This window comes from Parabacteroides sp. KHUB-01, from assembly GCF_056640935.1.
Window position 1 is genome coordinate 1680172 of the sequence record NZ_CM153256.1, and the last position, 57671, is coordinate 1737842.

Below are 57671 nucleotides of genomic sequence, written 5' to 3' on the forward strand. Positions count from 1 at the left end.
TTACACTAATAAACTACTATGTATAAACATATTACACTCAAATAAAAAGTAAATGAGAAAGTAATATAGCATACATCATTTATAATATTTTTACTTGCGCAATATATGTTGTAGCAATTTTATTGACTAATAAAATTAATAATATTTGATTTGCATTGTAATCTTTAAATCACGACAGGGAAACATGGATAAACACGGAATTGAAGAAGTATTGAAACATCTCAAAAAAGATGGAATTTCACGCCGCCATTTCTTTCAGATATTGGCTGCAAGCGGTTTGTTATCACTCGTAAATACAGAAAAAGCTAATGCTTTTTCAAGTAATGCGAAAGGAAAGATTGTAATAGTTGGTGGAGGTGCTGCCGGAATTGCTATGGCTGCAAGATTGAAAAAATGGCTTTCTAATCCAGATATTACATTAATAGATCCTAGTGACAGACAATTCTATCAGCCGGGATTTACACTGATAGCTTCAGGTGTTTATGAACCGGATGAGGTTTGGAAAAAGCAGGAGGATTGTATTCCTTCCGGCATCAAATGGGTTAAAGATTCCGTTGTTTCCGTTGATCCCGTCTGGAATCAAATAGAAACCAAGTCAAACGGAAAAATAGCATATGATTTCCTTGTTCTTACACCAGGGTTGCAAATAAACTGGAGCCAGGTGGAAGGAATGTCATACGAACAGCTTGGTACAGGTAACGCACATTGTATCTATGATTTTGAAGGAGCTCAGAAAACATGGAAAGCAATGAGTGAATTCGCTAAAAAAGGTGGTCGTGGTATTTACACAGATACCTACACCAAACACAAATGTGGTGGAGCTCCTAAAAAAATATGTTTGCTAACTGAGGACTATTCACGCAAACAAGGAACAAGAGATTCTTTGGAATTGAAATATTTCAGTGCCGAAAAAGCTCTTTATGATGTCAAATTCTTTACTCCAAGATTATTGGAAATATACAATGATAGAAATATTCCAATAACTCTCAACACAAGATTGAAAGGAATTGACACAGCAGCTAAGCAGGTTCATTTTGAAACCATCATAAAAAATGGAGATGAAAAGACAGTTACAACATCTGTTGAAGATTATGATTTCTTGCATTTCACTCCACCAATGTCTGCTCCAGACTTTGTAAAAGAAGCAGGACTTGGATTCTCAGAAGGTAAATTGGCCGATGGCGGATGGGTTATGGTAGACAAAGAAACTTTAGTTCACCAGAAATACCCGAATATAATTTCTCTTGGTGATGTCGCAGGTTTGCCAACAAGTAAAACATCTGCTGCTGCAAGAGTTCAGGTTCCTATCGCCGCTAAGAATCTGATTTCATTGATGGAAGGTAAAGAACCTGTTGAAAAATATAACGGCTATGCTGCATGCCCTATCGTTACAGACTACGGTCATGTTCTGTTATGCGAATTCGACTATAACAAAGAGCCTATGATTTCGTTCCCGTTCTCAATGCTCGATATGTCGAAAGAACAATGGGCTGCATGGTTATTAAAAGTATATGTGCTTAAACCTTTATATTTCTACGGAATGCTTAAAGGTCTGGCATAATTAAGACGAAACAACTCCCTTTATTTTATATGCTAAACTAAAATTAAAACTCAAAAACAAAAAAGCCAGAACTTTAATTCGAATCCCGGTCCTGATAAGTCCGGGATTCTTTTTTTATACAATAAGTTTCCAACCTCAAGTTTCACCACACACCAATCCCTTTAATTCCCAGCGATATATTGTGATTCCACGTGATTTTCACACCTCACCCATCCCACTCCTGTATAACGGATGCTTTGACGACGCAATATTTACAATTTTCTTTTCCTCACGCAGACGCCTTAACTGCCTTATCGCAGTAGAACACGTCAGCTTGCACAGTTGCTGGAATTGCATACGGGTAATCGTTTCGTATTTTTTGAAATATTTAGCCAGCAATGCATCAATTTCCTCATTTGTATAGCTTTTGGAATGCAGATTGTCTTTTTTCTTTACCAGCGAAACCGTTTTCAGTTTATTCCTTATTTTCATGCTCGGCCGGAAAGCTATGGATTTGAATTCTATTGATTCAGAACGAATCTCTTTGCTGGAACGGACAGCCGGACATTTCAATGTCATATGGAAAGAGCCGATTCCGTCAAGCTGGACAGAATATCCTCTGGCAAGTTTTTCGGCTGTTATATCGGCCAATGCTACTAAAGCAGCTGCTACATCTGACTTGGTCAGACTGCAACGGTTTTGGATTTCCTCTGCCAAAGATTCACTGTCAATAGTTCCTTTTGGAACAACTCTCGCATGATAGCGGGTTCCTTTCTTACTATCCGACGGTTTCGGATTGGTGTAAAAATCATAATTTACAGACATAAGGCTTAAAAGTTTTTCTTAGGTATCGCAAGATGATTGTTAGTTGACAAGATACGAGTTAACGAGTCGAGCTTGCGAAACTTTAAATAATTAATCTATAGGTTCTCAAAAACTATCTTAATCACAGTTGTGACTTAATCTCGCCACAAGTGTGATTTAATTTCGCCACATCTGTGACCTAATTAAATCACGGCTGTGGCGAAACTAATTATTCAGAGCAAATTTAGGAAAAAATAGTATTTATACAATAGTTATGTATGATAAAAATATCTGACGATTTTTCCACTCAAATATTTGGAAACCCACAAGTTAGGCTATTATTTTCGCATCACAAAACAAATAAATTTATAAATATGGAATACCTTAAATTATTGATTGAAATTATTACAAAAGTTTTGAAACAAACCAAGTCCTACCCTATCAAAGCCAATGATTTTGAGACATGCAGGATAGAACAGTCCAATGCCAAACACTCAAAAACAGCTGTGATGCTCAAATCTTTAGAGGATTTTCTGCAAGGGAACTACGAATTTCGTTTCAATCTGCTCAGTGAAACTACAGAGTTCAGGAAATTGACAGACAACGGTGAAAAGTTCAAACCTGTGACGCAACGCGACCTTAACAGTTTCTGCCAATCCGCACAACAGGCAGGAATAGAATGTTGGGACCGTGACGTGGCAAGGTTTGTCAACTCCAACAAGACAAAGGATTATCATCCGTTCACTTCATATATGGAAAATCTTCCAGAGTGGGACGGACGCGACCGCATTGCGGAACTTGCCAAAAGAGTATCCGACAAACCGCATTGGATCAAAGGTTTTCACCGCTGGATGCTGGGCATGGCTGCCTGCTGGATGCAGACTGATAAGAATCACGCTAACAGTGTGGCACCTATTCTGGTCAGCCGAAAACAAGGAATGCATAAATCCACATTCTGCAAACTGATAATACCGGAAGAACTGCGCGCTTATTATACCGACAGTGTGGATTTGAACGCCACCGGCGCAATAGAGCAGAAACTTGCTCTTTTCGGTCTGATTAATATTGATGAATTTGACAAAATTCCAGAGGGCAAGCATCCGCTTCTGAAAAATCTTATGCAAATGTCTGAGCTTAACATAAGAAAGGCTTATCAGAAAAACTTCAGACCTCTGCCCCGCATTGCTTCATTTATCGGAACATCAAACAGAAAGGATTTGCTGACCGACACCACAGGCAGCCGCCGTTTCCTTTGCGTTGAGATTGAGAATAAAATAGATATTTCTCCAATAGATTACAATCAACTATACGCCCAATTGAAAACAGAAATCCTTTCAGGCGAGCGTACGTGGTTTACAACGGATGAAGAAGCAGAAATTCAGCAGTCCAACCTTGCTTTCTACAAACAGAATGTCGAGGAAGAGTTATTCTTCTCAGGTTTCCGCCCTGCTGAAAAGTCCGGTTCCGGCGAACTTCTTTCGTCTGCTGAAATTTTACGCCGACTGCGCAAACGCAATCCTGCTGCAATGCGTGGCATTACACTCAGAGCTTTCAGCCGTTCGCTATCTCAGATTGGGATTAAAAGGGTTCATACGAGGTATGGGAATGTTTATGAGGTGGTGGAGGTGTGAAAGGTATTTTTAACAAAATGAGGTCTTTGACATATTTACATACAATCTTTTTAGCGTTTTTTCTCTTTTTTATGTATTTTTGAAGAAATAATATTCTCTAAGAGCGTTGCATTGAAAAAAAACGTATCTTTGTAATTGTCGGTGGGGAGAAATCCATTACGACATTATGAAAGCGTTTTTTGCTATATCCTAACAATCGAAATCGCCAATTTCAAACGAAAGGGATAGAATAATGCAATGCTCATTCTGTTTTTGTATGTATCAATGGGGATGCAACCGTGAGGTTGTGTCCGCATTATTTATACATATCCAACAGCGTGAGAATATTGTTTCTTCGTCCATTTTTCGTGAGGTGTTTGGCGATACCTGATTGTTGATGGGCAGGACAAGGTCTCACGCTTTTCTTGTTTAATCGAATGAATACCACGTTTTTGGAGGCTTTGTGGTGTGGGGAAAGAATAAATTTATGTTTGATATTATTAATAATACAACGGTAAATAACAATTCTACACCAAGAGATGAAGTTGTAGAGCAACATCGTTTTATATATCAAAAAGCTATTGATGCTTACCAATATCATGTTAATCGTTACCACACTTGGATGAATTATTACGCATTATTTAATGGTGCTTTGTTAGTCGCTTTCTGTACGTTGCTTTGTGCCACTACACAAATAATAGGCGGTAAAGGATCTTTTGAAACAGAAAAAGTTGTATTGGAAGGCGGTGGTATGTTTTTAAGCAACAACTATGAATGTCTGCAAGTTCTGATTATTGCCTTAGGTATATTAACTAGCTTTATGTGGTTGCTGAGTATTTTAGGACATCGAACTTGGACTTTAAGCTGGATGTCTCTTATATGTAAATATGAAAGAGAATATGGATTTGATCCATTATATAGAATGGTAATATTAAAAAATAAGTATAATCCTAATAATAAGGATGGTATTTCATTAAATGGTTATTTTAGAACGATATATATACCTGAAGGATTTTCTACAGATAAGTTAACCATCATATTTGTGTGGGGAGTTATCCTATCATGGTATTCTGTTTTGCTGTATCTCTGTATTCAAACTCTTATACCATGGTGTACTTTATGGATAATTATATTAACACCTATTATTTCAAAAGGTCTTGTATGTCTTCTTCGATGTTGTAATTGTGATCTCTTAGATAGATTTTTATACACCGATGTTAGAGATAAGGACAGAAGTTTCCAAAACTAACAATATAACATAAAACTAATTTCACTTTATTAAACACTAAAAAACATAAATATTATGAGAACATTATTATCAATATCATTACTAATGATTATATGTTTTGCATGTAATTCATTGCCTGAAGATGATACAGTTACCCATATTCCATTTAAAGCAGACGAAGATAGTCGCTGGGGATTAATTGATTTAGAAGGCAATATTTTAATAGAAAATGAATTTGAAAAAGAGCCATCATCTGTTCATGAAGGTCTATTTTCTGTAATAAATGACGACGGCCTATATGAATTTTATACGGCTGAAAAAAAATTCAAAAGAATAGGTAATGAGTATGTAGATGCAGGTCATTTTAGTAATGGATTAGCTCCTGTTGTTGAAAAGAACAAGCCTGTAAGCTTTATTCATAAAGATGGAAGTACTGCATTTATTTTTGACAGATATAATAATGAACCCGTAATTGCTGTTTCAAATTTCAAAGAAGGGTTAGCCTATTTTAAGACATCATCAGGAAAATATGGATATATAGATACAAAAGGGAAAGTTGTGATAGATGCTATTTATGAAAATGTTCGTTTATTTAATGACGGATTAAGTATAGTACAAAAGCCGAACGATGAGAATAATTATGTAATAAATAAAAAAGGAGAAGAGCTATTTCACTATAAACCAGCAGATTCAAATAGATACTCTTATTATGATTTTATAGCAGATGGCAAAATATTTTATACAGAATTAAAATCGGATTTAAAATGTTTTGGCATTATGGATAAAAATGGGAATAAAATATTAAAAGCTTCTACAAAATATAGGTATTTATACCCTATTGGTAAAGATTATTTCATATTTGAGAATAAAGCAGGTAATCGTGGAGTTATTGACAAAAATGGAGATATAATAATACGTGCTAAGTATGAATATTTAGATAGTAGTGGAGATATTATGATTTATGAACATAATGGTAAAAAAGGAATTCTATCATATGATGGAACAGAAATTACCGAGCCAAAATATGATAATATACTTTCTTATAGTGATAAAGGGGAATACTTGTATGTACATGATAACGATGAATGGATATTAATTGATAAAAAAGGTAGAGAAATTAACTCAAAGAATTTTTATAAAATTTCTGGCACTTACTATGACCTTGAAATACATAGTGATTATGTTGATATACAAACAGAAGTTGATAGAGTACTTAAACTTATTAATAAAGATGGAAGTATAGATAAAGTAACATATAGTACTACTCCCGGTGAATTTGCTCATATATATAATATAGACTATAAGGTATCAGATTTAAAAGATAAAAAAAATAATGTATAACAATTTGGGTTATGAAAAATTTTTCAAAGTTGATTTATTGGTAGAATTTTCAGAGAATGTAATAATTCCAAATTATGAACGCAAATGGAAGGAGTCTTATTGGGGAAGTGGTCACTGGGAAAATGAAATAACAGGGTATAGTTATAATGAAAATTCAATCCCTAAAATAAATACAATTGGATTAAGTCTTAGAGATAAACTTATTGAACGCAAACAAGAAGTATTCGATGCTATTTGCTTCTGGATGGAGTCAAACGGATACACTAAGCTATCTACAGAAAATGAGGAAGGAAATATTTCTGTTTATTGGGAAAAGAAAACATCTTTTATTATTAAAGCTGGTACACATTTTAACTCAACAGAAAATCGAATAAGCATAGCAATAGGTAAATAATAAAGAACATGAAAATCGTAATATTACTTATATTCTTTTTCATAACAGAATACACAAAAGGGCAATCCGAAATTAACAACAGTGAACATCTTATTCAAGATATTTCTCCTAAATATGAAAAAGATTATGAAATTATAAATTCCGTTACTGAATTTATAAATAAAAATGTCATTAATATTGAAACATTTTTTATGGCACAAAAAGAGAATCCATTAATAATAAAGAAATACTCTGATGAAACAAATAGCAGAAATGATTTTATTATAGTAAAAGGTAATCTTTATTCAATTTCAGTTACAGGAGAAGATAATAGTGCTTGTGAGATTTGCTTTAAAGACTATTTTTATAGCTTTAAAATGTATCTTCCCATCCAAGAAGATTTTTATAACCTTAGAAAAGGAAAGACTATATATGCTTTTGTGAATATAAATAATATTAGTAAATACGAAATTACATGTAACATAGCTTTAGCAGCAACTACACCTCAATTATTAGCTCAAAAATATATCACTTTATTTAAAGCTATTAAAGAAAATGATTTAGAAAAAACAAAAGAACTATTAGATGTAGGATTAATTTCTATATTCAATTGTGATGATTGTAACTACACAAATAGTTTAAATTATTTCATTAATCATTTTCAAAAAATATATTAGAGTTTATATAGATAAAAAACAGGATAATTGAAAATCAGTATCCTAAATCCTTATTCGATATATTGACTATTAATCATTATTCAAAATAACCGTGAAAACCGCGAAGAACAGTAACGGTATTCGCATAGAAAAAGGAATGAGTGTAGAGGTAGTTACATCCTCTACAAGTAGTAATCCATTAACTACAAACGGTGGACAATTGGTTGCTGATGCTTTTATGCGTATTTACGGAATAGATGCAAAGAAAGCAGGTATCCTATCTACTGTATATTTGGATGTACAAAAGATTGGTTAAACCCAACAAATTAATCTCACACAAAAGGCAATAGTTTGTTTAAGATAGCAAGCTATTGCCTTTTGTTAAAACTCATCATCAAATCACCACATCTCTCTATTATTCAAACATATAACTAAATTGTGAAACTTGCGGACAGAAACTATATGTAAGGAAGAATTACAAGAAATACTTACTCTGTTTCATTGGATTTGCAATCCAATGTTGAATTAATCAAGGATTTATAATCCTTACCTATTATAATGCGGATTGCAAATCCGTTTGAACAGACAAATCTCTGTGTTCTCCGTGTCTCCGTGTTTAAATTAGCCAGCCCAAAACGTATAACCAAAACTTTGACAAAAGCAAATTCTAAGGCTGACATTTTGCCCCATTTTTTATCCCAAAAGAAAAACTTTTATTTCCAAATATTTTCAGAAGTTTTCTATTTTATTTTTTACATCATTGTTTATCAATTGATTTACAAAAATTAACTAGGCAAAAGTTTTCCAAAAAGGAAAACTTAATGATGTTTAGATATATCTTTGCAGCACAAACAAAGACTAATAAAAATAAGATAAAATAATCATGATTCAGACAGTTGTTAAACGTGACGGACGAATCGTTGGATTCAACGAAGAGAAGATAGCGACAGCTATCCGAAAAGCCATGTTGCACACTCAAAACGGCGAAGATATGCAGCTTATTCGCCAGATAACTGACCGTATTTCATTCAAGGGTGATTCTCAAATGACCGTTGAAGCTATCCAGGATGCTGTCGAAATGGAACTCATGAACAGCAGCCGTAAAGATGTTGCACAGAAATACATCGCATACCGAAATCAAAGAAGTATTGCACGCAAAGCGAAAACCAGAGATATGTTTCTGGAAATCATCAATATCAAATCAAATGATATTACGCGTGAGAATGCCAATATGAATGCCGACACTCCGGCTGGTATGATGATGAAATTCTCAAGTGAGACAACTAAACCTTTTGTTGACGACTATTTGTTAAGCGAAGAAACCAGAAACGCTGCACAAAACAATTATCTGCACATTCATGACAAGGATTATTATCCTACAAAGAGCTTGACTTGCGTTCAGCATCCTTTGGACAAGATTCTGAAGAATGGTTTCTCGGCTGGTCATGGTGAATCCAGACCTGCAAAACGAATCGAGACTGCAAGTATTTTGGGCTGTATTTCTCTTGAAACTGCTCAGAACGAGATGCATGGCGGACAGGCTATTCCTGCTTTTGATTTCTATCTTGCTCCATACGTAAGAAACAGTTTTATCGAAGAGATTAAGAATCTGGAAGATTTGAACGGTGAGGATTATTCTCATTTATATAATGTGGAACTGGAAGATTTCATTTCAAAGCCTTTGGACGGACTTAAAGGTGAAGAAAGAATTTTGCAGCATGCAGTCAACAAAACTGTAAGCCGCGTTCACCAGTCAATGGAGGCTTTTATACATAATATGAACACTATACATTCCCGTGGCGGTAATCAGGTAGTGTTCAGTTCCATCAATTACGGAACAGATACTTCAGCTGAAGGAAGATGCGTTATCAGAGAATTGCTTCGTACAACTTACAGAGGTGTAGGTAACGGAGAAACTGCTATCTTCCCTATCCAGATTTGGAAGAAAAAACGTGGTGTCAGCTATTTGCCTACTGACAGAAACTACGACTTGTATCAATTGGCTTGTAAGGTTACGGCACGCCGTTTCTTCCCTAATTTCCTCAACCTCGACGCTACATTCAACCGTCATGAGGATTGGAAAGCAGACGATCCGAAGAGATATATGTATGAAGTTGCAACTATGGGATGCCGTACACGTGTGTTCGAAAACAAATTCGGTCCGAAAACTTCAATCGGACGTGGAAACTTGTCGTTCTCTACAATTAACATTGTGCGTCTTGCCATTGAGTGCATGAACATCAGTAATAAAGAAGAAAGAATTGCAATGTTCTTCTCAAAACTGGATGCAATGCTTGAGATTACTGCACGCCAGTTGCATGAAAGAATGGAATTCCAGAAAACAGCTTTTGCAAAGCAATTCCCTTTGCTTATGTCTTCTCTATGGATTGGATGCGAAAAGTTGAAACCAAATGACACGATCGAGTCTGTAATCAACCAGGGAACACTTGGTATCGGATTTATCGGACTTGCAGAATGTCTGGTTGCACTGACTGGCAAGCATCACGGAGAATCTGAAGAAGCACAAGAACTTGGTTTGAAAATTGTCACATATATGCGTGACAGGGCTCAACAGTTTTCTGACCAATATCATCACAACTACAGTGTTTTGGCTACTCCGGCTGAAGGTTTGTCCGGTAAGTTCACAAGAAAAGACAGAAAAGATTTCGGTTCGCTTCCGGGAATCACTGACCGTGAATATTATACTAATTCAAATCATGTTCCGGTATATTATAAATGTAGCGCCAAACATAAGGCAGAAGTGGAAGCTCCTTATCACGACCTGACACGTGGCGGGCATATTTTCTATGTTGAGCTTGACGGTGACGCTACTCACAACCCAGATGTTATCATGCAGGTTGTGGATATGATGGACAAATATAATATCGGATATGGCTCAGTGAATCATAACCGTAACCGCTGCCTTGACTGCGGATATGAAAATTCAGATTCATCAATGACTGAATGTCCGAAATGTGGAAGCCATAATATTGACAAGCTTCAGCGTATCACCGGCTATCTGGTTGGAACAACTGACAGATGGAATAATGCGAAGTTGGCGGAGCTTAAAGATAGAGTGACACATAATTAATAGAGAAGTCAAGAAGTTAAGGAGTCAAGAAGATTTTTCTTTATATTCTTAACTACTTGACTTCTTGACTACTTAACTACTTAACTTCAAAAAAACTATGCCCAACAAAACAATCTCAATCCTAAACATCCTCGAAGATACTACAGTTGACGGACCAGGATTCCGCACAGCTATTTATTCTGCCGGATGCGAACATAAATGCCCCAGTTGCCACAATCCCGAATCATGGGATATAAATAATGGCAAAATGGAGAATATAGAAACAATTGCTGAGAAAGTGTTAAGCGACGAATTTGCAAATGTTACTTTCACAGGAGGTGACCCAATGTTTCAAGCCGAAGCTTTTGCAGAATTGGCAAAGATTATAAAGGAAAGAAGTTCAAAAAATATATGGTGCTACACTGGCTTCCTTTATGAAGCATTGCTGAAAAGAGAAGATTGCATGAAACTTCTCTCCTATATAGATGTACTTGTTGACGGTCCATTTATTTTGTCTCTTAAAACTGAGGAAGTTCCATTCAGAGGAAGTAGTAATCAGAGGTTGATTGATGTGCAGGCTTCTTTGGAGAGAGGGGAAACGGTGTTGTGGGGGTATGAGCCGAGGCCGGTGTTATGATATTCAAACCTGTAACAATTTCTAAATAATTCACCTTTCACAATAGGGGTTTCTCCCATAGCAACTGTCTTATCTCTTGAAACAACAAGATATCTCATTATTGAGATTAGAAAAAACTTGTTTTCTTTGTAGTTCTCAAACAAATAAAAGAAATGGAGACATTTTCAGTTGCAGACTTTGAGTATAATTTCAAGAGTTTATATAAACCCTTGTGCCTTTTTGCGCTCCGTTATATCCATGAAACAGAAGATGCCGAGGATATTGTGCAGCAGGCTTTTGCCGATGTATGGGAAAAAGGCAGTAAAGGAGAAAACATTTCAAACCTGAAATCTTATCTTTACCAGACAGTGAAGAACCGCTCATTAAACTTCATTACACGACAGCCATTATACGAAACAACCGCACAGATTCCTGATACTGAAGATTTGGATGAAGAGGAAGAAATAGCCTTATCCGAACGTGACGCTCGCCTGTGGGCGGCAATAGACAATCTGCCCAAAGAACGCAGACGTATATTCCTGCTTTCAAAACGCGACGGATTGAAATACCAGGAAATTGCAGACATGCTGCAAATATCTGTGAAGACAGTGGAGAATCAGATGGGCAAAGCATTGAAGACATTAAGAAATACAGCCATTCGTATTTATCTATTCTTTTTTTCATAAACAGAAAATAGGGGTTTTCATAAGAGCTTTTGTCTTAACGATAAAAAATCGTCAATATGAAAAAATACAACAGTTTTGAGGAACGCATTCGTTTCATCGCACAATACTACCGTGAGAATTGCTTTTCAGAGGATGCTGCTTGGAAAAGATTCGCACTAAAACACGGAATAGTCCGTCGTCCACGAATTTCATTTATGCAATGGAGTGCGGCTGCAGTTATATTACTGCTTGTAGGCTTCGGTTCATACTGGTTCTACAATCAAAGACAAGCAGATTGGATTGAGGAAAGTACAGTTGCAGGACAAATAAAAGATGTTTTCCTGCCAGACAGTACAGTAATTTATCTTTCTGAAAACACAGAAATAAAATATGACAGGAAAAGTTTCGGGAAAGGCAATCGCAATGTGCTATTGCAAGGAAAAGCTTTCTTCAAAGTAAAGAGGGACGAAACATCTCCTTTCTCAGTAAAAACAAAACAGACAAAGGTGGAAGTTCTGGGAACAAGTTTCCAAATTGCTGAATACAAAGACAGAGTAAAGGTTGACGTACTGACTGGGAAAGTGAGATTTGAGGCAGAGAGCGAAGAGGTGTTATTAAGTGCCGGTATGGGCGCAATTTATAAGCCTAAAGAAAACAACATAGAAATAAGCAATGAGATAGGAGAAAATGTAATGTCCTGGAAAGAAGGAATATTAAGATTCAACCATACTCCGATGTATAAAGTAGTAAATGACTTGAGGGATTTCTACGATATAAATATCACAAGCCTTTCGGAAGAAGAAAAGAATCTGCAACTGACGACATCATTCAAGGATATGAGTATAGATGAAGTACTTAGAATAATCAACCAGACATTAGACATCAATCTGAAAACGGAAAAAACAAAATGAGAACTATATTATATTGTATTTTCTTTTCCTTTCTGATGGTTTATCCGGTATTGGCTCAAAAAGAGGAAAAGCCAACAGTATCGTTTATACTAAAAAACGAACCGATTTCGAAAGGATTACGGGAAATAGAGAAACAGACAGGTTTGTCTTTATCATTTGAATCACTATTATTTGAAGGTTTCCCGGATGTGACAGTAAACTTTAAGAATACGCCTTATGATAAAGCATTGGACACATTGTTCAACGGCTCTTGGGTAGAATGGATACGGAACGGAAATTTCATCATACTGAAACGCAGATTTTCTGTGGATATACACAACGACAGTATAAGAACAAAACATCTTGCAGAAATACTTGTTGAAGCAGACAGTGTGCGAACTTCATATAGTATGCGAAATGGAGGAGTTTCCTCAATCCCCGCATCTACGCTGCAACGAATCCCGTCATTGTTCGGGCAAACAGACGTGGTACGTGGTCTTCACCTTCTGCCCGGTGTTTCATCTGGAAGCGAAGGAATGACAGGTCTGTATGTGAGAGGAGGAAACAACGACCAGAATCTTTTCCTTCTTGACAATATGCCTTTATATCAGGTAAGCCATCTTGCAGGTCTCTTCTCTCCTTTCAATCCGGATGTGATACGGAAAATGGATTTCTACAAGAGTGATTTTCCGTCACGCTATGGCGGACGCTTGTCGTCTGTTGTTGACATTGAAAGTAAATCAGGTAACAACAAACGAATTCATGGTTCAGCTTCATTAGGTCTGCTTTCGGGAAGCCTTTATTTGGAAGGTCCGATAATCAAGGATAAGCTGACGTTCAATATTGGTATCAGACGTTCGTGGATGGATTTGATTACTGCTCCTACATTTGCTCTGATAAATCTGTATGAGAAAAAGAAAGGCGATTATTCTGTGGATTTATTGTCTTTCCGGTATTCATTTCACGACCTGAACGCCAGGATGGACTATAAGATTAATGAAAAGGATAAACTTTCCTTTCACATATACTCTGGAAATGATTATTTCATGTTTCAGAACAAGGATTTGATGGAAAACTGGAGTAGTATGGTGGATTACTCACGTTATCAGACAAGTTTCGGGAATCTGCTGGCAGGAGTGAACTGGAACAGGATTATCAACCTCAAGAGTAATCTTTCACTCGGTTTTTCATATACCAGATATCACTCAAATATAACTTACAAATCAGGTAACAACAATAACGGTTATGGAAACGGGGCATATTATCCATGGTATGGGAACAGCGGATATGAATATGAAATAGTTCCAGTATTTACTAAGTTCAACGTATATTACCCGGAAACAAGCAGCTCAAACAAATCCCTTATTCAGGATTTCAATCTACGGGGAAAGATAAATACAGATTTCAATGACAGACACAGCATATCATATGGAGCAAATTTGACTTATCATGCATACAGGCCTATAAGTCTTTTAAATGAGCAGTATGCATTCTTAAATGGGAAAACTATATGTGAAGGGAAAAGCCAGTATGTGAATAAGACAAATTCCATTGAAGGGCAAATATATATAGATGATTATTTTAAATTATCTGACAAACTTGAGCTTAACACTGGATTAAGAATGGAGCTATTCGCAGGAAAGAAAGTTTATCCGGATATTCAGCCACGTATTAAGTTACAATATATGGCTAACGACAAATGGAATGCGTATATTGCTTATTCACGTATGAGACAATATATTCACATGGTTCCTTCATCATATTTTTCTTTACCTAACGATGTATGGTTTCCTACAACGGAAGAGATAAAACCAATGACATCAAATCAGCTGACCGCAGGTGTGTTCTATAATCCCAGCAAAGATTACTCATTTGCTACAGAAGTTTATTACAAAGGAATGGATAACTTGTTGGAATTCCGAAACGGAGCAATGCAATTTGAAGGTTTAGACACATGGAACGACAAACTGGCTGTAGGAAGCGGACGCTCATACGGTATTGAATGGAGTGCACGGAAAGAAACAGGTAAATTAAATGGGTGGATATCATATACTCTTTCGTGGAGTGACAGATTGTTTCCGGAACTTAACAGCGGAAACCGTTTTCCTTCACGATTTGACAACAGGCACAAAATAAATATTGTCGGTTTGTGGAAGATAAGCAAGAAAGTAGAATTGAATGCTGTATGGACATATCACAGTGGCGACAGAGTAACGCTTGCCCTTGACCAGTATTATATGAATCAAGGAGCGGATGACTGGATATATAATCAAACTAACTCATGGATGCCTCAGTTTAATTGGACTTATACGGGAGAAAGAAACAATGTCCAATTGCCTGCATATCACCGATTGGACTTGGGGTTGAACATTTACCGTCCGAAGAAAAACGGAAGAATGGGAATATGGAACATAAGTATATACAATGCTTATTGCAGAATGAATGTCTTTGCTATAAAAACAACTGTAGATGAAAATCACCAGACAGCCAGAGCATCGTCGCTTTCGTTTTTACCGATAATTCCAATGGTTTCTTATACATATAAGTTTTAAATCCAGGGACAAGTTGACGAGATACGAGTTAACAAGGTTCGCAAAACAAAGCCGAAAGCTCTAATAACTTCATATACTTGTCAAATTATCCCCTTGTCAACTAATAAAAAAACACATATGAAACAAATTATACTAATAACAACAACTTTCATCCTTTCACTGACTTCGTGCATAAAGGATATTGACCTTAGTGAATATATAACTTCACCCAAACTGGTGATGAATGCGACTTTATTTCCTGACAGAAATATTGAAGTGGAAGTGACACGTACATGGTTCATCGGGACACCCAAACCCAATGAAGCTATAGAAGACGCTAAAGTGAATCTTTACGTTAATGAAGAATGGAAAGAAGAGCTGAATCATAAAATAAAAGAAGATTCAACAGGGAAAAAGGCTATATATTTCAGCCAATATAAACCACAAAGTGGTGAAACACTGAGAATAGAAGTTTCCAGGGAAGGATTTCCAAATGCCTCATCAACAGATATTATCCCGGATGTATGTAATATTAAATCCTGTACAACAGAAAGAATAAAGAACAACAACAGACTATGTGAGCTTACTATTAAAGATAATCCTAAATATGAAGACTATTATGCAATATATCTGTTCTATCAGGATACTGTGATAAACGGTGAGCCTGTATATAAGGGGTTCTATCCTAAAGTATTAAATGAAAACCTGATTATAAACGAGGAAAAGAGTTTTATTGATAAGATATTCGATACAGGAAGTCATTATCTTAATTACACTGTTGAGCCTAAGATTTTCAATGACAGAAGTTTCAACGGAAAGGATTTCACTGTGTCAATATCCATATATTCACCTCTTCGTATGAAAATAAATGCAGACGGGAGTTATTATAACTGCTTTATGCGAGTTTACACACTCTCTGAATCATATTACCGTTTCCTTGAATCTGTATTGTTCGTTAGTAGTGAAGATATACTTAAAGATATGGCAAATCAAGGGCTTACCGACCCTCCCATGGTTTTCAGCAATGTAAAGAATGGAGCAGGAATGATTGGAGCTTGCAACTATTATGATATTCCTATAAAATGAGAAGTGTGACCCGGGTGGGACTCAAACCCACGACCTTCAGAACCGGAATCTGACGCTCTATTCAACTAAGCTACCGGGCCTTGAAAAATATGAATGCAAATGTATAGATAATCTTTTAAGAATGCAAATTGGCTTGGCAAATAATAGGCAGCCAATAACTTTTATCATTGAATCCAATTATTTAATATCATTTTGCAAATAATTCAACCCAAACTATTGTTATTTTGCAATCAATACTTATCTTTGCCTGCACAGAATAACAATCTCTAACAAAATAAATATATGAGCTATCTGATAAAACCCGCAGGATATAAGGCAATCTTAAATCTGCAACAAACAGAGTTAGGTATAAAGAAAATTAAGGACTTTTTCCAACAGAATCTATCATCGGAACTTAGACTTCGTCGTGTTACAGCTCCATTGTTTGTATTGAAAGGTATGGGTATTAACGATGACCTTAACGGTACTGAAAGAGCTGTTACCTTCCCTATAAAAGATTTGGGAGATGCAAAAGCTGAAATTGTACACTCTCTGGCAAAATGGAAAAGACTAACTCTTGCAGATTATAAAATTGAGGAAGGATATGGTATTTATACAGATATGAATGCCATCCGTGCTGATGAAGAACTCGGGAACTTACACTCTCTGTATGTTGACCAATGGGACTGGGAAAGAGTAATGAAACCGGAAGAGAGAAACATAGATTTCCTGAAACAGATTGTGCGCAGAATTTACGCAGCAATGGTAAGAACAGAATATATGGTTTATGAAATGTTCCCGGAAATTACACCTTGTTTGCCTCAGGAAATCCAGTTCATTCATGCCGAAGATTTATTACAGAAATATCCAGGTTTATCTGCCAAAGAAAGAGAAGATGCTATAACAAAAGAATATGGAGCTGTATTTATCATCGGTATTGGATGTAAGTTAAGTGACGGTAAAAAGCACGATGGACGTTCACCGGACTATGATGACTGGTCAACCGTTGCTGAAAACGGACAAATGGGGCTTAATGGTGATTTGTTGGTTTGGGACAGTGTTCTTGACCGCTCATTAGAACTTTCTTCAATGGGTATAAGAGTTGACAAAGAAGCTTTGCTGCGTCAGCTGAAAGAAAGCAATGCTGAAGAACGTAAAGAACTATATTTCCACAAACGACTTATCAACGGAGAATTGCCTCAAAGCATTGGTGGCGGTATAGGACAGAGCCGTTTGTGTATGTTCTATCTGCGCAAGGCTCATATCGGAGAAATCCAAGCCAGCATCTGGCCTGAAGAGATGAGGACTGAAGCTCGTGAAGCAGGAATGTATCTTATTTGATTATTTATAAATGTATTAATGATCCTGTCCTAATGTAGAAACAACTGGCATAAGGACAGTAGTAAAAAGAGTTCGAACCAGCATATATTCAGGTTCGGACTCTTTTTTATTTCACGAGAATATTCATTTCATTGTTATATTATATGAAGTTTCTTAGATTTGTAGAAAATATTATGACATAACATAAATACACATGAACGTAAAAATAGAACAATCCTGGAAAGAGAAACTTGCTGACGAATTCGAGAAAGACTACTTTATACGACTAACCGAATTCGTTCGTAATGAATATAAAACACAGACAATTTATCCTCCGGGACCATATATCTTCAATGCCTTCGAACATTGCCCATTCGATAAAGTTAAAGTAGTTATCCTAGGTCAAGATCCATATCACGAACCAGGACAGGCACATGGGCTATGCTTTTCCGTTCAAGACGGTGTGCCTTTTCCTCCTTCTCTGCAGAATATATTCAAGGAAATAGAAGCTGACCTGGGAAGAAAAAGTCCATCAAGCGGTAATCTTCTTCGTTGGGCAGACCAAGGTGTGCTTTTGCTTAACGCAACACTTACCGTTCGTGCACATCAAGCCGGTTCACATCAGAACAAAGGTTGGGAAACATTTACCGATGCTGTTATCCACAAACTAGCGTCCGAAAGAAACCATATAGTTTATATTCTATGGGGTTCATATGCACAAAAGAAAGGTGCATTTATCGACAGTACAAGAAATCTTGTGCTTAAATCTGCTCATCCATCTCCTCTATCAGCATACAGAGGATTTTTCGGGAATAAACATTTCAGCAAGACAAATGATTATCTGATTGCTACGGGACAGGATCCGATAGAATGGTAGTTTTTGAGTTTGGTAATAAAACAACAGCGACTAATAACATGAAAAAAATATGCTTATTAATATGGTGTTTGAATTTTTTCAACTGTTTTTCGCAAACACCAATTGAAATAAACTTGGATCCAGAAAAAATGGAAGTATCAGATTTGGGATTGAAAGACATTGCTGAATCAATAGAATACATCCCATTGGAGACGAAAGACGAATGTTTGATAGGAGAGAATATATATTTTGATTTTGACGAAAAACATATCATAATTGGATATTATAATTGTAGCACACTTTATCTTTTTGACAGACAAGGACATTTCATTCGAACAATAGGTACTAAAGGACAAGGACCTCAAGAATTTGATGGCATACATAACATTTTCCTTGATTCAAATCACATTGTGATAGATGCTGTTAATAAGGCTCTTATTTTTGATAAGGAAGGGAATTTTATTTGGTCTACATCTTTTCCTATTGATGATAGGTATATCGCATCTTATTTCAATGAACAATTTTTGCGTGTAGCAGAAAGTTATATTTTTAGAGATTCGACCTATTGTGTTTATGAAATCTATAACCATAAAGGGAATTTAGTAAATAAAGCTATACCATCTGTTCCTATTTCACTAAAAAAAGATTCAAAATGGCGCCTCTCTTATAAATGTAAAGAAATAAATCCTGTTTATACCTATCAAAATCATTTGCATGTACGGGAATATATGAATGATACTGTATATATGGTTAATGGGTTGAATCAATTCATCCCTAAGTATGTTCTTAATCTTGGTAAGTACAAAATAACACCAGAAATACAAGCAGATATTAATAACTTTGAGAATCGTATAAATGACAAAGTTGTTATTACAGAGATAGTAGAAACATCGAATAAACTGTTAATGCATTATTTTTATAAGTGGAAATTTCATAGTTGTTATTATGACAAGAAAGAACATAAAGTATATAAGTTCGCAAGTGATGGTTTCCCTAATGATTATGACGGTGGAGTTGATTTCTTAAATATGTATCCAATTTATGGTCAAAAGAACAACTATATTAGGACTAGTTTTCAAGCAGGTGAGTTTATTGATAAAGGAGAAATGTGTTTATCAAAAGAACGAACTACTAAAGGTCCTAAATCTGCTGTAAATAGATTTAGAGATTTAGTTATGAAAAAAGTAGATGCAGAAGATAATCCAGTTCTAATGATTGTGAAACTTAAAGACTGATTTTATGATGAAATAATAGAATGGTGTATTCTGTATTTTCTCTCTTAATTAACCATATATTAGTTTGGGAATTTCCCCCGTTTTGACTGTCGAACCTTATTTTCTGGGGAACACCTAAATATATAAAAGCCAACTAATTCACAACATTTTATTCATGAATTAGTTGGCTAATTTTATACTATTTACGGAATATTCCTTATAAACTTAAATCCTACGGCCACTCAACCCCTTCACGATAGTTGCTGCTCTGATTATATTTCAAATCCTTCAACAACGATGAGCTTACGGCAATTGAGAATGTATATGACTTATAAGGACCAACAGGAACGAAACTTGCAGTCATCTGGAAACAGTGCAAATTTCGCGATATATTACAAGTCATATAAGAAATCTTCTTTGTATCAAAATCATATGTCGCATTGAAGTTCAAATTCCAGTTCTTTGTAGGCTGGATACTTCCGTTGAATGTCAATGCATGAGTAAGTCTATACTTATATTCAAGACTTTTCGGATTAAACTCTCCATAATTCAATGACATACTATAGTTGAAAGACAAATTCCATGGAATAGTTGCCTTTGTATAACCGTCTGCATCAACTTCGTCAGTTTCTTTCTTCTTGCCCAAAAGACGTTCTTTCTTTTCCTCTTCGGGACCGGCATCACTACCTTGGAGTCCTTCGCCTTCAGTATTCGTATTGTTTGATTTTGACTTGCTGCTATCTTCTCCTCCAAACCATTTCTTGAATGTATCATTATTAAATGTGTATGAGAAGCTAGTTCCGGTTTGTCTTAGTCGGCCAATACCTTTTCCAGCCTGCCAACGTGGAATATCCAACTTACGGACAGTATTTGTTTTCTCATCATATCCGTAAGTATAAGTATCAAATATCATATTAAGGTTAAGAGTATAGCTCTTTGTCAGTTTCAGACGCAAGCCCATAGACAAATCACTCCATTTGAACGAATCGGCAGCCATATTATAACTCATACCAAGAGACAGGTTGTCGATTAAGCTAATCTTCTTGAATCCTGTAGAGTCTTTATCAGAGCGAACCTTCATCTCCAAGTTGTTATTAAGAGAGAAGTTAAGACTTCCACTTTTTCCTCTTCCTGGAACGCCGAACATTTGCCCGGAGAAAGGAGAATAAGTCACCATTCTCTGTTCGCCCTGAGCATCAGTATATACATAATTCTCATAATAACCGAAACGCGATGAGCCAAAGTCAGGTGTTGCACTCAAGCTGACAGACGGCTCCATTCTATGACGAATCATTTCCACCTTATTTCCCAAGAATGGCAAAGGTTTGAAAAATCCATAAAGAGTTGTTGAAGCACCGATAGATGCAGAATAGTCATAAACTCGATAGAATCCATACACCGTATCAGAAGGCGCCATACGCTGAGTCTGCATATCATATGCCTGCATGACTTTATTAGTGTACCATCTCTCAGTATAATTGAATGAAGGAGAAATATTCAGATATTTGAACAAAGAGAACGTAGCACTTACCGGAATTGTATGCTGCATGGCATTACGCCAATCTTTTACTAAATTAGATTTGAAAAGCAAATTTTCCTTAGTATTGATGCTATTTCTCAAATAACCTGTATATGACAATGAAATCTTCTCATACCAGCGTTCGCTTCCGACAGGATTCTTTCTTTTAAATGGGAAAACACGGCTCAATGTAAAAGAAATATCAGGCAATGTAACAGATATAGATGAGTCCTGAGTTCTCTGGCTGATTGAACCAGAAGCAGATATAGAAAGCGGAAAATCCGGGAAACGCTGAGTCAAACTGACACTTGAACTCTTCACGTTATCAGTTCCACCCGGAGCCATAGGTCCATAATACTGGTTACGGGCATAACTACTGGTTGCAAAGTTTACACTTGCCGAGAACGACCTGTACGGGTTTGCTTTCGCATCCTGAGTATGAGTCCACTGAATCTTAAAGTCCTTCGACAAAGAATAGTCTGGCAAACCTTTGTCACCATACTTGGAGACCAAATATGAAGCATTGAAACTACCAGAGTATTTATATCTTTTCTTATAGCTCGAGCGAGCAGAAATTCCCCAAGAACCTTTAGTGTAAATCTCTCCAGTCAGAGCCAAATCCATATAATCACTCAGCGCAAAGTAATAACCACCATCACGAAGGAAGAAACCGCGGGCAGATTCATCACCAAATGTTGGCATCAATATACCTGAAGAATAAGATTCAGAGAAAGGGAAGAAACAGAACGGCAAACCCAACGGCAGAGGAACATCCTCAACCACAAGATAAACCGGACCGGTAACAATATTTTTCTTAGGGCGAACCTTCGCTTTAGTCATCTGGATATAGAAGTGAGGATGCTCGTGATTGTCGCAAGTAGTATATCGTCCGCCCACCATATTCAGAGCATCATCGTCACGTTTCTTTGTTCGTCCGGCAGTGACATATCCTTCACCCTGCTGAGTAATTACGTCAGTTATGAAACCTTTTTTCGACTTGAAATTATATCTCATAGTCTTTGACTCATATTCCTGACCGCCATCTTTGAAAAGAGGATAACCGAACTCCGCACCTATTGAATCCAGACCGAACTTGGCAAACACAATACTGCTGTCCATATTCATCTCGATTTTCTCTGCCTGCAATTCAATCTGCTGATATTTTACATTTCCTTCACCAAACAGATATGCCCAGTTCCCTGCTGTCATCACAATAGAGTCTTTTGCCTGATAATCAACAGGAGCATCAAGTGCATTTTTCTTTTTCGGAACGGAATCAGTAGCCAACGTATCGGCAGGCAAGACTACAGCAGACGTATCAGCCGGCGTCTCCACCACCTGTGCCATAACTCCGAATCCTCCAAAGAGAAGGTACGTCAAAAGGGTTATAAGGATTTTATATCTCATTATCTATTTCTATTCAAGTTTCGTTGCCTCAACCTGCGGAAAACAAAACGGCGCACAACGAAACTTGAGCGCCCTGCAAGAGTTGAGTATCATGCAGAGCGCAAAGGTATAACAAATTAATCGTTATCAGAAGTTTTATTCTCCTAAAAAGAGTTTACACCAAGCATCAAATTGCTTTAATGTCTCTTCTCCATATTTTGAAAGGCTTGTTCTAACCTTATCTATCTTCTTTTCCTTACCTAATTTTGTTTTACTGAAAAATTTATCAGCAAAGCAGATAAGTTGCTCTTCCATCGACACTGGTCGCATATCCCGGCGTGGAACAGGAAGCTGACGGGCATCTATTATTTCCAATGAAAGACCGGTTCCCGTGTGTCGCTCACAAACCAATGCGTGCTTTGGATAACCATCATGACGCATAAGTTCCGCTCCAAGATAACCATGACAAATGTAAGGCATTACCCCGTGACAATCTATTTCCGGAGCATCACATTTGAAAATTCCTATATCATGGAGCATAGCTGCCTCCTCAACAAACTTCAAATCCAAGTTCATTTCCGGATGCATTCTACCTATTTCCAATGCTTTATCAGCTACACTCCTGCTATGGTTTACCAATATTCTGTAAGCCTCGCTATCTTCAGCATAATATTTCTGTATTATTTCTAATGGATTCATACGGATATACTATTATTAAAAGTTTCGCAAGTATACAAAATATTTTGGATTATTACATCTGCATTCCGCCTCCATTCTCATTTTCGCCACCCATTGAGTCGTCATTACTGATGCCACGTTTTACTTTCTTGATGACATCTTTCAATGAACCGAAACGGTAAGAAACGCTCAAGCGGAAATCACGTGCATGATTATATGATACGGTTTTCATATTGAATGTATCATCTGCTGTGTTACTTTCCATCTTAATAGTTTTCCAGAACGGATTGTTGCAAGAAAGAGATACAGTAAGTTTTTTATCAAAGAAACTCTTATTTAAAGATATACCTGTGAAATACATTGCAGAACTTTTTCCCTGCAAATTGATTCTAGGAGAAAAATATCCACCATTCAAATCAATACGGAAATCTTTCGGCAAAGTAAGCTGTGCACCTGCAAAAACTCTACCACTGAAACCATCGTTAGCAAGATTACCTTCAGTACTTTGAAGTTTTTCATAATTCATTCCGGCATTTGTAAATATTCTGAGCATTGCTATCGGACTATAACTTGCATAAAGGAATGCACCTACAGAACGTGTACGGCCGATATTACCATAAGTCGTTTCAGATATACCCTGATCGTTCACCCATGTATATTGCTCGATTGAATTGTTCACGAAACGGTAGTTTCCACTAAAATTCATATTGAACTTCTGAGTAAAGATACTATAGTTCAAACGTATATTATGGCTCTTTTCAGAATCCAAATTCGGATTACCATAAGAGATATTCAACGGGTCGGTATCATTGATATAAGGATTCAAATAACGGATACCAGGACGGCGAATTCTCATATTATATCCTACACGAACCTGCTGAGCCTGAGTTATCTGATAAGACAATGTCAGGTTAGGAACTACATCAAAATAATTTGTCTTGAAGTTCATTGATGGATCGTAGGCGTATTTTACATTCAAGGATGTACCTTCACCACGCACACCGAATTTAGTTCCCAATTTTCCGAATTTCATTGCATAACCAAGATAAGCAGAATAAATATGCTGGTTATGGCGGAAATCGCTGTTAGCATCGTATACAGATTCCCAATCTTGAATAGAATCTCTGTAATATCTTCTGTCAGTTTCACTGTCACTACCACGATAAATATATTTCACACCAGCCTCAAGTGTATGATTCTTCCATGTTGGAGTTGTATAGTCAAACTGAAATGTATGTTCATTTGTTGCAGCGTCATTTATTGTCCATTGAGGATAATCGCTCATCAAAGGATAATCAACTACATCCAGCAATTCCGTATAGCTTTCGCTATTGTTTGGCGACTGGCTGAAACGGTAAGAAAGAGTCAGAAGCTCACCTTTCTTATGTGTCGAATGCTGATAATCAACATTAATATCCGTTGAACCAAACACAGATGTTGAACGGCTGTTTCTGTTATAAGAATATGAAGGCAACAATTCAGAGCCATTCCTGCCCAACATTTCAACGGCATATTCTGTTTTTGAAGTGTTATCACCACGGAAAAGGTTTGCACCTACTGTAATAAGGTTTAATGAGTCTATTTCATAACTACCTTCAAGATAACCGAACTGGAACGGACCTTGGTTTTTACTGCGTCCACTCTGGTTCAAAACACTTCCGGCACGTGAGTCTGTTCCATAATCTTCACGAATAGAATATGATTCATTCCATGGAGAGTTATTATAATTATAGTTGTAATTAGCTGTTATACCGAATTTACCATATTTAGCCGATACATAAGCACCACCACCAAATCTGCCTAATGTACTTGCGCTGGCACGTACTGTTCCGGTATAACCCTGGAACAAATTCTTGGTTGTGATGATATTGATTATACCACCAACACCTTCAGCGTCGTATTTTGCTCCCGGATCTGTTATAACTTCGATATCTTTTACAGAACTTGCCGGCATACTCTTCAAAACATCAGAAGGATTGTTGCTGAGCATGTTTGAAGGTTTACCGTTTACATATATTTTGAAGTTTGTTGAACCTTGTAACTGTATTTCATCATTTCCATCCACCGTAATCATCGGCACTTTGCGAAGCATGTCAAGGGTGTTGTTTGTCTGAGATTCAGGGTCGTCCTGAAGACTATAAGTAAGTTTGTCAATTTCCACTTTCACAAGCGGTTTCTGCGCCACAACGGTTACTTCGTCAAGTCTCTGATTATCATCAATCATATAAAGCTTGCCGAGGTTAAGGGTATTTTTACCTGCAGAAAGGGTGAATTTCTTCTGCGCCGGCTTCTTTCCGATTGACTGCATGGAAAGAATGTATTTACCAGCCGACTTCAATGAAGCCTCAAAATTACCATCAATGTCGCATGCCAAAAGCAACAATGATTTCTGCGGATTGTTCTGCAATGCGATGCTCAATGTCGCATAAGGAACTGTTTCATTTGTCAGCGAATCGACAACCTGTCCTTTAATAACAAAGTTCCCTTTCGCTCCCGTTTGTGCCACTGCCGAAAAGGCAGAAAGCATAAAACACAATAAGATAAACAAGCAATTTTTCATCTCATTCACACACTTAAAGATTTTACTCAGGTTATTTTTTTCTCTCTCTTTAGCTGCGCAAGCCGTATAGCTTCTAAAATCAAATCCACATTGCCTAAACTTTTGCAGCTATGAGTATTCAATAATGTTCAAAGCTCTTACTTACGAAACCTTAATTCGATTTATTTGACGCAGTAGAATACAAATAGTTTACTCTTGGAGCATATTTTTTTCAATAAAAATTTCGCATATCAACATACCCTACATTTAATCACTATAAATCAGTTTATTACATTTTCATCATAAAACTACACACTGAAAAACTTTTTCCATATATTATGAAATTTTATTTTCATCATAGTGAAAAACTTTTTTCACAATATATGGAAAAACTTTTTCATACGAATTTAGCAATTGGTAATATTAAATACGATTCAAAAATTGCTGGAAACTATTTTCCCCGAAACCAGATTGAACCTAGGGAAACACATACAAATATAATACAGACGAAAAGTGATTATTAAGAATTTATACTATTTTTGTAGGGAATAAAAATCCCGAGGAATAATTAACCGGCATATTCCCGCCGGAATTTTCCTGAATTAAAAACAACATTTTATGAAAAAGCAGCTTTTAGTTTTAGGCATAAGTTTGCTAAGTTCGGCAACTTTTGCACAGGGGCTAGATGTTATCAAACTCAATGCTCCAAGTAAAAACCGCGGTGTATCAATTACCGAAGCATTGCAGCAGAGACATTCCGACCGAGTGTTTGATTCAAAAGATTTGTCACTGCAAGACCTTTCGGACATTTTGTGGGCTGCAAACGGAGTAAACCGCCCTGGCGAAAAGAAAAGGACAGCTCCATCAGCTTTAAACAAGCAGGAAGTTGATGTGTATGTATTCAAGAAAGAAGGTGTGTACAAATATGATGCTTTCGCCAACGAGCTGAAACCTGTGGCAAAAGGCGACCATCGCAAACTGATTGCCGGACAGCAGGATTTCGTAATGTCGGCACCTGTTTCTCTTCTTTTGGTTTCTGACGTATCGAAATTTGGTAACAACACTGAAAAATCCAGAATTACAACTGCGTGCGATGCTGGAATAGTTTGCCAAAACATCAATCTTTTCTGTGCGGGAATAGGTTTGTCGACTGTTCCGCGTGCAAGCATGGACGTCGAAGGCATTAAGTCATTGCTGAAACTGACCGACAGCCAGATTCCTCTTCTTAATAATCCTGTAGGTTATCCAAAGAAATAAGATAATATGCCCTTTATATTGATTTTCTGTGCATACCTTATTGCCAACGTGTATATGATAAGGTATGCACGCAAAGCTTTGCCGTCAGACCGAAGAAAAGCCAAAACAATTCTGACCGTATTGTTTGCTCTTTGTGCTTTGGCAATATTCCCTGAATTTCTGTTCAAGAAGTATATCAGCGAAACTGGAATTATGCAGTCGCTGCATTTTGTAGGTTGCAGCTGGCTTGTGTTCACTTTATATATGACTATCGGTTTGTTGTTGTTCGACATACTGAAACTTTTCCGTATAAAGATAAAACACAGCTTTTGGATTACGCTGGCTGTCGTTTCCGGACTTCTTGGCTATGGATATTGGAATTACAGGAATCCTAAGATTAAGAATATTGAACTAAACACCTATGGAAAGCTGAATAAAGAAATTACAATAGCAGCCGTCAGTGATATTCATCTCGGTTATGGAACCGGAAAAGAGCAGATGAAAGAATACGTGCAGCTGATAAATTCGCAAAATCCGGATATAATAATCATTGGAGGCGATTTGATTGATAACGATATTCGCCCGGTCAGACTCAACAATATGCAGGAAGAGCTGAACAGCCTGAAAGCTCCTTCGGGCGTATTCATGGCTCCGGGAAACCATGATTATTTCAGTGGAATAGAAAATACACGTAAATTCCTTTCCGAAACTCAAGTTGTATTGCTCGAAGATTCTGTTGCTGTGATTGAGGATTTGGGAATACAAATTGCAGGAAGAAAAGACAAACGGCAGAAAGACAGGCTTCCTCTGAACCAGCTGATGCAGAGAACAGACGGCGAAAAGCCTGTTATATTGATTGACCATCAGCCGTATGATTTGCAGGAAACAGCTGATAATAATGTATATTTGCAATTCAGCGGACATACACACCGCGGACAGATTTGGCCGTTGAATTGGCTTACGGATAATTTGTTTGAAGTCAGCCACGGTTACGTTAAGAAAGGAGAAAGTAATATTTACGTTTCGTCCGGTTTGTCATTGTGGGGACCGCCGTTCAGAATCGGCACTGAAAGCGAAGTTGTTGTATTCCGGCTTAAATAATTTAATCAGCTCAAAAACTAAATTATAAATGAAAGTATTCATCCAGTCCATTTTCGGACAAATCATACTTACGTCGTTCATTGCATGGCGCGGCTATCAGGCAGTTCCTTCCGGTAAGAAATGGAAAATTCCTTATTTTCTGTTTTTTGCTTTGGAATTTTGCCTTTTCATGTTCGGATATATTTTCCGTAAAGACTTGCCGGACGATATCATGCTTCCGCTTATGATGATATGCAACACATGGTATATTGCTTCATTATATATAACAATGTGTATAATAGCAATCGAGGTTCTGCGCTTTTCCGACCGGTTCATACACTGGATTCCGGTATTCGTAAAGCGGAACAGTATTGCTGTTAAGCGGGTTCTTTTCCTTTCGGTTCTTGTTGGAGTGTCAATTCTGATGGTAATTGCCAACCGTACAGTTACAAATCCTGTAGTGAAACACGTTTATATGACTTTGCCAAAGAAAGGAAGCACACGCGACAGCCTTAAAATCGCAATGATGACAGACCTTCATATTGGAGAGGTAATACAGAAATCTATGGTTCAGAAATATGTAGCTCTCTGCAATGCCGAGCATCCAGATATGGTTGTAATGGTTGGTGACATTATGGATTATGAATCCCGATTTGCCGAGAAATATCACTCGGACGAAGACTTGCAGAAGCTGAATGCGCCATTGGGTAGTTATATTGTGAACGGGAATCACGAATTCAGAGCCAATATTAATGCCAAACGTATTATGCTGCGCAAAATGGGATGTCTTCTGATTGATTCCGTTGTAAGTCCGGATTCCACATTCCTGCTTATCGGACGTGACGACTTTGTGAACAAGAATAGAAAACCTCTGAACGAGATTCTGAAGAATGAGCCGCATGATTTGCCAACTATTGTTCTTGACCATCAGCCATATTGTTTCAGCGAAATGAGAATGAACAATATTGATTTGGGATTGCACGGACATACACATAACGGACAGTTCTGGCCATATCCGCTGCTGATGAAGTTCATATATGAATGTCCTTATGGAGAATATAAAAACGGCCCGACTCAACACTACGTTTCTTCTGGTGTAGGTTGTGCCGGACCGCCTTATCGCGTCGGAACATTATCCGAAATTGTTATTTTGCATCTGAAGTTTGAGTAGCAGGTTCTTCTGCCGGCTTTTCCAATGCCTTTCTGTACATTTCAGGGTCGGCAAGAACTTCTAGAGCTTTATCCAAAACTTCATCATCTCTGAGGTTAAATATCAACTCTCCTTTCTGATAATAATAGCGTTTCACTATCTCTGCAGAAAGGAGTTTCTTTACCTCTTTCTTGAATCGGTCGAAATCTCTGTTCAAATTAGGAGTCAACTTTTCTTCCAAGGCTTTGAACAATGTTGAATCTTCATTGAGATAACCTTCAAATTCGGCAACTTCTTTCAGATTCTTCAATGCTTTTTCGCTCTGACGGTCATAAGTGAATTTCTTTTCTGAAGCATAAGCCTTGAATGCTTCGAAATCCTCATCCGAAAGTTCGAACTCTTCAACCGGAGGAATAGTTTTATGCTTCTGAACCCATTCTGTAACGTAGTCCATCAGCACAGTGTCAACAGCAAGATAATACATCATTGTCGGCATCTTAGGCTCTTCAACCTCAAATTCAGGACGAACACCACCGCCATCACGCACCGGACGTCCGTTCTTTGTATAGAACACTGAAGTCAAACTGTCCGGAATAGCCTCAACAGAACCATCTTCCTTGCGGTGAGTATAGTCCATCTGCTGAATGCAACGGCCGCTTGGGATATAATATTTGCTTATTGTCACCTTAAGACTTCCGTTATAAGGCAATTCTCTCGGAGCCTGAACAAGACCTTTTCCGAACGAACGCTGTCCGACAAGAACTGCACGGTCCATATCCTGTAAACCTCCGGAAAGGATTTCGGCTGCTGAGGCCGAACCGCCATTGATAAGAACCGCAATCGGCATAACTGTATCAATCGGTTCAACCGGAGTGCGGTAAGTTCTGTTCATAGCCGGATTCTTTGCCTTTGTTGAAACCACTTCAGTTCCTTTAGGCGTAAACATTCCAACAATCTGAACTGCACCGTCCAGAATTCCACCGCCATTGTTACGTAAATCAAGAACCAGAGACTTTATGTTGTGATTCTTTTTCAGGTCGATAAAAGCATCTTTCACTTCCTGTGCGCTCTTGTCGGTGAAACCTTTCAGATATATATAACCGACACTGTCGTTTCGGACGCCATACCAAGTAACCTGGTCAACAAGGACTTTCTTCCTCATTATCTCAAACTTTCTCGGTTTCTTCTCGCCGGGACGCTGAATTGTCAGCGTCATTTTTGAGTTTGGAACACCTTTGAGCAACTCGCTCACCTTGTCGCTCTGCATTTTGGAAACGTCGATAGTATCGATGGCAAGAATCAGGTCGCCAGCCTTAAGACCTGCTTCGGCAGCCGGCATTCCTTCAAACGGTTCGGCAATCATAGCACCGCCATTTTTGTTTCTCTGACGTATATATGAACCAATACCGCCGTATTCGCCTGTCACCATTTGTTTGAAGTCTCCCATTTCCTCCTCAGGAATATACTCAGTGTAAGGGTCAAGTCCGCCAAGCATTGCATTTATTCCACGGCGCACTGTTTTCTCTACATCTACAGTATCGACATAGAACATCTCAACTTCCTTCACCAAAGCGTTGAATATATCTAGGTTTTTGCTCACTTCAAATCGGTTGTCTTTCACCTGAGCTCCGACCGGAGCAACAGCACCTGAAAGAAGCAACGAGCAAACCAAGCCCAAAATAGATTTACGTTGCATATGCATTATATTCTTGTTTTTCTACATTAATAATATATTAGTCTGTTCAAGTGTCGCAAATTATATAATTCGCAAGAATTACGGAGATTAAAACAAAATTACCGCAATTTTTCCACCTAAAAGCTCGTAAATGTAGATAATATGTTTCTTTTTATGCCAAAATATCTTTTACTTTTAACTTTATTTGTTCCCATTTATCAGCAGGAATCTGAGGTCCGACAACATCGATTACATATCCTGCAAGAACAGAACCTATGCGTGCAGATTGCTCAAGAGTTGCGCCAATACTCTGTCCGTAAAGGAAACCTGCGGCAAAGTTATCACCGGCACCTGTTGTGTCAATCGGTTTTCCACCTTCAGCAGCTATCTTAATAAATGAGCCCTTGCTTCCTACAATTGAACCTTCCTTACCTATAGTGACCAATGATATGTCAACCATTTCAGACAATGTTTTGACAGCTTCGACAGCCGGTTTACCGGTATATGCTTCAGCTTCGCTTTCATTACTGAAAAGAATATCTACATAAGCCGGAATAATCTCTTCAAGAAAACCACGGAAAGCATTTACAATATTAAAGTTCGACAAATCCAAAGCAACTTTCAATCCTAGTTTCTTTGAACGCTTCATTATTTCACGCACCAAATTGTCGTTTACCAGTAAATATCCTTCTATATATATGTAATCATACAGGCTCAACACTTCATCTGAGATTTCTGAAGGGTCAATTGTCGGCGCCGGACCAAGAAAAGTACCCATTGTGCGCTCTCCATCCGGAGAAATTAGCACAGTGCAACTGCCGGTCGGACCGTTTTCTTTGATAAAATATGGTGCAACGCCTGCCTCTTTCAAAGAATTTTCATAGAATTTTCCGATTTCATCATCTCCAATTTTACCAATAAAACCAGAATTTCCGCCTAAATATGAAATTGCGCGCATTGTATTGCAAACTGAGCCACCTGGAGCTTGAGTTGACTCTTCGCCAGACTGAGCCGCACGGATTGCAAACATTTTCTCCCTGGAAATCATATCCATAGCACCTTTCTGAACACCTATTTCCACTAGCTTTTCATCGCTTTTCAAACGGCTCAATACATCCACTAAAGCATTACCTAAACCTAAAATCTTCATTTTTTTCAAATTTTTTCTACAAATATATTGCATATTTCAAAAATACCTCGTACTTTTGCAGTGCAATTTCAGGGAAGGACATAAGTCAAGAATGAAAAAGCAACAATACTCTTCCTTAGCTCAGTCGGTTAGAGCATCTGACTGTTAATCAGAGGGTCCTTGGTTCAAGTCCAAGAGGAAGAGCAGAAATAAATTCTTCTTTAGCTCAGTTGGTTAGAGCATCTGACTGTTAATCAGAGGGTCCTTGGTTCAAGTCCAAGAAGAAGAGCAAAAATAAATTCTTCCTTAGCTCAGTCGGTTAGAGCATCTGACTGTTAATCAGAGGGTCCTTGGTTCAAGTCCAAGAGGAAGAGCAATAAGAGAGAGATACTATTAAGTACCTCTCTTTTATTTTGTCTCTTTTCAACCTGTTTTAAACAGGATTATCAACCAGTTTATCAACATCCGGATAGTTTTTCAACTGGTTTTTCAACAAACTTATCAACATTTCCACAAGTTTTCAACAATACTCTGTGAAAATCGAATTCAACATTGTTTTCAACATTTCCTCTTAATCAACAAGGTTTTTAACAGGGTTATCAACAGACTTTTCAACAAATAACAGAGTTTTCAACAGACTTCTGTGAATAACCTTTCTACTCATTTCTTAAATCAACCAGATATAAACAGGGTTTTCAACAAGTTTATCAACAAACTTATCAACATTCTCCTAAGTTTTCAACAAATGCATTTCAAACCCTATTTTCAACAGGTTTTAATACTCATACAAACACTACAAAACAAATACTCCATTTTATCACATTTATAATTTAGAATGATTGTATTTATATATCAATTTTTACCTTATAAAAATATCGATTCACCTAGGTGAATTGATTGGCTCACCTAGGTGAATTGATTGAACCACCTAGGTGAGTTGATTGAACCACCTAGGTGAATAGATGTTTTTATTACAATAAATCTGACAAATTATACTTATGGTTACAATCTATATTTAGCATAATCTCTTTTAAACTTTAAAAGACAAAATTTGTCTATTCTGTAACAGAATAAATAATAATAACAAATGCAAAGACTATACTTACTTTATATATTTATCTTTTGGATAAGTTTTTCCACAGTGAATGCCCAAAATACGAAATGTGATATTATCGGCTCTGTATTTGAAGAAGGAACAGATTTCCCTGTTGAACAAGCGACAGTGCGTCTACTTAATCCTAAGGACAGCTCGATGATTCGCGGCGTGGCAAGCAGCAAGAATGGGAGTTTCACGTTGAAAGGTGTACGAAAGGGAAAATATTTGCTGAATATTTCATTTATAGGATTCAAGCCATTATATAAGGATATTCAGATTTCCGGAAAAAAGGATAAGGTTTATGTGGGCAAATTATATATGCTGGACGAATCGATTGCTCTTGCAGAGGCTGTTGTGGTTGGAAAAGCGCCGGAGGTTATCGTGAGAAATGACACTACGGAATATAATGCTGATTCATATAAAGTGACCGAAGGCTCGGTGCTGGAGGATTTGCTAAAGAAAATGCCCGGTGTTGAAGTGGACAGCGAAGGAAAAGTTACGGTGAACGGAAAAGAAATCACCAAAATTATGGTTGACGGGAAAGAGTTTTTCTCGAATGACCCCAAAGTGGCATCAAAGAATTTGCCGGCTAAAATGATTGACAAGGTTCAAGTGCTGGACAAGAAAAGTGATATGGCTAAACTCACAGGGTTTGATGATGGCGAAGAAGAAACGGTGATTAATCTTACCGTTAAACCGGGGATGAAACAAGGTTGGTTCGGTAATGCTTATGCTGGTTACGGAAGCAAAGACCGATATGAGGGAAATGCTATGGTGAACCGTTTCTATGGCAATGACCAGATTACGATTATGGGCGGACTGAACAATACTAACAATATGGGATTTTCGGATATGGCATCTACTATGTTTTCCGGAATGAGAGGTGGAAGAAGAGGTTCAGCGGGTAATGGTATTACGACTTCTGGAAATGGCGGCGTTAATTTCAGCAAGGAGTTCAACAAGGATATGATTCTTGGAGGAAATGCAAATTATTCACATTCTGAAAATGATGCAAGCAGCAAAAGTAAATCTCAGACTTTCCTTACGGGAGATAGTATTTCGTATTCTGATTCTGAAGTTAAAAATAATACAAGGAATAATAATGCCGGAATGAATCTGAGAATGGAATGGAAACCGGACACTATGACCAATATTATTTTCACTCCAGATTTCGGCTACAGTAATAGCCAGACTTCTAACTATCAATATACAAACACGAGGATAAATAAAGATACTCTCAATATAAGTAATTCGAATGTTTTTTCGGACGGCGAAGGTTATAATCTCAATGCCCGACTGGAAATGAGTAGGAAGCTAAATAATAAAGGACGTGTTTTAAGTTTTTCTTTTTCAGGAGGAACAAGTGATTCATATAATAATGAAATAAATTACTCGGAAACGGACTATTTGCAGGAAATGAGGAAACAGATTATTGACCAGCATATCCGTTATGACAACAAGAGTTTTAATTATCGTGCCTATGTTTCGTGGGTTGAGCCTTTAGGCAGAAACAATTTCCTACAGGCAACGTATTCTTTCAGCCAGAAGAAACAGGAGTCATTAAAAAATGCCTATAATAAAAACGAGGAAGGCGAATATAATGTTCTGGATACGGCTTCGAGCAAGAATTACAGGAATAATTTCATAAATCAAAGGGTGAGTTTGAGTTTCAAGGCTCAGAGGGAAAAATATATGTATATGTTCGGTATCAATCTTGATCCTTCATACTCCCAAAGTGAGAATTTCATCGGCGACAGTGTTCTTTCAAATATAAGCAGAAATGTGACAAACCTCTCTCCTATTTTCCGTTTCAACTACAGATTTGACAAACGAACTAATCTGAGGATAGATTATAACGGAAGAACTTCGCAACCGTCTATGACTCAGATGCAGCCGGTAATAGACAATTCGAATCCGCTGAATATAATCATCGGTAATCCGGAGTTGAAGCCAAGATATACGAATAATTTCATTGCTCATTTCAACAAGTTCAATCCGCAGAAGCAAAGTGCTATGATGTTTATGTTGAATGGTAACTATATTCTTAATGATATTGTAAGCAAAACTGTTTTCAACAGCGAGACCGGTGGTCAGCAGACGACGTATGAAAACGTGAACGGTAATTTTACAGTGAACGGGCGTATTATGTTCAACACTCCGCTAAAGAACAAGAAATTCACAATAAATACAATGACTACGGCAATGATGTCCGGCTCAAACAGCTTTGTAAATGGAGAAAAGAATAGGAGCAAGAATCTGAATCTTTCAGAAAGAGCCGGCATTGATTTCCGCTCGTCACTCATGGATATTGGTGTGAACGGAAATGTCCGTTACAACTCCAATATAAATTCCTTGCAGGCACAGAATAATCTTAGAACATTCAACTACAGCGTCGGCGGATACACTACACTTTATCTGCCATGGAATATAAAAGTGGAAAGTGATATCAATTGGTCCACAAACTCCGGATATGCCGACGGGTTCGAACTAAACGAGGTGTTGTGGAATGCTTCTGTCTCAAAGTCGTTCCTGAAAAACAACCAGGGAACTTTAAGATTCAAGATTTATGATATTCTTCAGCAAAGAAGCAACATTTCACGAAGCGTTACAGCTAGCAGGATAAGCGACTCGGTATATAACACACTGAGCAGTTACTTTATGTTTCATTTTATTTACAGATTCAGTATATTCAAAGGAGGGCAACCCGGAGGAAGAGACAAAGGCCCGGATGGAAGACCACGGCCACTACCTCCGCACCTAGGCGGTCCTGGTCCTGGTGGACCTGGACATCCGGGTAGATAATACAACAAACAAAGACTATGAAATTTGAAAGCTTTCTTATTTTTTATACCTTTATGGCTTAATCTCACATAATTCTGAATGATGTTTGCCTTTATAAATATAGAATGGATTTTCAGTACAATATTTATCCTGCTCTATAGCATAACAATCATTGGACTGAGTCTGGTTATTATAACGGAAAACCGAAATCCGCTAAAGACTATACCGTGGGTAATTGTGCTTCTGCTTGCTCCCGGTATAGGTCTGGTTTTCTATTTCTTTTTTGGGCAAGACAACCGTAAACAGAAAATTATCTCCAGAAGAACATATAAAAGAATTATAAACCAACCTAAAACAGGTAAACTACCTACGGATTCCTGCCAGTTGCCAGAAGAATACTCTCAATTATCAGCGCTTATAAGCAGAAACAATAAATCGCCTCTGCTATACGGTAGTAAAATTGATATTTTTACAAATGGGAAAGATAAGTTTGCTGCATTAATTGATGATTTGAATAATGCTAAACAATATATTCATCTGCAATATTATATTTTCTGTGATGATTCTATCGGCAATAAAATAAAAGATATATTAATCAGAAAAGCACAGGAAGGAGTAAAAGTCAGAGTTCTTTATGACGATGTAGGATGCTGGAATGTTCATAATAATTTCTTCAATGAAATGAAAAGTAAAGGAGTAGAAATATATCCTTTCCTGAAGGTAGTTTTCCCTGTGTTCACCAGTAAGGTAAACTATAGGAATCACAGAAAAATTGTAGTAATTGATGGTTATATAGGATATATTGGCGGAATGAATATTGCCGACAGATATACAGATGGAGCGAAATGGGGGATTTGGCGAGATACTCATTTCCGAATCATAGGTAAAGGTGTTCATGGATTACAGGCTTCATTTCTTGTAGACTGGTATGCCATGAGTAAACAAATCTTAAGTGACAAAATATTCTATCCCAAGACAGAAGTATATGATGATAATATAATGCAGGTGATAACAAGCGGACCGATTGGTCCATGGAGAAATCTTCTGCAAGGAATAATACACATAATAACTAATGCTAAGAAATATATTTATATACAGACACCTTATTTCTTGCCTACGGAAAGTCTAAGCCAGGCTTTACACATTGCTGCGCTGAGCGGTGTTGATGTAAGGCTTATGCTTCCTTTGAAATCTGACACTAGGACTGTACATATGGCTAGCTGTTCGTTTATTGAAGAAATGTTGAGAGCTGGAGCAAAAGTATATTTCTACAAACCTGGATTCCTGCATTCCAAACTTGTAATCTGCGACGATTATATTTCCTGCATAGGTTCTGCTAATATGGATTTCAGAAGTTTTGAACACAACTTTGAAGTGAATGCAATTGTTTATCAGACTTCGTTCGCAAGAGAAATGAAGAAAATATTCCTGCACGACCAGGAGAATTGCGAAAAGATAAAACTATCTGTCTGGATAAAAAGACCTAGAATGAAGAAAATGCAGGAATCGTTTATGAGATTATTCTCACCACTACTATAAAAAAGAAACAGGTTGACAACGAAACAAAATATATTCTGTTAATATTGCCAACCTGCTTTTCAACAATTAACGTCTGGTTTATTCTTTTACGAATATACTGAAATTAACCGCTCCGTAAACTCTTCTTTGAGAAAAATATGGAAGAGAAGAAAAGTCTTTTGAAGCAGGATGTTCCATTACGAAAACTCCACCGTCACGAAGCAAATCTCTTTCGAATACTAATGTTGGAACTTCTGGCAATTCCTTTAAAGCATAAGGCGGATCAGCAAAAATAAAGTCAAAACTTTGCTTTGGAGCCGAATGCAAATAACGGAACACATCACCTCGAATCAGTTTATGATTTTCATCCTTCAATTCACGGACAACTTTTGCAATGAACGAGGCATGAGCATTATTCTTCTCTACGGATATCACGGAACGACAACCGCGCGAAAGTAATTCAAAAGATATGCTACCTGTTCCAGCAAACAAATCCAATGCATCCAAATCTTCAAAGTCTATTATATTAATAAGAACATTGAATAAATTTTCCTTTGCAAAATCCGTTGTCGGACGAGCACTGAATGTTGAAGGCACATCAAAACGACGACGGCCATATTTTCCACTTATAATTCGCATACAGTTAAATATATTAAATCAAGCGGAGCTTCGAGCAAATCGTTTCCCCGCAAATAAACTTCAGAAGGAAGAGAAAGCTGTGAAACATTTCTTACATATGCAGACAAGGATTTCCTTAAATCCTCACATTTACCAGTTTCTCCATAGATATAAAGACAGTCCTGCAATTGATTGAATTTATTCTGTTTCCAAATATACAATATATAATATAACAAATCCTGATTATCGCGATAAGAAATATTATTTGCAAACAACAACTTACCTTGTGGAGCAAATGCGGCAAATGTCATCTTATCTTTCGACAAGGATATATACATTTGTCTGTATAATGAATTAGAAGCCTGTTTTTGCCATTGAGTCAAAAGAACAGAAACAGGATTGAGAAATAGAGGATTTATGAATGAACGTGAACAGAACTCATAAATATCTTCTGGAATAGTTGAAAGAAGCACAGCATTCTCAAACTTAAGTTTGTTTGAAAAAACATGTCCTTTACTGTCGCAAAAAACAAACTGCATCAGCTGTTCCTTCATCTTCTCATCAAACATTTCTTTGGGGAGAACCTGAAAATCCGAAGAAGAATGAATAACATATATTTTCTTATATTTCCATGAAAGGCATTCATTGGTAAAGAAGAATTCTTTCAAAGAATCGATATACAAATCAGGTTTGCTCAACTGTCGATGACAGAAGAACGCACTGTCAGCTTCCTGAGGGTTATATCCAGAAAAAGAAAATCCATCCGGCGCTAGCCGGATGGATACTATATATTTCTCAGAATGCTCGGATGTTATTGTATCAGGAATTCTGATAGTCATAGATTTTAATTTTCCCAGTTACCTGCGTTGTTATTGATTTCTTCCAAAGAACCTACACGCATACCTGCATATTTACCCTGCTTTTCAGCTTTGTCTTTCAAATTGTATGCCAACTGAGGATCCATACCACGCAAATAAGAATCAAATGGAACTTCACAAACGAATACTTTGATTTCATAACCTGAACCAGATTTCAAAGTAGCTGTATCCATATGGAATTCAATTTTATCACCAGGAACACCAGGAACATAACGCATAGCATCAATATCATATCCTTTACCTAACAATGTATCAACAGCTGGAATCCAGATAGTATCACGTTTGATCAAACCTTTCTTAACGGCTTCTTTTTCTGTCATACCCTGTTCCAATTGTTCATCAGTCAAAACACCTTCTTTAACCAAGAACGGAAGTTTTTCTTCTTTCAAGAATTTGCCCAATTCATCGAAGTTCGCAGCATGAACACCGTGAACATTCTTATACTCAATCTGAGCTTTACGGATTTCAATCAAACGAGTTTTGATTGCTTCGTCACGACGTTCTTTCTCCTTGTTGAAATTGATTGGAGTTAGAATACTCTGATAACACATGTACGCCAATACAACTACTGCTGCGGCCAATAATACTTTTAATGCAACTTTCATGGTTTATATATTTTTTGAATTTATTTTATTATTTCGTTCGGCAAATTTAAAAAAGAATATTTAATACACTACCTTTATCGCAAAAATTATTACAGATAAAATGATAAATAATTACTTAAGCCATAAAATTTCACAAAATTTTCCATTTTCACCCACTTCTGACCAGGAAGAAGCGTTAAAAATCCTAAGTGATTTTATGCTCTCAACCCAAGAAGATAGCATTCTCCTTTTCAAAGGATATGCCGGAACAGGAAAAACATCACTGATCGGAGCTTTTGTTAAAACGTTAAATGAACTTAAGCAAAAAGTTATACTTCTTGCACCAACAGGAAGAGCAGCCAAAGTTTTTTCGGGCTATGCCTGCCAGAAAGCGTATACTATTCACAAAAAGATTTACCGACAGAAGACTTTTTCAAATGACTTGAGCAATTTCCTTCCGGCAGAAAACCTTCACAAAGATACAATTTTTATCGTAGATGAAGCATCTATGATAGCAAATCAAAGTATAGATTCTTATTTTTTTGGTTCAGGACGATTATTGGATGATCTTATACAATATGTCTATAGCGGAAACAACTGCCGTATGATAATTATGGGAGATGTTGCACAGCTACCACCAGTTATGCAGACTGCAAGTCCGGCATTGGACAGAAATATTCTTGAAGGATACAATCTAACAGTGATGGAAGTGGAGCTGACGCAGGTTGTAAGACAAAGTAAAGATTCCGGAATACTATATAATGCCACCAGATTGAGAGATGCTTTGAGAAACCAAACTGTTGAAATTTTCCCTAAACTGGCTATAAAAGGATTCCAGGATTTCCGTAAAGTTTCTGGTGAAGACTTGATTGAAGAGATTTCGGCAGCATATAATCGTGACGGGATTGAAGATACGATGATTATTGCACGCTCAAACAAAAGAGCTACAATATATAACAATGGTATAAGAAACCGAATTCTTTATCGTGAAGAAGAATTATCGAACGGTGACAGACTGATGGTTGCAAAAAACAACTACTTCTGGATGACGGATAATAAAGAAATGGATTTCATAGCTAACGGTGAAATCATCAAGATTATGAAAGTCCGGAGAACTTATGAAATGTATGGTTTCAGATTTGCAGATGTACTGGTTTATTTTCCAGATTATGATATTGAAAAGGAAATAAAAATACTACTGGATGCGTTGCAGACTGATTCACCAGCCTTGTCGAGAGAAGATAACGACAAACTGTTTTATTCTGTTCTCGAAGATTATGAAGAAATAACGACAAAAGCCGGAAAGATGAAAAAAATGAAAGCAGACCCACACTATAATGCAGTACAGGTCAAATATGCTTATGCCGTCACATGCCACAAAGCCCAAGGCGGCCAGTGGATGAATGTTTTCCTTGACATCGGCTATATAACGGAAGAAATGCTCGGCGAAGATTTCTACAGATGGTTATATACGGCTTTTACACGTGCTACGAACAATTTGTTCCTAGTCAATCTTCCTGAAGAGTTTGAGGAATAGGCTTTGATGCTATTACACTACAACGGTCAAGCAAATAAAGTCCGCTTTTTGTTTTCCTGATTTTTGAAGAAACTGTATAAGCATCGTGACAGAAAATTATTCGCTGTCTCTTTTCTGCAGCTTCGTCAAGCAATCTGATTTTTGAATCATATGAGCGAAGCGGAGCAATATCATAAGCTGAAATCCATTCTGGCGACACACTGGCTGCTAAAGGTATTACATCACCAGCAAAGACCAGTGTTTCGCCATTAATTGTAATATAAGGAATTAATTGTCCTGGAGTATGTCCGTCGGCAAGTTTCAGACTTAATTCCGGAATAACATCCTCAGCAGAATTAATCAACCTTAACAATCCGGAATCTTCCACAGCCTTCATATCATCAATGAAAAATGAATCTTTTTCAAGAGCATGAGGCCTAATAAAATTATCCCATTGCTCCTTACCTACCCAATGGCGGGCATTGGGAAAAGCCATACGGAATTTCCTGTTGTCTTCCGATACAGCGCATCCACCACAATGGTCAAAATGCAAGTGAGTAAGAATAACGTCAGTAATATCCTCCAGTTTATACCCTTTCTCATTGAGGCACTGTCCGACGGATTTAAGATTAAAGAAACGATAATAAGTCATCTTAGACGGATGTAAACTACCGGCTCCGGTATCTATCAGAATCAACCGTCCGGAAACCTCAAGAAGGACGCTGCGCATTGCAAGCACACATCCGTTCTGATCATCACTCTTATAACGTCTGCTCCATGCCGTTTTAGGCACAGCCCCAAACATTGCGCCGCCATCGGCAAAAAAATAACCTGTATCAAAAATATCTATCATAATACACGATACCGAAAAACACTCAAAAGTAAGTGTTATTTTCAAATACACAAAATGTTCCTAATCCAGTTAAAAGTCGTATTTTTGCATACAAATACCAAACAATGCATAAAGTTCATTTAATCTCGATAACAGACTCCCTTATGCCTGAAATAGCAAAGGCTATAAAAGAAAAAGGATTTGAAGTCAGTGTCTCCGGAGAAAACTTATCTGAGGAACAACTGAAATCCTTTGAAGACAAGGGATATATATGTCATGGTAACGGATGGTTTCCGGAACTGATGAACAAAAATATACAGGCTGTTGTTCTAGGTGGCACAGTTGGTGCAGATAATCCAGAACTTATTATGGCGAAGCAACTTGGGCTGTTGGTTCAATCTATTCCGGACTTCATTTATCATAGGACAAAGTCCAAAATAAGAGTTGTTGTTGCCGGAAGTAGGGGAAAATGCACAATATTGTCGATGATGGTCGCGGCAATGAAGCAACAAAAAATGGCGTTCGACTATGCGACAACCAGTACAATTCCTTCTCTTGAAGACAAGATTCATTTTAACTATGAATCACGAATAGCTTTGATTGAAGGAGACGAACACGTAACGTCCAAACTGGAAAAACGTTCGCAACTGGAGTTTTACCGTCCGCATATCGCAGTACTGACTAATCTTACTTGGGAATTATCTACAGACCATTCAACTCCTGAAGCTTATATCAGTACTTACAGATATTTCTCCACATCTATTGAGCGTGAAGGCAAACTGATTTATTATGGTGGTGATCCAGTGATAAGCCAGTTGGTTGAAGAAATCAGAAATGATATTACAGCAATCCCTTTCAACAAACATGAAATTGTAGAAAGAGACGGAAACACATATCTTCAAACAAGATATGGAGAATATCCGATAAAAGTAACTGACTCATATTTCCTGATAAATCTGAACGCAGCAAGACTTGCCTGCAGGCAGATTGGAATAAACGACAAGAATTTCTATCAGGCTGTGTCTGAAATATACAGATGACGAGTTAACAAGAAAACTAGTTGACAAGCGTTCTTGGATAATTAATAACAATAGGTATTTTACCTTGTCAACTCGACTCTGTAGCCTTGTCAACTTTTTAAAGTAAACTAATTTTTAAAGAACGATTTTGCCGTGATTATTGCCCAGAAAAAAAGAAAAGAAAACATTGCGGAATATCTGCTATATATGTGGCAAGTGGAAGATCTTATCCGTGCCAACAATTTTGATATGGATTCCATAAAGCGAACTGTTATCTCGCATTACGAACAACCAGAAGAGGTAAAAGAGCAGATTGCACAATGGTATGAAGAGATTATCAACATGATGCGTGAAGAAGGCGTCATGGAAAAAGGACATATACAGCTCAATAAGAATGTGATAATAACTCTCACAGATTTACATCTTAAGCTGCTGAAAACTCCTAAGGAAATGATTTATGGTGCTGCATATTATAAAACTTTACCTTATATCGTCCAGCTCAGAAGCAAATCCGGAGGAAATGATTTGCCGGAACTGGAGACTTGCTTTTCGGCTGTATACGGTTATCTGGTGCTCAGAATGCAAGGAAAGGAAATTTCGGCAGAAACACTTGAGGCAATCAAACAAATCAGTTCTTTCCTTGCAATATTGGCTGAAAAATATAGAGCTGATATGAACGGAGAGTTGGAATTGGAAGATTAAATAATATAAATAACATAAACAAACATGAGTCAATTTTCAGACGAAATCAAGAGAAGAAGAACATTTGCTATTATCAGTCACCCTGACGCAGGTAAGACAACTCTTACAGAAAAGTTACTTCTGTTTGGTGGTGCAATCCACGTCGCGGGAGCTGTAAAATCAAACAAAATCAAAAAGACAGCCACTTCAGACTGGATGGAAATAGAAAAACAGCGTGGTATTTCTGTCGCAACATCTGTGATGGCTTTTGATTATGCCGATCATAAAATCAATATCCTGGATACTCCGGGTCACCAGGATTTTGCCGAAGATACTTTCCGTACATTAACAGCAGTGGATAGCGTTATCATCGTTATTGACATTGCAAAAGGTGTGGAAGCACAGACTCGTAAACTGATGGAAGTTTGCCGTATGCGTAAGACTCCGGTTATAGTGTTCGTGAACAAAATGGACCGCGACGGTAAAGACCCATTTGATTTGCTCGATGAAATTGAAGAAGAACTTCATATTAAGGTTCGTCCGCTAAGCTGGCCTATTGATATGGGACAGCGTTTCCGCGGTGTATATAATATTTATGAAGAGAAACTGAACCTTTACACTCCGAGCAAACAGTATGTAACTGAAAACGTAGAATTCAAGGATATAAACAGTCCGGAACTGGAAAACTATATCGACCCGGCTCAGGCTGCAAAATTGCGTGAAGACATTGAACTTATCGAAGGTGTATATCCGGATTTCGATGTAAACACATATTTATCTGGTGATATTGCTCCTGTATTCTTCGGTTCGGCATTGAACAATTTCGGTGTAAAAGAACTTCTTGACTGCTTCATCAAGATTGCTCCTTCTCCACGTCCTGTCCAAGCTGTTGAAAGAACTGTTGACCCTGAAGAAGAAGCTTTCACAGGTTTCGTATTCAAAATCCATGCAAATATGGACCCGAACCACAGAAGCTGTATTGCTTTCGTGAAAATATGCTCAGGTAAATTCGAAAGAAACGTCAACTACAAGCACGTAAGATTCGGAAAGATGATGCGTTTCAGCAGTCCTACAGCCTTCATGGCTCAGAAGAAGGAAGTTGTAGACGAGGCTTTTGCCGGAGATATTGTAGGTTTGCCAGATACAGGAAACTTCAAAATCGGTGATACACTTACTGCTGGAGAAGAGCTTCATTTCAAAGGTTTGCCAAGTTTCTCTCCTGAAATGTTCAAATATATTGAAAATGCAGACCCGATGAAGGCTAAACAGCTGAACAAAGGTATCGAGCAATTGATGGACGAAGGTGTGGCTCAGATGTTCACAAATCAGTTCAACGGACGAAAGATTATCGGAACTGTCGGTCAGCTTCAGTTCGAAGTCATCCAGTATCGTTTGCTTCATGAATATGGTGCTCAATGTAAATGGGAACCGGTCAGCCTCTACAAAGCTTGCTGGATAGAAAGTGATAATCAGGTTATGCTTGAGAATTTCAAGAAACGCAAAGCTCAGTATATGGCTGTTGATAAGGAAGGACGCGATGTTTATCTAGCTGATTCCGGTTACGTACTGATGATGGCTCAACAGGATTTCCCTGATATCAAATTCCATTTCACTTCTGAATTCTGATGAAAAAGTTTATTATATTGATTATCGGTTGTTGCATGTCACTGTTGGCATGCAAGCAACCGTCTGTGCAGTATTTCGAATACAGCGGAAGACTTCACACTCCTTTTCATATTAAATATGCATATACAGAACCTCTGGATGAGGAAATAAAGGGCGAACTAGACAGATTCTATCATCTGTTTAATGCTTTTGACTCAACATCTGTAGTTTCGCATATCAACCAGAACAAGAATATGGCTGTTGAAGATTCTGTTTTCACAAGCCTGTTCCGCACAGCAATGCTTGTTTCTGCATATACAGACGGTGCTTATGATATAACTTGCGCTCCACTGATTAATCTTTGGGGATTCGGGTTCAGCAATAAAGACAGTATAAGCCAGGCAAACATTGACAGCGTTAAACAATTCATCGGTTATCAGAAAGTACATCTTGAGAATGGTATCATCAAGAAAGATGACCCTAGATTGCTGCTTAACTGTTCTTCAATTGCGGACGGGACAGTGTGCGACATGATTGCCGATTGTTTCGACAAACATGGAATCACTGATTATATGGTTGAATTTGGTGGTGAAATTGTTGCCAAAGGCAAAAACCAACGCGGTGACTACTGGCGACTTGGAATAAACAAACCTCAGGACGATTCAACAGGAATAAATCAGGAACTCCAGACTATAATTCAACTTTGGCCAAAAGATTTGAGCGAAGAAAATGCCGTAAACAATGGAAGAAGAGGTATGGCTACTTCGGGAAACTATCGTAATTTCTACATTAAAGACGGTAAGAAATATGCTCATACTATTGACCCGAGAGAAGGTGTTCCTGTGCAAAGAGACGTTTTGAGTGCAACTATAATCGCACCAACAGCAATGCTTGCCGATGCTTGCGCTACAGCCTGCATGGTTCTGGGAAGTGACGGAGCCGAGAAGTTAAGAGCAAAACTTCCGATGATAGAATATTATCTGATTTGCGGTGATTCCACAAGCTACTATTCTATTTCATCCGCTGGATTTGACAAGTTTGTGATAAAATAATATACAGAGACTTTCCAAAAGCAAGTTTCACAGTTTTTCCACATCATTTATAATCAGAAAAATGATGTGACGGAAGCATAAAATAAACATTGGAAATATTTGCTCGTGATATTTATAAAAAAAGGTAGGCAGCTTTTTCCTGAAACACTGCGATGTTTTTTGGAAAAGCTGCCTACCTTTTTTATTGAATATCTATATATAATTTCTGTCATTCACATTCGGATAAAAAACCGAATACTCTTGTCAGCTTGTTTTCTTGTCAATTCGTTAACTGAGTAAACTTGAACAATCAATCTGCAGTTCTTGATACCGACTTTATATTCTCTATCTTAGACAGACGAACACACATTTTCTGAATGTCTTCAACGTCGTGAACTTTAAGCTTAATTTTTCCTTCGAACACGCCATCTTTGGCTTCAATCAGAAGTCGGATAATATTTACGTTGAATTCCTCAGAAATTGTTTTAGTTATTGAATAAAGCATTCCCAAGGAATCAATACCCTTGACTTCCAATGTAGCCTCGAATGAAGCATTTGTGTAGCTGCTCCAAACTGTATTAAGAATACGTTCACCGAAACTGCTCTTCAATCTCATAGCAATTGGACAAGAGCGCTTATGAACAACTACGTTTCCGTCATCATTAATAAAGCCCAAAGAATCGTCGCCCGGAATAGGTTTGCAACAGTCAGCAATTACATAGTTTTTCAAGAAACCCTCCTCTTTTAGAACATAAGGTTTCTTCTTATCGTACTTAGGCTTTTCTTTCTGCTCTGTTTTAGCTTCAGCAGTAGAAGGTGCGGAAGGTTTGCTGTCTGAAGAATATTTTGTTGCCATTCTTAAGGCAGATTTCACATACTTGAACAGCAAATTGTCACTCTTACCTTTTATTATCTTCTGAAGATTATCAGGTAATACTATATCACCCTTTTCAACAGAGAAGAACAAATCTTCCCTCTTTGAAAAGCCAAAATACATAGCCAGATTATCAATATTGGCTGGATTCGCGTCAATACCTGCAGAATGAAGAGCAGAAACGACTTTGACTTCACCAGCTTTAGCTGCCTCTTTACGAGAACGTTTAAGCGCAGCAGTTATTTTCGAACGAGCTTTAGCTGTAGTAATAAAATTCAACCATTCAGGTTGTGGAGATTGCGAACGTGATGTAAGTATTTCCACCTGGTCACCACTCGACAGTTTATGACTGAGAGGCACAAGTTTATGATTCACTTTCGCACCAATACTCTTATGACCAATATCTGAATGCAAAGCATAAGCAAAGTCGAGAGCCGTTGCACCTTGAGGCAAAGTCTTGATATCACCCTTCGGAGTAAAAACAAATATCTCGGAAGTATAAAGATTCAGCTTAATTGTATCAAGGAAATCCAATGCATTCGGGTCAGGATTCTCCAATATTTCAGTAATAGTCTGAAGCCATTTGTCCAGTTCTGTATCTTCCTCAACATGATTTTCCTTATATTTCCAATGAGCAGCAAATCCCTTTTCCGCAATGTCGTCCATTCGGCGGCTTCTAATCTGGATTTCAACCCATTGTCCGTCCGGTCCCATAACAGTCAGATGTAAAGCCTGATATCCGTTTGCTTTCGGTCGGCTCACCCAATCACGTATTCTATCCGGTCTGATTCTATAAATATCAGTAATTGCGGAATAGATATCCCAACACTGGTTTTTCTCATCAACGCCAGGAAGAGGTTCAAATATTATTCGGACTGCATAAATGTCATAAATATCTTCAAATGCGACCTTCTTAGTTTCCATCTTATTCCATATAGAATAGATAGATTTAACGCGGGCACGCATTTCATATTTCATACCCAAAGCCTTGAGCTTCTCATGCACAGGAGCCGCGAAATGTTCAAACAACTTATTTCGAATATCAGCAGTTGCCTCAAGTTTATTTGAAATCTCCTGATATTCTTTAGGATGTTCGTATTTGAAACTTAAGTCTTCCAACTCTGTTTTAATGGAAAAAAGACCAAGTCGATGAGCCAAAGGAGCATACAGATACAATGTTTCACCGGCAATCTTGAATTGTTTTGCAGGAAGCATTGAACCCAATGTACGCATATTATGCAAACGGTCGGCAATTTTGATGAGGATAACGCGTATATCGTCACTCATCGTGAGGAGCAATTTCCTGAAGTTTTCCGCCTGAGCAGAAGCCTGCTCACCGAATATACCTCCGGCAATTTTGGTCAGACCATCAACAATCTGAGCAATTTTCTCACCGAACATATCCTTTATGTCCTCGACTGTATAGTCCGTATCCTCAACGACATCATGAAGTAATGCAGCACAAATTGAAGTGGAACCAAGCCCCATCTCACAACATACAATTTTAGCCACAGCAATAGGGTGCATGATATAAGGTTCTCCTGAACGCCGTTTCACACCGGCATGAGCCTGATTGGCAAAATCAAAAGCCTTTTTGATTCTGTCAACTTTCATTCGGTGATTGGATTTCATATAAGCATCAAGCAGCTCATTGAATCCGTCTTGTATCATTTTTTCATCTGCAGAAAGAGCCGGAGCTGTTTCTTCAGTAACATTTATATTGTTCATTACTTCATTTGTATCGCTCATGGTTTTTGCCTCCTGTCTTTTTTACATAGTGTAGCTACAAATATAAGATTTTATTTATAAGAATAAATAAAAAAAGAGTACAACCTGCTTGATTTTTCAAACAAATTGTACTCAATTACGTCAAACCAATTAAGTTCTCAGTAGTCATCAGACAATCAAATTGCCTTAAAAACCTTTCAAATAATAACTTTAAATCTAAACACTGTATGAAAATATCGTCATCACGACGAAGCCAATTATTAGTCTTACGTCAGCGAAGTTCAACAAATTCAACAATATATCAATACATAATCGAAATAAAGCCATTTTTCACGTTCCAATCTCTGTAAATTCTCGACGAATCCGTTTATTTAGGCAAAATCTGAAAAACTAAAGGAAAAATCTATATTGTATAATAAATTATTACTAAATCAGCTTATTTTATATAAAATTCACACTACAGGAATCTTTAGAACTTGTCCCGGGCGAATCGTCGCATTTGTAAGATTATTTGCTTTCTGCAAATCTTTTGCCGTCAAACCTGGATATTTCTTAGATATAGTATATAATGAATCTCCTGATTTAACTTTATAAGATATAAAATCATTATTCACCTTAACAGAAGCACCAGACTTTGACGTTGTTTTATTTGTTGAAGATGATGACTTTGCAGCAAATGACACACCACCGTTATCTACATATAACTTCAGACGTTTTCCCCGAGCAACCTTATTGCTTCTCAAACCGTTCCATTTTCTGATTTGCTGGGCTGTCACACCATATTTATTTGCAATTATATATAAATTCTCACCACTTGCAACCGTATGTGTTATACGTTCCTGTGTAGTCATCTCCTTATCTTCACCGGCAAATGAAGAATTCAATGCAATACAATTGGCAAGCAAATCTTCTGCACGATGATTATACACTGTATCTTCGCAACTTACAAAAGCATATGTTTCGGCAGCTGGCAACTTAAGTACAGAAGGTTTTACGTTTCCCGGTATAATATCTCTCTTATATTGAGGATTCAATGCACGCAATTCTGTAACATCAAGGTTCAAGACATCTGCCACCTGCTGAAGATGAAGCATTTTATTGACCATCACAGTGTCCGTAGCTAATGGCAAAGTTGACTGCAAAGGACAGATATTATGGTCGCAATAATAATTCATTATATAATTTGCGGCGATAAACAGAGGCACATACGAACGTGTTTCTTTAGGCAAATATGGGAAAATAGACCAAAAATCTGTTTTTCCTCCTGAACGACGTATTGCCTTATTGACATTTCCCGGTCCGCAATTATAAGAAGCCAGAACCAAACTCCAGTCTTTATATATTTCATACATATCCTTGAAATAAAGGCATGCAGCTTCTGTTGATTTCAAAGGGTCGCGACGTTCATCCACAAGACTGTTTATTTCAAGTCCGTAACTTTTTCCCGTAGGCAACATAAATTGCCACAATCCGCTTGCACCTACACGTGAAAGAGCCACTGGATTCAGAGCACTCTCAACTATTGCAAGATATTTAAGCTCAATAGGCAAACCATGTTTATCCAATACGTTTTCTATAATTGGGAAATAGAAATCAGCCATACCAAGCATATAACTTACAAGATTACGGCGACGCTCAGCATATAAATCTATACAATCGCGAACCACCTTGTTATATGGCATTTCAATTATGCAAGGCAAACTCTTCAATCTGGCTGCATAAACAGAATCAGGGAAATATACGTTTTCTTCATCATCATGGCAATAGTCAAATTTCTGTGAGAAATACTGCACGTGCCACGTTTTCATCAAACTGTCAACATCTGCATCCAAGCTTTCGGGAATAAGACCTATGCTCTCACGGATAGAATCCACATTAGACAACGATGAATAATCCCGGTTTTCCTCAGGAATATCAGTCTGTGAAAAAACAACAGACGTACATAAACACAAAAATAAAGATAAAATATACTTTGCCATTTATTAAAATTTTAAACTACAGTTCAATCCATAAAGTTCGGAAGTCCGCGAAGTTCGTGGCGACACTACAGGCTCAACACGCATAGACAAATCCGGAGATATGTCAAAGTCAAAAAGCTGAGCATCAACATATGCATCTATGATAGACAATGCATAAACACCCACGGTTATTATAATACTCAAATCTCGATAGCGTCTGTAGTAATCTTTCTGGTTCTTCAGCGCATTCTGAAACTGAGTGTTGTCAACATACTCCAATGGGTCGGCTCCCGGAGAAAGAAGTTCCTGCCAGCTCTTGCTCAAATGGTCTTTGGTTATTACTATCTGTTCATCAGGGTCTTTCTTGGAATTCTCCTGAATCATATAATAGTCACTCATAATGTCCTTATATGCCGTAGAATAATCCTTATAATTGCGGTTATTCCAAGTCACAGCATACATACAGCCCATCAAACCACCATAAACAATAGGCAACTTCCAGTATTTCTGATTATAAATCTGTCCCAAACCGGGCACAAGTGCCAATAAGACTGCTTTTTTGGGGTCTGGTTTAAAAGCCGGAGCAAGTTTAACATTTGGAACAGATACAGAATCTGCTGAACGGAGCACAGCAGCCACTGTTGAATCAACCGGTTCCACAACAGCTACAGCAGAGTCTGCCTTTTGCAGACTAACGTTCTCTTGCGAATATCCCGGTTTACAAAACAGAAGCAAAAGAGACAATATTATCAGGAGACGAGTCTTCATTTGATATTATCCAGCAAACTAATCAATTTCTCCAATTCTTCTTCAGATGAGAACGGGATTGTTATTTTTCCTTTTCCTTTGTTGTTACAAACAAGCTGAACTTTAGTCTGGAAGAAACTTGACAGATGCTCCTTAAGCATATCATAACCTTCAGGCAACGCAGCCTTCTCAGCTTTCTGCTTTTCAGCCTTCTTGTCTTCCAACTTTCCTCCTGCTACTACGTATTTTACCAGTTCCTCAACATTTCTCACCGACAAACCTTCGGACAGAATCTGTTCATAAAGGGCAATCTGGACTTCAGGATCCTCAACAGATATAAGCGCTCTGGCATGTCCCATATCAATTTTACGGTCCTTCAATCCCATTTGTATTTCAGCAGGAAGTTTCAACAGTCTGACATAGTTGGCAATTGTTGTACGTTTTTTACCAACTCGTTCGCTCAACTGATCCTGAGTCAGACCATAGTTTTCAATAAGCTTCTGATAAGCCAATGCAATTTCTATGGCATTCAAGTCCTCACGCTGAATATTCTCGATAAGAGCCATTTCCACAACATTCTCATCCGCCGCAGTTTTCACGTAGGCAGGAATTTGGGTCAGCCCCGCTTTAAGAGAAGCTCTGTAACGACGCTCTCCGGAAATAATCATATACTGGTCATTTCCTGTTTCTCTCACTGTTATAGGCTGAATGACACCAAGAGCTTTTATTGACACAGCCAATTCGTCCAATGCTGCTTCATCAAATGCCGAACGAGGCTGCTCCGGATTGGGCTGAATCTTTGAAAGTTCTATTTCACAAATAGACGATGAACCACCTGTCTTAAGGTCATCCATCGTAATCAATGCATCCAATCCACGGCCCAACGCCGATTTTTTCATTAAAGCCATAAGTATTTAGTTCTTTAGTTTTTGAGCTTTTGAGTTTATAAGTTTTTTATTCGTTCCAACTCAAAACTTACAAACTATATTAACCCAACACTTATATATTTATTTACTAAGTTCCGCAAGTGCTTTACTTATGAAGTTGACAAGGCTTCAGAGACAAGTTAACAAGAGATATATTACTTATAAGTTGAAAATAAATATTACTCTATGTCTCTGTGAACATTACGTTTAAAAATCTCGTCAACTCGTTAACTGAAAGCTAAACCCGGCAAAACTTGAATTATTTATTTTTATCGATTACTTCCTGAGCCAGCTGCATATAATTGAGCGAACCTTTAGATTCCGCATCATACAGCAACACAGGTTTTCCATAGCTTGAAGCCTCACTAAGTTTCACATTTCGCTGAATAACTGTTGTGAACACCAAATCCTGGAACGGTCTCTTAACCTCTTCATAAATCTGGTTTGCCAAACGCAAACGTGAATCATACATAGTAAGAAGAAAACCTTCAATTTCCAACGACGGATTAAGTTTCGACTTGATAATCTTGATTGTATTCAACAACTTACTAATACCTTCCAAGGCGAAATACTCACACTGCACCGGAATTATAACCGAATCTGCGGCAGTCAAAGCATTTACCGTTATCAAGCCCAAAGACGGAGAACAGTCAATAAGAATAAAATCATACACACTCTTCAATGGAGTCAGCATACGCTTCAATATCTGTTCTCTGCTAGGCATATTCAACATTTCAATTTCCGCTCCCACAAGATCGATATGAGAAGGGATTATGTCTAAACCGTCAACTTCCGTATGAACTATAGCCTGCTTTGAATCTTCTCCATTTACCAGGCATTCATAAATAGATAATTCAACCTCACGGATATCTACTCCTAAACCTGAAGAGGCATTCGCCTGAGGGTCTGCATCAACTACAAGAACTTTCTTCTCGAGAGCTGCCAGCGAAGCAGCCAGATTTATCGTTGTAGTTGTTTTTCCTACGCCACCTTTCTGATTTGCTAAAGCGATAATCTTTCCCATAATGTTTTTATGTGCAATTTATTCTGGCGACAAAACTAAACATTAAAAACCGAACTCTATCAGAATCAATCGAAACATTGTTAGTTTTGTTGAAAAGTCACCTAATCTGTTGATAACTTACAAAGATAGTGAAAGGTAAGAGGAGAGACAAATATATTAACAATTTAAGTTTATTTAAATAAGTAATATATTTCTCAAAACAAAAGCGCATGTATAGTCTCATAAATACTATACATGCGCTAAATTTATTTTATAAAATCATCATTTACTACTATTGCGGAAATCATCCATCAACTCCTTGATAGTTTCCTTGACGCTCATTATACGCTTGGCGCGCCATGCATTGCTGCCGGCAAAAGCATATCCATTCTCGAAATTACCTTTGAAAGCATTATACAAAGCTGTTACAATGCAGTACGGGCTTCGCTCGATGTTGCACGTCTTTATGCAATTGAACGGACAAACTTTCGGTTGCTTCAAACCAAGCTTCACTTTCTCAAGGAAACTGCAATGGATTGCACGGCCGGGCATACCGACAGGACTCTTGATAATCTCAATGTCCTCCTCCGACGCTTTTATGTATGTTTCCTTGAAAGCTTCCGAAGCATCGCACTCCGTAGTCGTCACGAAACGAGTTCCTAACTGAACGCCCGATGCTCCAAGGTCCATCATGCGTTTGATATCTTCTCCCGTGTAAATGCCTCCCGCTGCAATTACCGGAATCTTCTTGTTGTATTTCTCTTCGAAATGAGAAACTTCTTCAACAACCTGAGGCAACAGTTCTTCCAAAGAATAGTGCTCATCGGTTATCTGGTTTTCCTTATATCCAAGATGTCCTCCGGCTTTCGGACCTTCAAGGACAACTGCGTCCGGCAGATAATCATACTGAGATTTCCATTTCTCGCAAATGATTCTTGCAGCACGCGCGCTGGATACGATAGGAACAAGCTTAGTCACACTGTCTTTCTTCAGGAAAGATGGCAAATCCAAAGGCAGACCAGCACCACTGAAAATGATGTCAACCTTTTCGGCAATACTTGTCTTCACCAATTCGGCAAAATCAGACAAGGCAACCATGATGTTCACACCGATTATACCTTTTGCCTTTTCACGTGCTTTACGGATTTCTTCCTTTAATCCCAAATTACCAGCTTCAGTGTAATTGTTGGGTGATAACTTTTTGTATAACAATCCGAGACCGGCTGCGGAAATAACGCCAATCCCACCTTCATTTGCTACAGCCGAGGCTAGCCCTGATAGAGAAATTCCGACGCCCATTCCTCCCTGGATAATAGGAATACGAGCTTTCAGATCTCCAATACTTAGTGTCTTCATTTATAAAAATATGTATATAGTGTTTTTAAAACGGCGCAAAAATAGCACAATAAATAAGAAAGTGAGCATATTTTTGAATAAAAATAGCACACTTTCCTATATTTTGTACTATTTACATTAGGAATAAAAAAATAAAGGCTGCTTATTTCCTAAATTAATAAGGAAATATAGCAGCCTTTTATCCGTTTATAAAACCAGTATATATCAGAATCTGTATCCTACGCTCAACTGAAGAACGCCATTGCGATATTTATCTGAAGTTTCAAATTCCCAATCACCCAAATCAACAGACTTGATAGAGTTTGTCAATCCGATATTATAATTCAATGAGATATTTACTCCCATATCGAACTGATAACCTGCACCGATGCCGATTGCAAAGTCGAATGTGTTTACTGCATCTTTAAAATCGGCAGAAGAAGAGTTTTCGAAACCTGTAGCTGAAACCTTAGCCTTGCTGCGGACATTAAATCCAAACTGCGGACCGGCAAACACGTTGAAACCTTCATATATATAATATTTGGCGTAAATAGGTATATTAAGATAATCCATATTCATCTTCACGTCACCACCCAGTTTCATATCATCAACCTGAACATATTCGCTGGCCTTGGTGCCTTGCATTGAATAATAGATTCCAGGCTCAATAGACAGTTTTTCCAACAGTGGAAGTTCCACTGCAAATCCAACATTCACTCCTGGTTTCATATCTCCTCCGGAATTGGAAAGATTAGCAAAATTCACTCCGATACGTGGCATAAAATGAAACTCCTGCGCATTGGCAAAATGAAATGTACATATCGCCAACAAAACAAATAAAATCTTTTTCATAAGCTTTCTGTTTTATAAAATGCTTTTCTTTAAAACACATTTGCCGATGAAAAGGTTTAATAAAAAGTAAGCTGAAATACATACGGACCGGCAGTAAAATATATACGGACCTACGAAGAAATATATACGGTCCGACGGGAAAATATATACGGACCTAGCAAAAATAAGTCCGAAGATTTTGAAACTTCTCTTCGAACGATTTTTCACAAAAAAAACACGGAACATACTATGTCAATAAGACATCTGTACATTCCGTGCCTCGGAAGTTTTATCAAGTTTAACAAGTTTCCCGACTTTAAATTCACTGAGTTCAAAAACCCTCGTCAACTTGTCAACTGTAAGTATAATTATCTATGAGCTTCAATCCATTTACGAGCATTAACGAATCCTTCAATCCAAGGAGTAACTTCGTCCTGCTTGCGGTCGTTAGGATAATAACCACACTGCCATGGGAAGATTGCACGTTCCGGATGAGGCATCATTGCCAAGTGACGGCCGTCGTTTGAGCAAACACCGGCAACTGACCAAGGCGAACCGTTAGGATTTGCAGGATAACCTTCGTAGTTATATTTAGCTACGATGTTGTATTCCTTCTCACCGTATGGGAAGCTGAACTTACCTTCACCGTGAGCAACCCAAACACCAAGTTTAGTTCCGCTCAATGAACCAAGCATAATTGAATTGTTCTTAGGAATTTCCAAAGTAACGAAGTTAGATTCGAACTTATGAGAATCATTGTGAACCATCTTGTGCTTAAGCTCGTGTTCCGGATAAAGCAATTCCAATTCTGCCATCAACTGACAACCGTTGCAAATACCCAAACTCATTGTGTCCTTGCGAGCATAGAAGTTGTCGATAGCTTTCTTAGCTTTTTCGTTATACAAGATACCTGCTGCCCAACCTTTAGCTGAACCAAGAACGTCAGAGTTAGAGAAACCACCGCAGAATACTATGAAGTTCACATCTTCCAAAGTTTCACGGCCGCTTGCCAAGTCTGTCAGGTGAACGTCTTTCACATCGAAACCTGCAAGATATAATGTATAAGCCATTTCACGGTCGCCGTTAGTTCCCTTATCACGGATAATAGCAGCTTTCACACCGCTAGGCTGACGACGGTCTGCCGAAATTCCATAATCAGCAAGTTTACCAGTGAAGTTCTTGTTGTATTTAACTTCAAGCGGCTGCATCTTGTAGTTTTCGAAACGGTTGCCTGCGCAAACATTTCCGCTCTGCTTGATATCCAACTTATATGAAGTAGAATACCAAACGTCACGCATATAGTCGATACCGAAGTGATACTGGATTCCGTCTTTTGAAACAAGGATATGACGTTCGTCTGTCGGTTTTGCAATTTCTGCGAATCCAACGCCGGCTTCTGTCATAAGCTTTTCAAATGCTTTCTTATCCTTAACCTGAACAAGGATACCAGGATTTTCAGCAAACAGAATCTTAACGATATCAGATTCGCTGATGCTGTCCAAGTTAACTTCCAAACCACCTTCTACGTTAGCGAAGCACATTTCCAACAATGCAGTAATCATACCGCCGGCAGAAATATCGTGACCTGCAAGAATCAAGCCCTGTTCGATTGCTTCCTGAACTGTGTTGAATGCGTCACGGAAGTATTCTACATCCTTAACTGTCGGAACTTCGTTGCCAAGTTTGTTCAATACTTGAGCAAGAGCAGAACCGCCAAGTTTCAAGCTGTCGAATGAGAAGTCTATATAATATATATGTGTATTCTTATCGTGAGTAAGAACAGGAGAAACGATTTTCTTGACATCGCTTACCTCAGCACCTGCTGAAATAATAACAGTTCCAGGAGCGATAACTTTATCGTCACCATATTTCTGAGTCATTGACAAAGAGTCCTTACCAGTCGGAATGTTGATACCCAATTCGCAAGCGAAATCAGAAG

General features: G+C 37.8%; 44 protein-coding genes and 4 tRNA genes (1 of these 48 running past the window's edge). 29 read left to right on the plus strand and 19 right to left on the minus strand.

The genetic code is table 11. The features are described from left to right. The first annotated feature begins 184 nt into the window (after positions 1-184). Positions 185-1561, plus strand: a complete 1377-nt coding sequence (locus ACYIAR_RS07515; protein WP_480333164.1) for an NAD(P)/FAD-dependent oxidoreductase — start codon at positions 185-187, stop codon at positions 1559-1561. A 198-nt stretch (positions 1562-1759) separates the two neighbouring features. Here ACYIAR_RS07515 and ACYIAR_RS07520 read toward each other — a convergent pair whose 3' ends face one another. Then, positions 1760-2365 carry an HU family DNA-binding protein gene (locus ACYIAR_RS07520; RefSeq protein ID WP_480333166.1) on the minus strand — a complete coding sequence of 202 codons (606 nt, stop codon included), beginning with the start codon at positions 2363-2365 and terminating at the stop codon, positions 1760-1762. A gap of 353 nt (positions 2366-2718) precedes the next feature. Here ACYIAR_RS07520 and ACYIAR_RS07525 point away from each other — a divergent pair, with 353 nt between their 5' ends. The 12 genes from ACYIAR_RS07525 (at position 2719) to ACYIAR_RS07580 (ending at position 16410) form a co-directional block, all read left to right on the plus strand. Next, entirely contained in the window at positions 2719-3975 is a 1257-nt protein-coding gene (locus ACYIAR_RS07525) for a VapE domain-containing protein (protein WP_480333168.1), read from the plus strand. 466 nt (positions 3976-4441) lie between these two features. Beyond that, positions 4442-5203 (plus strand): RipA family octameric membrane protein, encoded by a 762-nt coding sequence (locus ACYIAR_RS07530; protein ID WP_480333170.1) that lies wholly within the window; start codon positions 4442-4444, stop codon positions 5201-5203. Positions 5204-5257: 54 nt separating this feature from the next. Beyond that, a complete protein-coding gene (locus ACYIAR_RS07535) occupies positions 5258-6523 on the plus strand; it encodes a WG repeat-containing protein (protein ID WP_480333172.1) in 1266 nt (421 codons plus the stop codon). Further along, positions 6516-6917 (plus strand): hypothetical protein, encoded by a 402-nt coding sequence (locus ACYIAR_RS07540; protein ID WP_480333174.1) that lies wholly within the window; start codon positions 6516-6518, stop codon positions 6915-6917. Before ACYIAR_RS07535 ends, ACYIAR_RS07540 begins: the two co-directional genes overlap by 8 nt. An 8-nt stretch (positions 6918-6925) precedes the next feature. Beyond that, positions 6926-7573 (plus strand): hypothetical protein, encoded by a 648-nt coding sequence (locus ACYIAR_RS07545; RefSeq protein ID WP_480333176.1) that lies wholly within the window; start codon positions 6926-6928, stop codon positions 7571-7573. Positions 7574-7658: 85 nt separating this feature from the next. Then, positions 7659-7868 carry a DUF6140 family protein gene (locus ACYIAR_RS07550; protein ID WP_480333580.1) on the plus strand — a complete coding sequence of 70 codons (210 nt, stop codon included), beginning with the start codon at positions 7659-7661 and terminating at the stop codon, positions 7866-7868. 567 nt (positions 7869-8435) lie between these two features. Next, positions 8436-10643, plus strand: coding sequence for an anaerobic ribonucleoside triphosphate reductase (locus ACYIAR_RS07555; RefSeq protein WP_480333178.1), 2208 nt, complete (start codon positions 8436-8438; stop codon positions 10641-10643). A 97-nt stretch (positions 10644-10740) separates the two neighbouring features. Next, complete coding sequence (gene nrdG, locus ACYIAR_RS07560) at positions 10741-11259, plus strand: anaerobic ribonucleoside-triphosphate reductase activating protein (protein ID WP_480333180.1); 519 nt, start codon at positions 10741-10743, stop codon at positions 11257-11259. A 152-nt stretch (positions 11260-11411) separates the two neighbouring features. Continuing rightward, complete coding sequence (locus ACYIAR_RS07565; RefSeq protein WP_480333182.1) at positions 11412-11924, plus strand: RNA polymerase sigma-70 factor; 513 nt, start codon at positions 11412-11414, stop codon at positions 11922-11924. A 56-nt stretch (positions 11925-11980) separates the two neighbouring features. Continuing rightward, complete coding sequence (locus ACYIAR_RS07570) at positions 11981-12814, plus strand: FecR family protein (protein WP_480333184.1); 834 nt, start codon at positions 11981-11983, stop codon at positions 12812-12814. Continuing rightward, positions 12811-15345, plus strand: coding sequence for a TonB-dependent receptor plug domain-containing protein (locus ACYIAR_RS07575; RefSeq protein ID WP_480333186.1), 2535 nt, complete (start codon positions 12811-12813; stop codon positions 15343-15345). The genes ACYIAR_RS07570 and ACYIAR_RS07575 overlap by 4 nt, the downstream gene beginning before the upstream one ends. Before the next feature lie 117 nt (positions 15346-15462). Continuing rightward, the gene (locus tag ACYIAR_RS07580) at positions 15463-16410 is read left to right on the plus strand and encodes a DUF4249 domain-containing protein (RefSeq protein WP_480333188.1); all 948 of its coding nucleotides are present in this window, start codon (positions 15463-15465) and stop codon (positions 16408-16410) included. A gap of 6 nt (positions 16411-16416) precedes the next feature. Here ACYIAR_RS07580 and ACYIAR_RS07585 read toward each other — a convergent pair. Continuing rightward, positions 16417-16490, minus strand: a tRNA-Arg gene (locus ACYIAR_RS07585). Positions 16491-16692: 202 nt separating this feature from the next. On the opposite strand from ACYIAR_RS07585, the gene asnA reads away from it, so the two are divergent. The 3 genes from asnA (at position 16693) to ACYIAR_RS07600 (ending at position 19800) form a co-directional block, all read left to right on the plus strand. After that, complete coding sequence (gene asnA / locus ACYIAR_RS07590) at positions 16693-17730, plus strand: aspartate--ammonia ligase (RefSeq protein ID WP_480333190.1); 1038 nt, start codon at positions 16693-16695, stop codon at positions 17728-17730. 193 nt (positions 17731-17923) lie between these two features. Further along, positions 17924-18586, plus strand: a complete 663-nt coding sequence (locus ACYIAR_RS07595; RefSeq protein WP_480333192.1) for a uracil-DNA glycosylase — start codon at positions 17924-17926, stop codon at positions 18584-18586. Then, positions 18580-19800, plus strand: a complete 1221-nt coding sequence (locus ACYIAR_RS07600; RefSeq protein ID WP_480333194.1) for a 6-bladed beta-propeller — start codon at positions 18580-18582, stop codon at positions 19798-19800. Before ACYIAR_RS07595 ends, ACYIAR_RS07600 begins: the two co-directional genes overlap by 7 nt. 211 nt (positions 19801-20011) lie before the next feature. Here the strand turns inward: ACYIAR_RS07600 and ACYIAR_RS07605 are convergent, their stop codons facing one another. The 3 genes from ACYIAR_RS07605 to ACYIAR_RS07615 form a co-directional block, all read right to left on the minus strand. Next, complete coding sequence (locus ACYIAR_RS07605; RefSeq protein WP_480333196.1) at positions 20012-22705, minus strand: putative LPS assembly protein LptD; 2694 nt, start codon at positions 22703-22705, stop codon at positions 20012-20014. Between the two features lie 135 nt (positions 22706-22840). Next, positions 22841-23383, minus strand: a complete 543-nt coding sequence (locus tag ACYIAR_RS07610) for an HDIG domain-containing metalloprotein (protein ID WP_480333198.1) — start codon at positions 23381-23383, stop codon at positions 22841-22843. A 52-nt stretch (positions 23384-23435) separates the two neighbouring features. Beyond that, a complete protein-coding gene (locus tag ACYIAR_RS07615; protein WP_480333200.1) occupies positions 23436-25922 on the minus strand; it encodes a TonB-dependent receptor in 2487 nt (828 codons plus the stop codon). Between the two features lie 597 nt (positions 25923-26519). Here ACYIAR_RS07615 and ACYIAR_RS07620 point away from each other — a divergent pair. From ACYIAR_RS07620 to ACYIAR_RS07630, 3 genes are read left to right on the plus strand one after another with little or no spacing between them, the layout of a single operon-like run. After that, positions 26520-27158 carry a nitroreductase family protein gene (locus ACYIAR_RS07620; protein ID WP_480333202.1) on the plus strand — a complete coding sequence of 213 codons (639 nt, stop codon included), beginning with the start codon at positions 26520-26522 and terminating at the stop codon, positions 27156-27158. 54 nt (positions 27159-27212) lie between these two features. After that, positions 27213-28238, plus strand: coding sequence for a metallophosphoesterase (locus tag ACYIAR_RS07625; protein WP_480333203.1), 1026 nt, complete (start codon positions 27213-27215; stop codon positions 28236-28238). Positions 28239-28266: 28 nt separating this feature from the next. Continuing rightward, complete coding sequence (locus ACYIAR_RS07630; RefSeq protein WP_480333205.1) at positions 28267-29388, plus strand: metallophosphoesterase; 1122 nt, start codon at positions 28267-28269, stop codon at positions 29386-29388. Here the strand turns inward: ACYIAR_RS07630 and ACYIAR_RS07635 are convergent. Further along, entirely contained in the window at positions 29363-31069 is a 1707-nt protein-coding gene (locus tag ACYIAR_RS07635; RefSeq protein ID WP_480333207.1) for a S41 family peptidase, read from the minus strand. The two genes, ACYIAR_RS07630 and ACYIAR_RS07635, sit on opposite strands and share 26 nt — an antisense overlap. Positions 31070-31214: 145 nt before the next feature. Then, positions 31215-32192, minus strand: coding sequence for an adenosine kinase (locus tag ACYIAR_RS07640; RefSeq protein WP_480333209.1), 978 nt, complete (start codon positions 32190-32192; stop codon positions 31215-31217). Between the two features lie 109 nt (positions 32193-32301). On the opposite strand from ACYIAR_RS07640, the gene ACYIAR_RS07645 reads away from it, so the two are divergent. From ACYIAR_RS07645 to cls, 5 genes are all read left to right on the plus strand, one after another. Continuing rightward, positions 32302-32375 (plus strand) — tRNA-Asn (locus ACYIAR_RS07645). Positions 32376-32386: 11 nt separating this feature from the next. After that, positions 32387-32460 (plus strand) — tRNA-Asn (locus ACYIAR_RS07650). 11 nt (positions 32461-32471) lie between these two features. Then, positions 32472-32545 (plus strand) — tRNA-Asn (locus ACYIAR_RS07655). Between the two features lie 713 nt (positions 32546-33258). After that, positions 33259-36069, plus strand: a complete 2811-nt coding sequence (locus ACYIAR_RS07660) for an outer membrane beta-barrel protein (protein WP_480333211.1) — start codon at positions 33259-33261, stop codon at positions 36067-36069. An 81-nt stretch (positions 36070-36150) separates the two neighbouring features. Next, the gene (gene cls / locus ACYIAR_RS07665) at positions 36151-37587 is read left to right on the plus strand and encodes a cardiolipin synthase (protein WP_480333582.1); all 1437 of its coding nucleotides are present in this window, start codon (positions 36151-36153) and stop codon (positions 37585-37587) included. A 78-nt stretch (positions 37588-37665) separates the two neighbouring features. Here cls and rsmD read toward each other — a convergent pair whose 3' ends face one another. From rsmD to ACYIAR_RS07680, 3 genes are read right to left on the minus strand one after another with little or no spacing between them, the layout of a single operon-like run. Continuing rightward, on the minus strand, positions 37666-38205 hold the full coding sequence (gene rsmD / locus ACYIAR_RS07670; protein ID WP_480333213.1) for a 16S rRNA (guanine(966)-N(2))-methyltransferase RsmD: 540 nt from the start codon (positions 38203-38205) through the stop codon (positions 37666-37668). Beyond that, the gene (locus tag ACYIAR_RS07675; protein ID WP_480333215.1) at positions 38193-39023 is read right to left on the minus strand and encodes a DUF3822 family protein; all 831 of its coding nucleotides are present in this window, start codon (positions 39021-39023) and stop codon (positions 38193-38195) included. The genes rsmD and ACYIAR_RS07675 overlap by 13 nt, the downstream gene beginning before the upstream one ends. A 5-nt stretch (positions 39024-39028) precedes the next feature. Continuing rightward, on the minus strand, positions 39029-39667 hold the full coding sequence (locus tag ACYIAR_RS07680) for a hypothetical protein (protein ID WP_480333217.1): 639 nt from the start codon (positions 39665-39667) through the stop codon (positions 39029-39031). Positions 39668-39767: 100 nt separating this feature from the next. Here ACYIAR_RS07680 and ACYIAR_RS07685 point away from each other — a divergent pair, with 100 nt between their 5' ends. Then, entirely contained in the window at positions 39768-41183 is a 1416-nt protein-coding gene (locus tag ACYIAR_RS07685; protein ID WP_480333219.1) for an ATP-dependent DNA helicase, read from the plus strand. Here the strand turns inward: ACYIAR_RS07685 and ACYIAR_RS07690 are convergent. After that, entirely contained in the window at positions 41155-42015 is an 861-nt protein-coding gene (locus tag ACYIAR_RS07690; RefSeq protein ID WP_480333221.1) for an MBL fold metallo-hydrolase, read from the minus strand. The two genes, ACYIAR_RS07685 and ACYIAR_RS07690, sit on opposite strands and share 29 nt — an antisense overlap. Before the next feature lie 143 nt (positions 42016-42158). On the opposite strand from ACYIAR_RS07690, the gene ACYIAR_RS07695 reads away from it, so the two are divergent. From ACYIAR_RS07695 to ACYIAR_RS07710, 4 genes are all read left to right on the plus strand, one after another. After that, complete coding sequence (locus tag ACYIAR_RS07695) at positions 42159-43034, plus strand: Mur ligase family protein (protein WP_480333223.1); 876 nt, start codon at positions 42159-42161, stop codon at positions 43032-43034. Between the two features lie 132 nt (positions 43035-43166). After that, positions 43167-43715 carry a DUF4924 family protein gene (locus ACYIAR_RS07700; protein ID WP_480333225.1) on the plus strand — a complete coding sequence of 183 codons (549 nt, stop codon included), beginning with the start codon at positions 43167-43169 and terminating at the stop codon, positions 43713-43715. 24 nt (positions 43716-43739) lie between these two features. Next, positions 43740-45320: a peptide chain release factor 3 gene (locus ACYIAR_RS07705; protein ID WP_480333227.1), complete on the plus strand. Its 1581-nt coding sequence runs from the start codon at positions 43740-43742 to the stop codon at positions 45318-45320. Next, on the plus strand, positions 45320-46351 hold the full coding sequence (locus ACYIAR_RS07710; RefSeq protein WP_480333229.1) for an FAD:protein FMN transferase: 1032 nt from the start codon (positions 45320-45322) through the stop codon (positions 46349-46351). The genes ACYIAR_RS07705 and ACYIAR_RS07710 overlap by 1 nt, the downstream gene beginning before the upstream one ends. 289 nt (positions 46352-46640) lie before the next feature. Here ACYIAR_RS07710 and ACYIAR_RS07715 read toward each other — a convergent pair whose 3' ends face one another. The 8 genes from ACYIAR_RS07715 to purL all read right to left on the minus strand — a co-directional run. Then, entirely contained in the window at positions 46641-48932 is a 2292-nt protein-coding gene (locus ACYIAR_RS07715; RefSeq protein ID WP_480333584.1) for a RelA/SpoT family protein, read from the minus strand. Between the two features lie 452 nt (positions 48933-49384). Continuing rightward, positions 49385-50911, minus strand: coding sequence for a lytic transglycosylase domain-containing protein (locus tag ACYIAR_RS07720; protein WP_480333231.1), 1527 nt, complete (start codon positions 50909-50911; stop codon positions 49385-49387). Between the two features lie 3 nt (positions 50912-50914). Continuing rightward, a complete protein-coding gene (locus tag ACYIAR_RS07725) occupies positions 50915-51658 on the minus strand; it encodes a DUF5683 domain-containing protein (protein ID WP_480333233.1) in 744 nt (247 codons plus the stop codon). Beyond that, positions 51655-52545 carry a ParB/RepB/Spo0J family partition protein gene (locus ACYIAR_RS07730; RefSeq protein WP_480333235.1) on the minus strand — a complete coding sequence of 297 codons (891 nt, stop codon included), beginning with the start codon at positions 52543-52545 and terminating at the stop codon, positions 51655-51657. Before ACYIAR_RS07730 ends, ACYIAR_RS07725 begins: the two co-directional genes overlap by 4 nt. A 277-nt stretch (positions 52546-52822) precedes the next feature. Next, complete coding sequence (locus tag ACYIAR_RS07735) at positions 52823-53587, minus strand: ParA family protein (protein WP_480333236.1); 765 nt, start codon at positions 53585-53587, stop codon at positions 52823-52825. 261 nt (positions 53588-53848) lie between these two features. Further along, complete coding sequence (locus ACYIAR_RS07740) at positions 53849-54922, minus strand: NAD(P)H-dependent flavin oxidoreductase (protein ID WP_480333238.1); 1074 nt, start codon at positions 54920-54922, stop codon at positions 53849-53851. Between the two features lie 204 nt (positions 54923-55126). Continuing rightward, entirely contained in the window at positions 55127-55753 is a 627-nt protein-coding gene (locus ACYIAR_RS07745; protein WP_480333240.1) for a porin family protein, read from the minus strand. A 347-nt stretch (positions 55754-56100) separates the two neighbouring features. Then, positions 56101-57671: the 3' end of a phosphoribosylformylglycinamidine synthase gene (purL, locus tag ACYIAR_RS07750; protein WP_480333242.1), read on the minus strand. It continues 2116 nt past the right edge of the window; 1571 of the gene's 3687 nt are visible here — the last part of the coding sequence; its start codon lies off the right edge, out of view; its stop codon occupies positions 56101-56103.

Bases quoted from the DNA above. Each gene is read 5' to 3' on its own strand.
- ACYIAR_RS07515 (WP_480333164.1), top strand. From the start codon at position 185: ATGGATAAACACGGAATTGAAGAAGTATTGAAACATCTCAAAAAAGAT.
- ACYIAR_RS07520 (WP_480333166.1), bottom strand. From the start codon at position 2,365: ATGTCTGTAAATTATGATTTTTACACCAATCCGAAACCGTCGGATAGT.
- ACYIAR_RS07525 (WP_480333168.1), top strand. From the start codon at position 2,719: ATGGAATACCTTAAATTATTGATTGAAATTATTACAAAAGTTTTGAAA.
- ACYIAR_RS07530 (WP_480333170.1), top strand. From the start codon at position 4,442: ATGTTTGATATTATTAATAATACAACGGTAAATAACAATTCTACACCA.
- ACYIAR_RS07535 (WP_480333172.1), top strand. From the start codon at position 5,258: ATGAGAACATTATTATCAATATCATTACTAATGATTATATGTTTTGCA.
- ACYIAR_RS07540 (WP_480333174.1), top strand. From the start codon at position 6,516: ATGTATAACAATTTGGGTTATGAAAAATTTTTCAAAGTTGATTTATTG.
- ACYIAR_RS07545 (WP_480333176.1), top strand. From the start codon at position 6,926: ATGAAAATCGTAATATTACTTATATTCTTTTTCATAACAGAATACACA.
- ACYIAR_RS07555 (WP_480333178.1), top strand. From the start codon at position 8,436: ATGATTCAGACAGTTGTTAAACGTGACGGACGAATCGTTGGATTCAAC.
- nrdG (WP_480333180.1), top strand. From the start codon at position 10,741: ATGCCCAACAAAACAATCTCAATCCTAAACATCCTCGAAGATACTACA.
- ACYIAR_RS07565 (WP_480333182.1), top strand. From the start codon at position 11,412: ATGGAGACATTTTCAGTTGCAGACTTTGAGTATAATTTCAAGAGTTTA.
- ACYIAR_RS07570 (WP_480333184.1), top strand. From the start codon at position 11,981: ATGAAAAAATACAACAGTTTTGAGGAACGCATTCGTTTCATCGCACAA.
- ACYIAR_RS07575 (WP_480333186.1), top strand. From the start codon at position 12,811: ATGAGAACTATATTATATTGTATTTTCTTTTCCTTTCTGATGGTTTAT.
- ACYIAR_RS07580 (WP_480333188.1), top strand. From the start codon at position 15,463: ATGAAACAAATTATACTAATAACAACAACTTTCATCCTTTCACTGACT.
- asnA (WP_480333190.1), top strand. From the start codon at position 16,693: ATGAGCTATCTGATAAAACCCGCAGGATATAAGGCAATCTTAAATCTG.
- ACYIAR_RS07595 (WP_480333192.1), top strand. From the start codon at position 17,924: ATGAACGTAAAAATAGAACAATCCTGGAAAGAGAAACTTGCTGACGAA.
- ACYIAR_RS07600 (WP_480333194.1), top strand. From the start codon at position 18,580: ATGGTAGTTTTTGAGTTTGGTAATAAAACAACAGCGACTAATAACATG.
- ACYIAR_RS07605 (WP_480333196.1), bottom strand. From the start codon at position 22,705: ATGAGATATAAAATCCTTATAACCCTTTTGACGTACCTTCTCTTTGGA.
- ACYIAR_RS07610 (WP_480333198.1), bottom strand. From the start codon at position 23,383: ATGAATCCATTAGAAATAATACAGAAATATTATGCTGAAGATAGCGAG.
- ACYIAR_RS07615 (WP_480333200.1), bottom strand. From the start codon at position 25,922: ATGAAAAATTGCTTGTTTATCTTATTGTGTTTTATGCTTTCTGCCTTT.
- ACYIAR_RS07620 (WP_480333202.1), top strand. From the start codon at position 26,520: ATGAAAAAGCAGCTTTTAGTTTTAGGCATAAGTTTGCTAAGTTCGGCA.
- ACYIAR_RS07625 (WP_480333203.1), top strand. From the start codon at position 27,213: ATGATAAGGTATGCACGCAAAGCTTTGCCGTCAGACCGAAGAAAAGCC.
- ACYIAR_RS07630 (WP_480333205.1), top strand. From the start codon at position 28,267: ATGAAAGTATTCATCCAGTCCATTTTCGGACAAATCATACTTACGTCG.
- ACYIAR_RS07635 (WP_480333207.1), bottom strand. From the start codon at position 31,069: ATGCATATGCAACGTAAATCTATTTTGGGCTTGGTTTGCTCGTTGCTT.
- ACYIAR_RS07640 (WP_480333209.1), bottom strand. From the start codon at position 32,192: ATGAAGATTTTAGGTTTAGGTAATGCTTTAGTGGATGTATTGAGCCGT.
- ACYIAR_RS07660 (WP_480333211.1), top strand. From the start codon at position 33,259: ATGCAAAGACTATACTTACTTTATATATTTATCTTTTGGATAAGTTTT.
- cls (WP_480333582.1), top strand. From the start codon at position 36,151: ATGTTTGCCTTTATAAATATAGAATGGATTTTCAGTACAATATTTATC.
- rsmD (WP_480333213.1), bottom strand. From the start codon at position 38,205: ATGCGAATTATAAGTGGAAAATATGGCCGTCGTCGTTTTGATGTGCCT.
- ACYIAR_RS07675 (WP_480333215.1), bottom strand. From the start codon at position 39,023: ATGACTATCAGAATTCCTGATACAATAACATCCGAGCATTCTGAGAAA.
- ACYIAR_RS07680 (WP_480333217.1), bottom strand. From the start codon at position 39,667: ATGAAAGTTGCATTAAAAGTATTATTGGCCGCAGCAGTAGTTGTATTG.
- ACYIAR_RS07685 (WP_480333219.1), top strand. From the start codon at position 39,768: ATGATAAATAATTACTTAAGCCATAAAATTTCACAAAATTTTCCATTT.
- ACYIAR_RS07690 (WP_480333221.1), bottom strand. From the start codon at position 42,015: ATGATAGATATTTTTGATACAGGTTATTTTTTTGCCGATGGCGGCGCA.
- ACYIAR_RS07695 (WP_480333223.1), top strand. From the start codon at position 42,159: ATGCCTGAAATAGCAAAGGCTATAAAAGAAAAAGGATTTGAAGTCAGT.
- ACYIAR_RS07705 (WP_480333227.1), top strand. From the start codon at position 43,740: ATGAGTCAATTTTCAGACGAAATCAAGAGAAGAAGAACATTTGCTATT.
- ACYIAR_RS07710 (WP_480333229.1), top strand. From the start codon at position 45,320: ATGAAAAAGTTTATTATATTGATTATCGGTTGTTGCATGTCACTGTTG.
- ACYIAR_RS07715 (WP_480333584.1), bottom strand. From the start codon at position 48,932: ATGAACAATATAAATGTTACTGAAGAAACAGCTCCGGCTCTTTCTGCA.
- ACYIAR_RS07720 (WP_480333231.1), bottom strand. From the start codon at position 50,911: ATGGCAAAGTATATTTTATCTTTATTTTTGTGTTTATGTACGTCTGTT.
- ACYIAR_RS07725 (WP_480333233.1), bottom strand. From the start codon at position 51,658: ATGAAGACTCGTCTCCTGATAATATTGTCTCTTTTGCTTCTGTTTTGT.
- ACYIAR_RS07730 (WP_480333235.1), bottom strand. From the start codon at position 52,545: ATGGCTTTAATGAAAAAATCGGCGTTGGGCCGTGGATTGGATGCATTG.
- ACYIAR_RS07735 (WP_480333236.1), bottom strand. From the start codon at position 53,587: ATGGGAAAGATTATCGCTTTAGCAAATCAGAAAGGTGGCGTAGGAAAA.
- ACYIAR_RS07740 (WP_480333238.1), bottom strand. From the start codon at position 54,922: ATGAAGACACTAAGTATTGGAGATCTGAAAGCTCGTATTCCTATTATC.
- ACYIAR_RS07745 (WP_480333240.1), bottom strand. From the start codon at position 55,753: ATGAAAAAGATTTTATTTGTTTTGTTGGCGATATGTACATTTCATTTT.